Here is a 57,671-nt window from a genome sequence, read left to right on the forward strand (position 1 = left end):
GAACGGAAGATCGGAAACAACAGCTGGTGATACCAGCGCTCGCTCCCGTGCCGACGGTCGTCATTCAACCCATAGGCCGGCGGATACTGCCGCGTGATGCGCGCCGTACCAAAGAGCACGTCCCAGAAGAACAGCAGATTGCCGTAGTTGCCCATGTAGTGCCCGATACCATCGTCCTGCGTGAGCGCATGGTGGGCGAAGTGCGTGGCCGGCGTGGAGATCGTGCGCTCCAGCAGCCACGCCAGCGGGCGCAACGGGCGCCACGCATACAGCCACTGGTCCCATCGCACCGCCGAGTGCGCGCCGATGATCACGGTGAGCTTCACCACGCTGTACCCCACGAACACCCAGCCGAAGCCGAGATACAGCAGGGCACCGCTGAACCACAAGCCGGGCATCAGCGCGTAGTAGAACGCGTTGTTGCGATACACCACGCGCACGCTCATGTAAGCCGCCGAATGATGAGCGCGATGCAGCGGCCACATCACCGAGGTGTGCGAAAGGCGATGCCACCAGTACTGCGTGAGGTCATCCGCCACGAGCAGCACCAACACCATCTGCCACCAGGGCCAGTCGGCCCACGCGTCGCGCATCTCCGGCAGCAGCCACGCGCACAGGGCCTTGGACGTCGCAAAGACCGTCCCCGAGATGATCGGGAAGGTCAGCCCCACCGCCACATCCAGCCGGTTGTCCTCGGCCGACGCCGCGTGCGGAAAGAAATGCCCCAGCAGCAGCTCCGCGCCGGCAAAGAGCGCGAAGATGACGGTGACTGCCAGCAACTGGGCGTTCTGCAAGTCGAGTGTCATGTAACGGAGCACCACATGATGGTCATGATGAGCGAATGGCCGTGAACCGGCACCTCGCGTCGGGGCCACAGTACCACGCGCTCCCCTGACCGTAATGTCCGCTCGGGTGGCCCGTCGCGCCAGCGCGCTCGCCAGCGCGCTCGCGCGACGGCGCCCTCCCGCCGGGCGTTACTTCGCGAGCTGCAGCTCGATCGGCTGTCCCACCGGGCTGATCTTCACGAGGCGCTTCGGCGCCTTCGCCAGGTAGAACACGACCGCAGCCTCGCCCCCCTTCTGCTCGATCTTCCAGCTGTCGAAGGTCCCGGCCGGCACCGTGACCGACTCGCTCCCCACCACTGTGAGCGTGATCGGCTCTACCGTCCCTTTGCCAGCGTTGAACACATTGACGGTGAACGTCGCGTTGTTCGCCCAGCGGAAGAGCGGCAGCACCATCTGCAGCGCATCGGAGGCAATGGTGCCGCTCGGCAGATCGGTGTCGATCGCCTTGGTCTGCGGTCCCGTCTGCGAGGGCGTCTGTGCACTCCCCTTCGCCTTGCCGCCAGCGAAAGCGACATCGGTTTTGGTCTGCTGCCCTTGCATGGAGGCGCCCTGCTGCAACGACACCGGTGACAACACCGCGTCGCTCTCGAGCGTGGTACGCTGCGCGATCATGCCATTCATGACATTGGTGTTCTCGCTCATCGTCCAGCCGCCATTCTTCGCCTCGACGGACACGACGGAGGCGCCGAGCGCGTTCCCCTGCACCATCACCACGAACGAATCGCGACTGGCCTTGAGCTGCGACACATCGAAGGCCGTCGCCATCACCTTCGGGGTGAGGTCCGACGGCTGCATGACGTCCCCATCGGCGTTCCGAATGGTGACGGGCGCGATCTTCACCAGCTTGTCGTACAGCTTCACGCCATCGCCCACCACCACGATCAGCGACTGCTGCGGACGAATGACGCGCCGCGCCGCCGCCGACACCTGCGCCGCATTGACGGCCGCCATCTTCGTGCGATACGTCTGAAGATAGTTCGCGGGCAGTCCGTAGAGCGTGATGCTGGCGACCCGCTCGGCCAGCGCCTGCGGCGTCTCGATCGTGAGCGGGAAGGACCCGACCATCGCCCCACGCTTGCCTTCGAGCTCGCTGGCGGTGATCGGTTCGGCACCGACCCGCTTGAGCTGCGCCAGCAGTTCGACGAGCGCGGAATCGGTGACCTCCGTACGCACTTCGGCGTTGGCCTCGAAGCGACCCATGCCGCGCACTCGCGTGAGATTCGCGTAGGCACCGTATGTCCAGCTCTTCTGCTCACGCAGGATCGTGAAGAGGCGGCCGTCGCTGCCGCCACCCAGCACCTGCGTGGCAAGGATAGCGGCAAAGCGCGCGCTGTCAGCGGGGCCGATGGCGAGGTTGCCGACGAGCAGGTTCGACTGCACCGAGCCCGGACGATTCACGAGCAGGATCTCGGTGGTGCGGCGCACCGGCGGCGCCGGCAATGCGGCCGCCGACGCAGGGGCCCCGGTCCAGCCCACGAACGCCCGATTCGCGAGCGTAGTCAGCTGACGCATGGTGATGTCGCCGGCCACCACCAGCAGCGCACCGCGCGGACGCACCCGCGTCGCATGAAATGCCTGCAGGTCGGCGCGGGTAATGGCTCGCACCGTAGATGCCGTCGCCGTGGCACCGTACGGATGCGCGCCGTAGAGCCCCGCACGGAAGAACTTGCCGGCGAGGAAGCCCGGGTCGGCGGCGTTCAGCTGCAGCCCCGAGAGCGTCTGCGTCCGCGCGAGCTCGAACTCCTTCTCGCTGAACGTCGGACGGGCGATCACATCGCCCAGCAGCTCGAAGGCAATCGGCGCTGCGTTGGACAGCACGAAGCCCGAGACGCTGAGGTAATCCTCGTCGGTCGAGGCGCCCATACCGCCACCGGTTCCCTCAATCGCCGCCGAAATCTGTTCAGCGGTACGTGAGCCCGCCCCCTTGGTGAGCAGCGCGGCGACCATGGTCGCGGTACCCGTCTTCCCCTTGGGATCGTACGCATCGCCGGCAGGCAAGGCGAGCCGGTAGGCAATGGTCGGATTGCGATGATTCTCCACCAGCACCACGCGGACGCCGTTTCCAAGCGTGGCTTCCTGGAACGGCGGCAGCGCGGCCGGCTTGAGCGGCATCGGGGCCGGCGGCTGCGTGGGGTAGGGGGCGGTCTGCGCCGTGAGCACCGGTGCGGAGATCAGGGCCGCCAGTCCGAGCGCTCCCACGCGAATAGCATTTCGGTGCATCATGGGGTCTTGGTCTCCGGCTTGATGAGGACGATGGTGCTGTTGTCGGGGCGCAGGTACTTGGCGGCCACACGCTTGATGTCGTCGATGGTGACCGCCATGTACCGGTCGATATTGGTGCTGACGGCCTTGGTGTCACCCAGAAACATGGTGGCCGCGTGCAGCGCTTCCGCGCGCCCCATCGATGTTTCGAGTTCGGCAACCTTGCCCGCACGGTACGCGTTCTTCGCCTTCGCCAGCTCGTCGGCCTCCACACCGGTCGTGCCGACCCTCGCGATCTCCTGCTGGAGCAGCTTCTCGACCGAATCGGGGCTGACGCCCTGGTTGGCGATGCCGAGCGTCCCGAAGACATTCGGGCCGCGGCGCGGGCCGATGCCGGCCAGCGCCTGGGCGGCCACGGCGGCCTTGGTGTCACGCACGACGATGCGATTCAGACGCGAGCTCTCCCCTTGGCCGAGGATCGTGCTGAGCAATTCGAGCGCCGGCCAGTCGGCACTCTTGTATTCCGGAATGCGCCAGAGCACGAGCACCGCCGGCAGGTTCGCCTTGCTGTCGGTCACACTCTTCCGCTGCAGCCCGGTATTGAAGGGCTGGTCGCATTGCACATCGGGGGCCGCCGGCCCCGTTGGGATCGCACCGAAGTACTCGGCGATGAGCGCCTTCGCGTCGGACGGTGCGAAATCGCCCGTGACCACGAGCGTGGCGTTGTTCGGCGTGTAATACGTCTTGTGGAAATCGATGACGTCGTCGAGCGTGGCCGCATTGAGATCGTCCATCGACCCGATCGTTTCGTGCGCGTAGGCGAAGCAGCTCTTGGCATCGAACACACTCGTGATCGCGCCAAGGAACGCACCGCTGTACGGCTGGTTATCGATGCGCAGGCGCCGCTCTTCCTTCACCGTCTCGCGTTGATTCTCGAAGTTCTCCTTCGTGATCTTGAGCGAGCGCATCCGGTCGGCCTCGAGCCAGAGCCCGAGATTGAGCCGGTTCGAGGGGAGCGATTCGTAGTAATTCGTGCGGTCGTCGGCGGTGGAGCCGTTCATATTGCCACCGCTGCGTTCGACGAACGACATGTGATCGCCTTTCTTCACATTATCCGAACCCTGGAACATCATGTGCTCGAACAGGTGCGCGAAACCGGTTCGCCCCGGACGCTCGTTCCGGGAGCCAACATTGTACCACACGTTCACCGTCACGACCTGTGCGGCATGATCCTCGGCGAGGATGACGCGCAGGCCGTTGGGCAGGGTATAGCTCTCGTGGGTAAGCGGCGGCACGGTTTGGGCCGTGACACCGGCCACGGGGAGCAGCGTCAACGCTGCTCCGGCGGTGAGAATCGCGGCGAGGCGCGACGTCGTCGAGATGGACACGAACACTCCGTGGAGATAGGGGTGCGGGACGTACGGCAGGAACGGCGCCGATGTTTCGCACGTCCCCCTGCAGAGGCAACGGGCCGCACCAGATCACGGCGTGGGCGCTCCCCCGGGGTGCGGGGTCGGGCGGGTTGGAGGAATGCCCCCAAATGGCTACGGGCTGCAGGCCGAGCGTGGCGTGCCGCGGGTTTGTACACCAGTGGTGTGTACATTTTCACCGAACGATTCGATGCCGTTCATTTCCACACTGTTTCGGTGTATCTCCCGGAGCCAGACGATGTCCGATTCGCTCTCCCGCCGCGCCTTCACCCAACTCGTCGGTGCCGCGGCCGTCACCGGCGCGCTCCCGCGTGCGCTCTCCGCGAACACCCCCGCCATGTCCGGACCCGACCTCACACCCGACGACGAACTCACGTCGCTCTCGGCCACCGAGCTCGCCGCGCGCATCCGCCGCAAGAGCGTATCGGCCCGCGAAGTGCTCGAGGCGCATCTGGCGCGCATCGAGCGCGTAAACCCCACGGTGAACGCCATCGTCACGCTGGTACCCGAGCAGGCGCGCGCGTGGGCGAAGGCCGCCGATGAACGGCAGGCGCGCGGAGCGCCGCTTGGACCGCTGCACGGCTTGCCGATTGCGCACAAGGATCTCGTCGACACGGCGGGCATCCGCACCACCAAGGGCTCGCTGCTGTACAAGGACAACGTGCCGACCGCCGATGCCCTGATCGTGCAGCGTATTCGCGCTGCTGGCGCCATCACGATCGGCAAAACCAACACGCCGGAGTTCGGCGCTGGCTCGAACACCTTCAACGCGGTGTTCGGCGCCACGCGCAACGGGTTCAACCTGCAGAAAACCGTGGGCGGCTCCAGCGGCGGCGCGGCCTGTGCACTGAACTGCAACCTGCTGCCGATCGCCGATGGCAGCGATACTGGCGGCTCGCTGCGCAATCCGGGCGCGTGGAACAACATCGTAGGCTTTCGTCCGTCGCCCGGGCGCGTCCCCGACGACGATGGCTCGTGGTCGCCACTCTCCACCAGCGGCCCGATGGCGCGCTCCGTTGAAGACGTGGCCCTCTTTCTCAGTGCGATCGCCGGTGTGCACGCCCCCGATCCCACATCGCTCACCGATGATCCGTCGCTCTTCCGACGTCCGCTCGCCGCCAGCATGAAAGGCAAGCGCATCGCGTGGTTCACCTCCATGGGTGGCTTGCCCTTCGAGCCGGAAATTACGCGCGTGCTCAACGCCAACCGGCAAGCCTTCATCGACATGGGGTGCATCGTGGAAGACGCCGAGCCCGATTTCAGCGGTGTCGACGACGCCTTCCCCACGCTGCGGCATCTCACCTATCACACCAGCTACGCGAAGCTCAATCGCGACAATCCCACGCTGTTCAAGGACACCGTGAAGTGGGAGATCGCCGAAGCCGAACGGCAGGGCGCCGTCGATGTGGCCAGGGCCAACGCGCGACAGGCGCAGATGTACCGTCACGTGCAGCAGTTCTTCGCGAAGTACGATGCGTATGTGTGTCCCGTCACCCAGGTGGAGCCGTTCGACATCACCACCGAGTACCCCACGCGGGTGGCCGGCGTCGCGATGCCGACCTACATCGACTGGATGCGCAGCGCGTGGTACGTGACGTTCATGCAGTGCCCCGCCATCAGCGTGCCCGCCGGCTTCAGCGCCAGCGGCCTCCCCGTCGGCGCGCAGATCGTGGGCAGGCCGCGCGGCGACTGGGCGCTGCTGCAGCTGGCGCACGCCTTCGAGCAGGCCACAGCGCACGGCAAGCGGCGCCCGGACTTCGCGTGACCGCCGGCCTCTCGCTGTTGTCCACGGCCCAGTGGCAATCGCGAGCCGTGGCGCATCGTGTGCGCGTGCAGCACTTCACGAGCCCGTGGCGGGAGCGGCGTGCGCGTGGTGATGTGCATCCGGTCTACGACTTTCTGTTCCAGTACTATCACTACCCCGCTGGGAAGCTCGAGACCTGGCATCCCGACGCCCACGAGCGGTTGGAGAACAGTCGCGAAGCGCGCGAGCGCTTCACGGCGCCCGTCTACGTAGCGTCGGACCTCGGGATTGGTCGTGATGCGAACGCGCTGTCGCCAGCGGAGCGGGCAACGCTCGACCACGCGCTGCGCGTGCTGCGCGCCACCGAGGCCCGCCCCGCGCACTTCGGCTGCTACGGCATGCACGAGTGGGCGATGGTGTACGGCGGCCACGACGTGCGCCACGCCGAGATCGCACCGCTCCGTTTACCGCAGGCGGAGGTGGACGCCTTCGTGGAGAGTCGTCCGGTGGCCTGCAGTCACTTTGATGCCTTCCGCTTCTTCGCCCCAGCGGCCAAGCCGATGAACCGCGTGCCGCTGGAATGGGCCACCCGCCATGACAGCGAGCAGCCCGGGTGCATCCACGCGAACATGGACCTGTATCGCTGGGCCTTTACCGCGATGCCGTGGATCGGCAGCGATCTGCTCTGGGCGTGCTTCACGCTCGCTGTGGAGCTGCGCGTGCTCGACATGCAGGCGGGTCCCTACGACCTGGCGGCGATGGGCTTCGCACCCGTGCGCATCGAAACATCGGAGGGGCGCGACGAGTATCAGCGGCGACAGCGCGAGCTGAGTGAGCGGGCGGTCGTACTGCGCGCGAGGCTGATCGACGCCGTGTGCGCCATCGTGGTTCAACAAGCCGATTGAGAAGCGTTCGTGCGTCTGTCCCGTGCCACCCCACTTGTTTCCGAGATCACCATGATGCTCCGCCTCCGTTCGTCGTCGCGCCTTTTGTGTGCGCACATGTGCCTGCCCGCGCTTTCCCTCCCCCGCACGAGCGCCCGCCGTCGCGTGACGCGCTGGACGACGGCCGCCAGCCTGGCGGCGTACCTCGGGCTGGCCGGTACCGCCTCCGCACAGACGACGGCCGCACAGACCGCGAGTGCGCAGACCGCGGCGGCGGAGTTTCCGGCGCCCAACCGCCCCGTTTCGCGCATCGTCGCTCCGCGGTGGATCGCTGAGAATGACCGCGACGCATTCGGCGAAGCGGAGAAGGTGATGAACATCCTGAACATCCGCGCCGGACAGCGCGTGGCGGATATCGGCGCCGGCGACGGCTATTACGTGCGGCACCTCAGTGAGCGGGTGGGCGCGCGCGGTCTGGTGTACGGGCAGGACATCGAGCCGCGCTACCTCTCCATGCTTCGTGAGCGCGTCGCCGACGCCAAATGGACCAATGTGGAAGTGATCGCGGGAACCCCCGGCGATCCGGCGTTGCCCGCGGCCAGTATCGACGTGGCGCTGATGATTCACATGTATCACGAGATCAGCGACCCGTACGCCCTGCTCTATCGGCTCGCGCCAGCGTTCCGCGCTGGAGGGCGGTTGGCGATTCTCGATCAGGATGCGCCGACCGACCGACATGGCACCCCGCCGCGGCTGCTCATCTGCGAACTCGGCGCCGTGGGCTACAGCCGTGTGCGCCGCGACGAGATGCCCGACGGCGCCTACGTCGTCACCTTCCGCGCCCCCGACGCCGCCAGCCGCCCGCGCGATGCCGCCGAGGTGCGCGCGCGAGTCGCCGCCGCCAACTGCCGGCCGTAGCTGTTCAAGGGGTCAAAGAGTTCAAGGGGTCAAGAGTTCAAGGGGTCAGAGTCGTTGAACACTTTGTTCAACGACTCTGACCCCTTGAACTCTTTGACCCCTTGAACTCACTCAGCGCGTCTTCACCGCCAGCTGCCCGCAGCCCGCCGCAATGTCGATCCCACGCCGCTGGCGCACCGTACTCGGCAGGGCGAACTCCTCCGCCAGCACCTGCTTAAAGCGGGTCGCCGCCTCGGTGCGCGTGGGCGCACCGTCGTAGCCAGTGGTCGGATTGAGCGGAATGAGGTTCACGTGCGCCGGCAACCCGCGCAGCAGCGTACCCACGGCGCGCGCCTGGTCCGTACCGTCGTTCTGCCCCTCGATCAATGTCCACTCGTAGAAGATGCGGCGACCGGTCGTCGCACTGTACGTACGACACGCGGCCATCAGTTCGTCGAGCGGCCACTTGCGCGCAGAGGGCACCAGCGCCGCCCGCTCGGCCTGCGTGGCCGCGTGAAGCGAGACCGCCAGATGCACCGGACGCTGTTCCGCCGCCATGCGAAGAATGCCCGGCACGACACCCACGGTGCTCAGCGTGATGCGCTCGGCAGCAAGCGCCGGCCCGTGGGGATCGAGGAGAATCTCGATCGCCTGCATCACCGCGTCGTAGTTGTGCAACGGCTCGCCCATCCCCATCAGCACCAGGTTCCGCAGGCGAGTGCCGAGCCCATGTCGCGTCTGGCGCGTCATCGCGCCGGCCGGCGCCTCGCGGCGCAGCACGCGCGCCACATGCACGGCCTGCGCGACGATCTCGCCCGGTGTGAGATGACGTGTGTACCCCATCTGTCCCGTCGCACAGAAGACGCACCCCATGGCGCAGCCAACCTGTGAACTCACGCAGGCGGTGACGCGCCCCGTGAACTTCATCAGCACGGTCTCGATGGTGGCGGCGTCTGGGAGCGACAGCAGATACTTTCGCGTGAATCCATCGCTCGACGCCGTCTCGAGCGACGTGGGCAGTACGCCCAGTGTCATTTCCGCTCGCAGACGCGCAGCCAACGCGGGCAACAGCTCGGGCATCTCGTCAAACGACGACACGAGGTCGATGTACAAATACCTCCACAGCCGGTTGGCATGCACGGGCTTGAGGCCCCAGTGCACCAGCTGCTGCTGCAGCTCAGCGCGCGTGAGGCCGTAGAGATCGCGTCGCGAGGAGATGTCGGGCAAGTCCATGAGGGAATGTATCAGGCCGCTTTGGCACTAACAGTCGATACCTCGGGATGCCTGCCCATCCGGAACAGCCGCGACTCCGTTCGGCGAGTCGACGGATGGAGGCCTCGCGCCGCGGCGGCACCACTCCCCTCGCCGGGGCTGGGGCGGCCGAGGGTGTTCCAAAGCCGCCTCGAGTTGTTCAAGCGGCCAGTTCAAGGGGTCAGAGTCGTTGAACGAGTTCAACGACTCTGACCCCTTGAACGAGCGTTCAACGACTCTGACCCCTTGAACGCCCCAGCCCCCGCGTACCACGATCCATCCACCAGCAAGCCGGCTTACGAGCGCACCAACTTCTTATACTTGATCCGCGTCGGCATGTCCGCATCCGGACCCTTCCGGCGCTTCAAATCCTCGATGTACGCGCCGTAGTTCCCCTCGAACCACACCGTCTCCGAGTCACCCTCGAACGCCAGAATGTGCGTCGCCACACGATCCAGGAACCAGCGATCGTGGGAGATGATCACCGCGCAGCCGGAGAAATCGAGCACCGCGTCTTCCAGCGCGCGCAGTGTATCCACGTCGAGATCGTTCGTCGGTTCGTCGAGCAGCAGCAGGTTGCCACCCTGCAGCACCGTCTTCGCCAGGTGCAACCGGTTGCGCTCACCACCCGACAGGTTCGCCACCAGCTTCTGCTGATCGGCGCCCTTGAAGTTGAAGCTCGCCGCATACGCGCGTGAGTTCATTTCGCGCTTGCCCACGGTGATCGTCTCGCGTCCACCCGAGATCTCTTCCCACAGCGTGCGCTTGCCCTCGAGCGTGCGCGACTGATCCTGATACGAGATCTGCACCGTTTCACCGATCTTGAGCTCGCCACCATCGGGCGTCTCGAGACCATTGATCATGCGGAACAACGTGGTCTTACCGGCGCCGTTGGGACCGATGATGCCTACGATGCCGGCCCGCGGCAGGTCGAACGACAGATTGTCGAACAGCAGCTTGTCGCCGTACGACTTCTTGAGCCCCTTCGCGATCACCACGTCGTTGCCCAAGCGCGGCGCCGGCGGAATCACGATTTCGTTCTGCATCGCGCGATCCTGCTGCGCTTCGCTCGCCAGATCCTCGTACGCGGCCAAACGCGCCTTGTTCTTGGCCTGACGCGCGCGCGGCGACATGCGCACCCACTCGAGCTCGCGCTGCAAGGTCTTCTGACGCGTGCTCGCCTGCTTCTCTTCGAGCGCCATACGAGCTTGCTTCTGCTCCAGCCAGCCGGAGTAGTTGCCCTCGTAGGGCACGCCTTTGCCGCGATCGAGCTCGAGAATCCACTTCGCCACGTTGTCGAGGAAGTAGCGATCGTGGGTGATGGCGACCACGGTGCCGGTGTAGCGCTCGAGATGATGCTCCAGCCACGCCACGCTTTCGGCATCGAGGTGGTTGGTGGGCTCGTCGAGCAGCAGCATGTCGGGCTCTTCCAGCAGGATCTTGCACAGCGCCACGCGACGCTTTTCACCACCCGACAGCTTGGTCACGTCGGCGTCGCCCGGCGGCAGGCGCAGCGCGTCCATGGCCACCTCGATCTTGTTGTCGAGGTTCCACAGATCGTGCTGGTCGATGTACTCCTGCAGCTTCCCCTGCCGCTCGATCAACGCATCGAAGTCCGCATCGGGCTCGGCAAACTTGAGCGAGATCTCGTTGAACTCGTTCAACGCATCACGCTGCGCCTTGAGGGCGAGTTCCACGTTGCCACGCACGTCGAGCGTGGGATCGAGTTCCGGCTCCTGCGCCAGATAGCCGATGCGCGTGCCCTTGTGGGCCCACGCCTCACCCTGAAACTCGGTATCGACACCCGCCATGATGCGCAGCAGCGACGACTTACCGGCGCCGTTCGGACCGAGCACACCGATCTTCGCGCCAGGGTAGAACGACAACCAGATGTCATCGAGGATGATGCGCGAAGGTGGAACCACCTTGCGCAGCGCCTTCATGACGTAGATGAACTGCGGAGCCATATGTTGGGCCGAATCCGAAAAGCGAAAGTCGAAGAGCGGGGAAAAAGCGTAAGCCCTGAAAACTAGCTAGATGGCCTCGGGTTCCAGAGTGCGCTCCACCACCTTCCCGTCCACCCGGCTCACGTAGTAGCACTTGGCGGCCGGTCGCGTGTGCACCACACGCTTCACTGCCGTCTCCTCGAAGTAGATGCCCGCGTCGTTGTCGCAGGCGTAGCCCGGCTTCATCTCGCCGGAGCCGATCAGCTTCTGGTACAGCGGCCGACGACCCGGCTCGGCGTCGTAGTGCGGCGAGTGACTGCCCGGAATGAAGCCCAGACATTGCACCGTGGAGAGCGCCTTGGGACGCGAGTCCGTGGTGCCCTCCTCGAACCAGCAGAGCGAGCCGGCGCTCGCGCCGCCCAGCACGATGCCGCGATCCCACGCCTGCCGCAGGAGCACGTCGATCCCCTGCGCCTTCCAGATCGCCTGCTGATTCAGCGTGTTCCCGCCCGACGCCACGATGCCGTCCATCGACAGCAGTACCTCGTCCCACCCCAATGACTGCGCGGTGCTGGCGATGAACATGTTCTGCACGTGCGGCTCGACGTTCAACGGCGCGCAGGCCTTGTACCAGTTGAGTGCCGACGTATCGCGGTCGGCCGAGGCGGTTGGCAGATACAGCAGGCGTGGGCGCGGTTTGCCGGTGAGCTGCGCCATGTAGCGGATGAACGCCGTACCGAAGCCGCCGCCCGCGATCAGGATTTTCCGCGTGGCGCGTTCGGTGCGCATGGGCGCCGTCGGCATGCCGTCCACATACGTCGAAATGTCCTGGTTCGACTCGGCGGCTCCGCTTGCGGATCCGCCCATCGAATGCGCTACGGCGCCCGCCGTTCCCAATGCCGAGGTCACGAGAAACTCCCGTCGAATCATGATGCGCTCCTGAGTGGAAAAAGGTGAACGCGAGGACAGTTACTTCTTGAGCAACACGTCGGTCATCTTGCGCGTTGGGCTCACGTACGCGCTGATCACGCTTTCGTGGCCGTCGGCGCCGATCGCCGCCACCCCGAACACGTAGTCGTCGATCGACACGTTCGGCAGGAGCAGCGTGGTCACGTTGCCCACCACCTGCGATTTCTGCCAGTCGTTCGTCCACGCGTCGCGCCAATACACGCGATACGCCACCGCGCCCGGCGACGGCTGCCACTGCAAGCTGGCGTCATACCCCGACGCGCCGCGTCCCAGCGTCGGTGACCCTCCGCCCGTGGTCACACGCGGCGCCGGTGGCGCCAGCGCGACCGACGCCGCCGATGCCGCATTCACCCGCGCGTTCTGCGTGAGATACCGGAAATCCATTCCTTCGAGCTTGTCGTCGGGGGAGTGCTGCCGTTCGTAATTCTCGTTCGCTTCGCGGAAGACGATCGCCGGAAAGTCGTTGGCGGTGAACGACGAGTGATCGCTGCCGCGACCGAACCGGTCTTCACGCGCCATCAGGCGGATGGTGTGCGACGGCACATAGATGCCGGCCACCCGTTGCACGTAGCGCGCCAGCGAACGGTTCGGCGAGTCTTCCGGACCGAGCGAGTAGATCTTCACGCTCTCGCCGTCGATGATGCCGTTGCCACCCAGGCTGCTGCCCACGATGTCGTTATTGAAGTTCGCTTCCACCACGCCCTTCGCGTTGCGCAGCGCCGTGGCATGGGCCATCGAGCCGATCAGCCCCTGCTCTTCACCGGCCCACGTCACGAACACCAGCGTGGCGTCGAACTCGATGCCGCTCTCGGCGAAGACCCGTGCCAGCTCCATCGTGAGCGACGTGCCACTGCCGTCGTCGTTCGCCCCGGGCGCATCGGCGTTGTCGTCGATGGTGGGACGCACCAGCGGCTGGCTGGGCGTCGTGCCGCGACCGGCGGCGGTGGCCGTGGCGTCGGCACCGACTGGGCGACGCGAGTTCACCGTGTCGTAGTGCCCCGTGATGTACACGCGGCGCGCACTCTTGCCCGGCAGCACCGCCACCACGTTCACCAACTCCACCTCGCGCGTGATGCGTCCCTGCTGGGCCAGCATGTGCCGGTCGTACGACACCTGCAGCTTGGGGCTCATCCGCTTGAACTCGTCGTAGATCCAGCGCCGGGCCGCCCCGATGCCGCGCGTGGTCGACAGCGTGTCGGAGAGCGTCGCGCGCGTGCCGAAGCCGGCGAGTTTGGTTGCGGTGGCCTGCAAGCGCGCCTGCGACACCGATGCCACCAGCTGCGCGAGGCGCGGGTCGGCATCGGGGCGCACGACCTGCGCAGGCAAACCGACGCTGGTCGACAGGCTGGCAGCGGCCAGGAGCATCAGCGACATCTTCGGTCCGAACATCAACACCTCATCAGGGAAGGGGCCAGCACGCATGATCCCCCTATTGCAGCCCGTGCGCCAGAGCCGCGATCGGCACGAGCGGTGAACCCCCGGGAACGCTCGCCCACTCCCGACCGTATCTTCCCCACATGATTGCTCTCACGCAGATCGCCGACGTCTCCGCGCAGCTCTCGTCCAATCCGGCATCGGCCCTCCCGCTGTTGTTCGGGGCCGGCGTCCTGACGTCGCTCACCCCCTGCATCTACCCGATGATCCCGATCACGGCCGCGATCGTTGGCGGTCAGTCATCATCGGAACAGTCAGGCGCCATCAAAGCGTCAAAGTGGCGCCCGCTTGGCCTTTCGCTCACCTATGTGTTCGGACTGGCCTCCGTCTACGCCGGACTCGGACTCCTCGCCGGCCTCACCGGCACCATGTTCGGCACGGTCTCGGCCAACCCGTGGGCCTACTTCGCCATGGCGAATCTGCTCATGCTGGCCGCCCTGTCCATGTTCGACGTCATCCCCGTCCGCGTCCCCGCCGCCATCATGCAGCGCGCCGCCAACGCCGGAACCGGCGGACGCGTCGCGGGTGCTTTCATCATGGGCGCCGCCTCCGGACTCGTGGCCGCCCCCTGCTCCGCCCCGGTCATGGCCGCCGTTCTCACCTGGGTCTCCACCACCGGCTCCGCCCTGCTTGGCTTCCTCTACCTCTTCACCTTCTCGCTGGGCATGTGCACGCTGCTGGTCGTCGTCGGCCTCTCAGCGGGCTCACTGTCGCGATTACCGCGCGCTGGTGCGTGGATGCTGACGGTAAAGAAGCTCTTTGCCTTCGTCATGCTCGGCATGGCGGAGTATTACTTGGTGAAGATGGGGCAGGTGTTCTTCTGAAGGATCACCCGTGAGTTTCGCGTAGCGCGTGAGAGTGACGCGTAACGAGTCGCGCAAACTCACAACCCCCAACTCTCACTCGCAACCCGAAACTCACATGCATCGCGTCCTCCGCGCCCTCCGCCTCGCCCTCGCCGCCCTCACCCTCTCCGCCACCCCCGCCCTCGCCCAGGACCTCGGCATCGCGATCGGCGAAACCGCCCCGGCCGGACCCCTCGAGACCCTCGACGGCAAAACCGTCGATCTCGCCGCCTACCTCGGCAAGACGCCCGTCGTGATCGAGTTCTGGGCCACGTGGTGCGGCAACTGCAAGCAGCTCGAGCCCGCTATGCGCGCTGCCATGACCAAGCATGGCGCGCAGGTGAAGTTCGTCACGGTCGCCGTGTCGGTGAACCAGTCCATCGAGCGCGTGAAGGGCTGGCAGAAGGCCAACAAGCTCGGCGGCGAGTTGCTGTACGACAAAAAGGGCACCGTCAGCGGCGCCTACGACGTGCCGGCCACCAGCTACGTGGTGGTCGTCAACAAGGCCGGCAAGATCGTGTACACCGGCGTAGGCGGCACGCAGAACCTCGACGCGGCGATCAGGAAGGCCTTGTAAGCAGCGTCGCGCGGCCGGTCAGATACAGCAGGGGCCGCTCAAGGAAGGTGCTGTCGCTACGCCGACGCCGTCCGGTGCTTGGCCACCACCTCGGCGATGGCGTCCGCCATGTCTTCCACCAGATGGTCGATCTGCGCGGCGTGCGTCCGGAAGCTCAACACACACACCCGCCCCACATACCGGCCACCCGCCACCGCGCCGCTGATCATCACGCGCCCGCGCTGCGACGTGGCTGCCATCAACTCGCGCGTGGCCGCGTCTTCCTGCGCCAACGTGGCACCGGGCCACGACAGGTGAAACGGAAACAGCGACAGCTCCGGCGGCGCGTCCATCACCACATGCGGCAACTGCGCGACCCGCGCTGCCGCGTCGAGCGCCAGCGCGCGCTTCTCGTCGATTGCCCCCCGGAATGCATCGGCGCCGTACAGCTTGATCGTGAGCCACATGCGCAGCCCCGGAAAGCCGCGCGACAGGTCGGGCCCATGTTGGCTCGGATCGTAGAACTCCACGGCGCTCGGCATGTCGGGCAGATAGTCCGCCGTGGCCCCGTGCGCCGCCCGCAACGCGGCGCCGTCGCGCACCAGCAGCGCGCCGGTGCCGTACGGCATGAACATGCCCTTGTGCGGATCGAGCGTGAGCGAATCCGCCCGCTCGATCCCCCGCAGCACAGCGCGTGTATCCGCGCACAGCTGGAAGAACGCGCCGTAGGCCCCGTCCACGTGATGCCACAGCTGTTCCTCGGCGCATAAATCGGCGATGGCATCGAGTGGGTCCACCGCACCCGTGTTCGTCGTGCCCGCGTTCGAGACCACCATGAACGGCAGGAACCCGTCGCGACGATCCTGCGCGATCGCCTCGCGCAGCGCATCGACCCGCAGATGGAACCGGGAATCCGTGGGAATGGAGCGCACGCGATCGGGCATGATGCCGGCCAGCTTCGCCGACTTGTTCACGCAATGGTGCACCTGATCCGACGTATACAGCACACCACGGCGGATATCGACGCCCAGATGCCGTTCACGCGCGCACAACACGGCATTGAACGTGGCCATCGAGCCACCGGTGGTGAATACCCCGCGCGTCCCCTCGGGAAATCCCATCCATTCGCGCAGCCACTCCAGCGCATTCGCTTCCAGTTGCACCAGCGCCGGTGCCGCCTGCCAGATGCCGGTGTAGCGATTCGTGGTATCGGCGATGAAATCCGCCAGCGCCGCCGGAAACAGGCCGCCGCCGGGGATGTACGCGAGATAGCCCGGTGACGGCGTGTTGAACGACTGGGGGATGTACGTCGTGAAGAGCGCGTCGAGCAGCACGGGCAGCGGCGTGCCCGACGCCGGCGACGGCTCGCGTAGGCGTTCACACAGCGCTTCCGCCTCGTGCACGCCGTACAGCGGCTGGGTGGGCAGCGTGGTGATGTGCTCCACGCAGCGCGCGACAACCTGATCGGCCATGTCGCGCATTGCGTGCGCACTGAATTCGAGATCGATATGGATGGCGGACTCCGTTGCCTCTCCCGGCGGTTCCGACCTACAGCAACGATACGTAGTGCGGTTCGAACATCGCGGCTGTCACGGCGGCCGCGATGTCATCCGGCCGCTCCACGCGCGCCAACCCACTGTCGAAAGCCAGCGTGGCCACGTCGATGGCGATGGCGCGTGACACGTCGCGAATGCGCGACAGGCTGGGATAAATGCGTCCCATCGCCAGATCGTCGTCGGTCACCAGCGAGGCGAGGGTACGCGCTGCGGTGGCGAACATCGCTTCCGTCACGCGGGACGACGCGCTCACGATCACGCCGAGGCCGACGCCGGGGAAGATGTACGCGTTATTGCCCTGCCCCGGCACATGCGTCTTGCCCTTGTACGTCACCGGCGCGAACGGACTGCCGCTGGCGAAGATGGCGCGTCCGCCGGTGGCCGAATAGGCCTGCAGCGCCGTGCACTCGGCCTTTGACGTGGGATTGGAGAGCGCAAGGACGATCGGCCGCGTATGCTCCCGCGCCATCGCCTCGAGCACCTCCTTGGTGAAGGTGTTCGGTGTTCCCGACACCCCGATGATGGCGTGCGGCTTGAGCGACTCCACCGCCTCCAGCAGCGTGCTCACCGGCGCGTGCTCATGCGCATACGGCTTCTTGTGGTCCGCCAGGTCGGTGCGCGTGTGCTCCACCAGCCCCTTCGAATCCACGAACCAGCAGTGCCGGCGCGCCTCTTCCAGCGGCATCCCTTCCGAGCAGAGCGCTTCGACCACCAGGTCGCCGATCCCGATGCCGGCCTCACCCGCGCCGAGAAACAGCAGGCGCATGTCACGCAGCGGTGTGCCGCTGATGCGCGCGGCCGAGAAGAGCCCCGCCAACGCCACCGACGCCGTGCCCTGAATGTCGTCGTTGAACGTGCAGATACGATCGCGCCACCGCTCGAGCAGCGAGAAGGCGTTGTGATTGCCGAAGTCTTCGAACTGCAGACACGCCAGCGGAAAGCGCGCCTGCACCGCCTCGATGAATTCGTCCAGCAACTCGTCGTACTCGGCGCCACGCAACCGCGGCTGGCGCAGCCCCACGTAGGAATGACTCTCGCGCAGCGCCGTGTTGTTCGTGCCCACGTCGATCGTGATCGGCAAGCACTCATTCGGCGACACGCCCGCGCACGCCGTGTACAACGTGAGCTTCCCGATCGGGATGCCCATGCCGTTGGCCCCGAGATCGCCCAGACCGAGAATGCGTTCGCCATCGGTCACGACGATCATGCGGACGTCGTCCTGCGGCCAGTTGGCGAGCACCTCCGCCACGTGCCCCTTGTCGGCGGCCGTGATGTACATGCCGCGGCTCCGCCGGAAGATGCGGCCGAACTCCTCACACGCCTGTCCGACCGTGGGCGTGTACAGCACCGGCATCAACTCTTCGAGGTGATCCATCACCAACCGATAGAAGAGCGTCACGTTGCGATCGTGCAGCGCGACCAGATAGGCGTACTGCTCCAGCGGTGTCGGCTTCGACCGCACCCCGGGCAGGATGCGCGCCATCTGCTCGTCCTGCGACATCACCCGCGGCGGCAGCAGCCCGCGCAGGCCGAAGGCGTCGCGCTCGGCATCGCTGAAGGCGGTCCCCTTGTTCAGGACGGGGTCGTGCAGGAGGTCGGAACCACGTTTGGGTTGGAGCGGGGTTGTCACGGCTTCTCCAAAGGAGTGATCTGTATCGAGACCCCTGATGGCAGCGGCATGGCGCCGCTCGGTCAGGAGCATGGTGCGCCCGCCAACGGCGGGGCGGTGCAGACAAATCGGCTTCGCAGTAGCGTACCAACGCGACCGGGTGCCGCGAAGGGTCAGCGTGAACCCTAGTGCGTGTGCAGGATCAGCGCAGCCTCCGCCACCAATCCGTCCACCAGCCTGGCAAGGTGCGTCTCATCGGTCCGCGCATTCATCACCGTGATGCGCAGCACGCGACGGCCGTCCAGCGTGGTCGCCGTGATCCAGCCACGGCCCGAGCGATTGTACCGTTCGCGCAGCGCATCGGTCAACGCGTCCAGATCGTCCGCCGCCACGCCCGGCGGCGTCCACGCGAAACAGAGAATGTTCGACATCGGTTCGTGCAACGGCGTGAAGTCGCCGCGGGCGCTGAGCAAGCCGTGCAGCGTCTGCGCCATCCGACAGAGCCGGTCGTACAGCCGCGCCAGATTGTCCACGCCATAGCGTTCGATCGCGACCCACAATTTCAGCACGTCGGCCCGTCGCGAACACTGGAAGGAGCGCGGGCCCATGTCCCAGATCCGGGCGTCGGAGCCGGAGCTGAACAGATACGGCGCCTCCTGTGTGAAGGCGCGCGTGAGGTCGTCCTGATCGCGCACCAGCACCATCCCTGCCGCCAACGGCAGCATCAGCGTCTTGTGCGGATCCCACGCCAGCGACCGCGCCCGCGACAGCCCCTGCACGCGGTGCCGGTGCCGCGGCGACAGCATCGCCGCCCCGCCATGCGCCGCATCGACGTGCAGCCACAGCGGGCCGTGATCGTCCGCAAACTCGTCACAGAGATCGGCCACCGCGCCCAGATCATCGAAGCTTCCCGTCGCGGTGCACCCGGCCGTCGCCACCACGGCCATGACCGGCGTGCCCTCGGCCCGCAGCGCCGCCAGTCGCTCGCGCAGGGCGTCGACATCCATGCGCAGCGCTCGCGACGGCACGAGGATCACGCGCGACACGCCGAGTCCCATCTCACCAGCCGCGCGCGACACGGCGTAGTGCGCATGCTCGCCGCACACCACCACCGGCACGTGCGCCCCCAGCCCGTTCGTCCACGCGTCGGGCACCGCGCGACTGCGCGCCGCCAACAGCGCGGCAAACGTCGCTTCGGTGCCACCCGACGTCATCGTACCACCGGCCTGCTCATCCCACCCCACCAGGTCGGTCATCCACGCGATCACCTGATGCTCCAGTGGCGTGAACGACGGTGACATCTCGCGCACCGCCTGCGATTGATTGAGCGCGCTGATCAGGGCATCGGTCCACACCGCCGCCGGCAGCGGCGCCGATACCTGATGCCCGATGTACATCGGATGCGCCAAGCGGTTCACGTCCTCCAACAGCAGCGACGACAGGCGACGCGCCACATCCGCCAGCGGGCGCGGGGCGCGCGGCATCGGGCCGGCGATCCGGTCGGCGATCACCTGCGCGCTGTGCCACGTGGACACCGGCCCCTCGCCCCGACGCGTGTCGGCGAAGTAGCTGGCGGCCAGCTCCAGAATCGGCCGCGCCGCGTCCAGCGTCATGTCCGCTTCGAGCATCGCCAGCAGGTCGGCGTCGGAATCGGGAGTGGTGTCCATCAACCGCGGGGAAAAAGTTCGGTGCGCTGCGTGCGCGCGTTCCAACGCCAGTACTGCGTCAGGCGACAATGGGCGCCTCCGATCCAGCGATCGATGCCGTTGGCCGCCACCGCATCGGCACGCATCCGCACCACATCCTGACCGAAGGGCGTGAGCTGCACCGCACGCTCCCAGAAACCGCGACCGCTGCCCTCGCGCCGCGGCGCGATGACCCGCGACCCGTTGGTGTGCACCAGGATCGGATGGGCGCAATCGCTCAGACGCTCGGCGTACCACGCGAAGCAGCCATCGCCGAGCCACACCCACGACTCCGTGGCCTGATGCGCCAGGAACAACTTACCGAGCGACATGGCGCCCGGCGACAGCGCCTCGCACATCTGCCGCTCGCTACGCGACAATCCCGCGTCCACATCCGGATACTCCTCGAGCTGACGCCGCAACGCGGCCGCCAGATGCGGCAGCCGGACGAGATCGTCGGACGCGTACGTGCGCGCCGTCACGGCGCGGTCGAGCCGGAGAGTCACCGCCAGCAGATCGTCGGGCGTGTTCGACGTGAAGGCGCGCCACGTCACCGCGCCGTGCGCCAGATCCTCCGGCGTGATCGCACGGCGTGCCGCGTACAACGGCGCGAACATCTCCGGCCGCATCTCCCCGAAGTAGCAGTCGGCGGGAACGATCGAAAGGCGCGGACGATCCCCCGGTGCCCGCTGTTCGAACCGCGACAGGATCTGGATCAACTGCAGCTGGTCGTACAGATCGGGCTCGAACCACAGCACGACCTCGTCACCAGCGGCCGCATCCTCCAGCCGCGCATCACGCTGTTCGAAGTCGGCGACCACCGTCGCCACACTCGACCATCCTCTTTCGGCCAGAAACTCGGCCCGCACGCGATGAAAGGCCCCGAGGTCGTCATCAGGCGGCACAGGTCCGTCGTGCAGCAGGTCACGCCAGGAGACGATGTCCCCGGGCAGGCCAGATCGCGCGAGTGCGCTCGCGGCATGATCGCCGTTGGTAAGGTGCAGGGTCAGCATGGCGTAGGTATGTTGTCCGGAGCCGTGCGGATGCGCTAGTTGTGACGGTCGTTGGCATTCGCGGTCCGACGTTCGTGTTCCCCAGTCTGCTGCCACGATGCCTGAGCCTCGCGCTGTCGCTCCTCATGTCGCGCCACCCGTGCTCGTCGAACCGTCGGCCATCGTGGATACGATGGACGCGTTCGAACTCGAGCCCCTCCTCGAGACACGTACCGCACTCTGGGCCGTCGTCTTCGCCGGTGGCATCGGCACCCGCTTCTGGCCGCTCAGCACACCCCAGCGCCCCAAGCAGCTGCTGGCTCTCGTCAACGAGCGGCCACTCATCGCCGACACCATTGCGCGTCTGGCCCCACTGGTGCCGGCGGAGCGCGTCCTCGTGGTCACCAGTGCCGACATCGCTGACGCACTGCACGAAGCGATCCCCGAAGTGCCGCGCAGCAACATGCTCATCGAGCCACGCCCGCTCGGCACGGCGGCGGCCCTCGCGTGGGGCGCGCAGGAAGTCGCCAGACGCGCCGGTCCCGACACCGTGTTCTGCGCCCTGCACGCCGACCTCTCCGTCGGATTTCCCGACGTGTTTCGCGAGGCACTGCGCCGCGCCGCCTCGATCGCGTTGGCAGAACCCGTGCTCGTGGCCCTCGGCGCGACGCCCACGCGCTGCGAAACCGGCTTCGGCTATCTGCAGCCCGGCGCGCCCTTCGATCCGCTGGTCTCCCGGGCCGAGGGGGGTGCCTGCCGCGTGGAGCACTTCGTGGAGAAGCCCACCGCCGCACTCGCCGACACGCTCATCGACAACGGAGCCCTCTGGAACACCGGCATCTTCGTCTGGCGTGCCCGCGTCGTGCTCGATGAACTCGAGGCCCACACCGGTGAACTACAGCACGGGCTCCCCAAGCTCGCGGCCGGCGAGATGACGCGCTTCGCCGAGCTGGTCACGTCGGTGTCGATCGATCGCGGTTTGCTCGAGCGCAGCGGCAACCTCGTCGTGCTCCCCACGGCGTGTGCATGGGACGATGTCGGCACCTGGGCCTCGTTGCGCCGCGTGCGGGATCTCGACGACACCGGCAATGGCGTCATGGGCCACGTGCACTGCGTTGACGCCTCCGGCAACGTGATTCACGCCGATGGCGGCTGCGTCGTCGCGTTCGGCATTTCCGGGATGCTGGTGGTATCGCTCGACGGCCTCACCTTCGTCACCACCCTCGAGCGCGCCACCGAACTCGGGCCCCTCCTCAACGCCCTGCCCGGCAGCCTGCGCTACAACCCCGGCCGTAGCCACACGTCCTGACGCGCGGTCGCGTATTGCGGTCGCGTATTGCGGTCGCGTGGCGCGGTCAGCGCCCCTCGAACGTCGGGGCGCGCTTGTCCGTGAACGCGGCCATCGCCTCACGCACATCGGCACTCGCGAAGCAGCTCTTGATGTGCGTGAGCTCCTCCCGCAGTTGCGCGTCGAGCGTGGCGTCGTGACTCGCCAGCAGCAGCCGCTTGGACAGCGCCAGCGCTATCGGGGGACCAGCCGCCAGCTGCGCCGCGTAGCGCTGCACACCATCGGCGAACACGTCGTCCGCCAGCACGGACGTCGCGAGCCCGATGCGCTCCGCTTCGTCGGCACGCACATCGCGACCGGTGAGGATGAGATCTGCCGCCCGCGCGTGGCCGATCAGGCGCGGCAGGAACCACGTGACGCCGGCGTCGGGCGACAAGCCGCGACGCACATAGCCCGCCGTGACGACCGCGCTCGCGCTTACTAAGCGGAGATCGCAGGCCAACGCCAGCCCGAAGCCGGCGCCGGCTGCGGCGCCGTTCACCGCCGCGATCACCGGCTTCTCGCACGACGTGATCGACTGCACCCAGCGCCCCACCCAGTAGTACGGGTCGAGGCGCGTCGCGCGATCGGCGGCGTCGAGCTCTGCCCGCGCGCCAAGATCGAGCCCCGCGCAGAACCCCCGTCCCGCGCCGGTGATCACTACGACACGGACCGCATCCTCGCGCGCCGCCTGCGCCAGCGCGATCGGCAGTTCCTCGGCGAGGCGCGGATTCACCGCGTTGAGACGTTCAGGACGGTTCAACGTGATCGTCCGCACGCCAGCGGCCGACGTGTCGATCAGGAGATGCGCGAAAGAATCGAGGTGGGCAGTCATGGTGGAAGTGTACCGCCGAGGTCGAACGAACGGGACGACTTGTGTCGATTCACGTATCGTCCTTCGCGCACCCACTACCACGCGTATGGGTGCGTTCGCTAGATCACACCGTACGTCGTGGCGAACCGCTTGCCAGACGTGCGGACCCGCTGGCCACTCTTGCCCCCACCATGTCTCCCTCCCGCGCTGCTGCGTCCTCGATGATGCTCGACGATCCGACCGCGGATCAGCAAGGGCCCCTCTACTGCTGCGACGCCCTGGCGCGCACCGCGTCGGAAACCTGCCGGCAGCACGAGCGACTCGCCCGCCTCAACACGCTGTCGGTCGCGAAGTCCGAGCTTGGAGCAGCCCAGGCGATGGTGGACACCATCGATCTGGCGCTCGCCGAATGCGTGCGCGACTTCGAGAAGACCTGCGCGAAGGCCACGATCAGCGACGACGCCGCCGTCCGGCAAGCCGCCAACGGCATGTGGCTCGCCGCTCGTGAGTACCTCCGCCGCCACAGCATCGCTGAGAAGGCCTCGCGTCAGCTCACCCAGCACGATGTCGAGAAGCTCGGCGACCTGCAGCTCGAGTACGAGCTCGAAGCCTCAGCGCTTCTGGGCCTCAAACACGCGATGTCGACGTACCAGAAGCTGCGCCCCGATACCCGCTGCCCGTAGGCTCGCCGGTCAGCGCGATCTCGAACAACAACTTGGACGGCTGCGGGTCGCGCGTGAGATAGACCTGCAGCCGCTCGATGATCGCCGGCGCCGTCACGCGCGTGGCCAGCAGTTCGCGTTCACGCGCCGGTGTGAGCATCGGATAGAAGCTCAGCGTGCAATGCGGCGTGAACCGGAACCGCGCGTGCTTGAACGGCAGTCCACTCCGCGCGATCCGCTCGTGCAGGGCCCGGAGAGGGCCGTTATGGTCCAACGGCAACGACACGATGTCCGTCTGCATGAACCGGTGCGGTAACCCCAGCGCGAGCTCCATGGGTGCCGTGCTGGCGGCAATCGGTTCGAGCGCCTCCCGGATGCGGGCCACGGGCGTATCCGTGGGCATCGACCCCACACCTGAAGAACCGACCAGCGTCACGTGTGGAGGAGTGAGCCGGGCCAGCTTCGGGTCGAAACGCTGCTGAATTTCTCGCACCATGGCTCCCGCTTCGCCGGGAAGCTCTGCCAGGACGAAAATGCCGAAGGACGCCGCCATACCGGAAATCTAGTCGGTGGACGCGCCGACCTCACGGTGGCGCCGCGGACACGCTATGTTCGCCGCATGGGAGCGGCGATGATGGTCATTCGGCAGTACGCCGACGAGATGCAAGCGCTGGTCGCGCGCACGGTGCTCGAAGCGCATCACATTCCCGCCGTGGTGCTGCGCGACGACGCCGGCGGCATGCTGCCCGCCATGCGCCTGCTGTATCCCGTCCGCCTCGCCGTCCGGGTCGGTGATGCCACGCACGCGCTGCGCATCCTCGACGCCCCCTTCGAGGGCGACACCGACATCGGCGACCTCCTCGACGACGCCGCCGGCCATCCATGAGCGGGCCTCCCTCCAGAAACGGACATCCATGAGCAGGCGCTTTGCCGGGCAGGTGGTACTGATCACGGGCGCCTCGAGCGGCATCGGGGCCGAGTTGGCACGACAGTTCGCCACCGACGGCGCGCGCGTGGCGCTAGCGGCCCGTGATGCCACACGACTGGAGGCCGTCGCCGCCGAGTGCCGGGCCTTGGGGGCCGATGCGCTGGTGGTACCGGGCGATGTCGGTGTCGAGTCGTCGTGCGCGTCGATCGTGGACCGCACCGTGACCCACTACGGCCGCCTCGACATCCTCGTGAACAACGCCGGCATCGGCTCCAGCGGGATGTTCGAGGAGATCACCGACCTCACGATCTTCGACACCCTCATGCGGGTGAACTACCTCGGGAGCGTGTGGTGCACGGCCCATGCGCTGCCGCATCTCAAGCGCACCAAGGGCCGCCTCGTCGGCATTTCAAGCCTCACCGGACTCACCGGCGTGCCCAAGCGCACCGCCTACGCCGCCACCAAGCACGCCATGGCGGGGTTCTTCGATTCGCTCCGCATCGAGCTCGATGGAAGTGGGGTGACCGTCACGATGGTCTATCCCGGGTTCGTGTTCTCCGAGATCAATCAGCGGGCGCTATCCCCCGATGGGACTCCGTTCGGCGATCGCGGCTATCAGCGCCGCAAAGGCGAGACGATGGAAACCGACGAGTGCGGCCGCCTCATCCTCGCCGCCGTGGCCAACCGCGATCGGGATCTCGTGATGACATGGCGTGGCAAGATCGGTCGGCTACTCAAGCTGATCTCCCCCGCGCTGGTGGACCGGATTGCCAAGGGCGTCATCGCGTCGCGGCAATAGCCGCACCGTGGGTGCGCCGGAGACGGAGCACGCCCTCCGCTAGATTCCAGCATGGCTGGCGCTCCCATTCTCTCACTCGACCCGGATAACCCCGATCCCGGGGTCGTCGAGCATGCGGCCGCCCTGCTGCGTCGCGGCGCACTGGTCGCGTTTCCCACGGAAACCGTGTACGGGCTGGGCGCCAATGCGCTCGACCCCGACGCGGTCGCTGCCATTTACGCAGCGAAGGGGCGTCCCGCCTGGAATCCCGTGATCGCGCATGTGCCCGACGTAGGCGCCGCCCGGGCGCTCACGCGGCACTGGCCGGCCGCCGCCGACCGACTGGCTGCCGCCTTCTGGCCCGGTCCGCTCACACTCGTGCTCCCCAAGGCCCCGCACGTGCCCGACGGCGCCACGGCCGGGCTCGATGCCGTCGCCGTACGGATCCCGTCCCATCCGGTGGCGTTGGCCCTGCTCCGTGCCGCCGGCGTGCCCATCGCGGCACCCAGTGCCAATCGATTCACCCAGGTCAGTCCGACTACCGCGCAACACGTCCACGCATCACTCGGCAATCGCGTCGCGCTCATTCTCGACGGCGGACCATGCGCGGTCGGCATCGAAAGCACGGTGGTCGACCTCACCGGCCCCGACGCCGTCATTCTCCGGCCTGGCATGATCTCCGCCGCCGATCTCGAGCTCGCCCTGCATGGCTCGGGCACGGTGGTCCGCACGGCGACCGCCACGGTGTCGCACGACGCCCCGGCGGCCGCCGCCAGAGCGCAGCGATCACCGGGGATGGCCGATCGCCACTACGCTCCCCGCGCCGACGTCTGGCTCTTCGATGCCGCGCAGCAACCGGAGATCGATGCCGCACTCGCCGCACGGGGCACGGGTGCGGGACCAGTGACGGCACTCCTCCGAACCACCACGCTGTCGCTGACGGACGGCGCGCGCGTGCGTATGCCGGATGACCCCGCCGCCTACGCACGCGCGCTCTACGCCGCCCTGCATACCGCTGACGCCGCCGGCGCGTCGCTCATCGTGATCGAGCGCCCACCGGCCGACGACCGCTGGGCCGGCCTCCGCGATCGCCTCACCCGGGCGGCCCGGTAGTCGCTCGTCGCAAGACGCGCCGCGCTGCTATCTTGACCAGATGCTACCCATCGATCTTTCCGGCAAGCGCGCCCTCGTGGCGGGCGTCGCCGACGACGGCGGCTTCGGGTTCGCCGTCGCAAAGTCCTTCGCGGAGGCCGGTGCCTCCGTGTGTGTCGCCACGTGGCCGCCGGCGCTCAACATCTTCCTCAACCTGCTCGAACGCGGGAAGATGGATGAATCCCGTCGGCTGAGCGACGGATCGTTGCTCACCTTCGAGCGCATCTATCCCCTCGACGCCGTCTACGACACGCTCGCTGACGCGCCGGCCGACGTGCGCGAGTCGAAGCGCTACAAAGATGTCGGCGACTTCTCCATCGGCGGACTCGCGCAGCGCCTGGCCGCCGATTTCGGCGAGCAGTCGCTCGACATCGTCTTTCACTCCCTGGCCAACGGCCCCGAAGTGAAGAAGCCGCTGCTCGAGGTGAGCCGCGCCGGCTACCTCGCCGCGTCCAGCGCGAGCGCGTACTCGTTGGTGTCCATGGTACAGCGCCTCGCGCCGCTCATGCGCCCGGGCGGCTCGGTGTGCTCACTCACCTACATGGCCAGCGAACGCGCCATTCCCGGCTACGGCGGCGGCATGTCGTCGGCCAAGGCCGCGCTCGAAAGCGACACGCGCGTCCTCTCGTTCGAAGCGGGTCGCAAGTACGGCCTGCGCGTGAACACGATCAGCGCCGGGCCGTATGCATCGCGCGCCGCGAGTGCGATCGGCATCATCGACCAGATGGTGAAGTACTGCGCCGCCAACGCGCCGCTGACCGAAGAACTCACCGCCACCGAAGTGGGCCACACCGCCGCCTTCCTCGCCAGCTCGCTGGCCAGCGGGATCACGGGCTCCACGGTGTACGTCGATAAGGGCTACCACGCGATGGGCATGGCGGTGACCATGCCGGCCGCCACGGAACCACCCGGTACAGAGACGCCCGGCTCCTAGGCCGTGCCCGACCAATCACTCCCCGAGCAGGTCGACGTCCCACCGCTCCCACGGGGAACGGGCCTCCGAGCACGGCTCCTCGTGGGGGCGCTGCTCATCGCAGCGCCACCGTTACTGGTGAGTGTGCTGGCGCCGATACCCGGTGCCGGCGCACGTGGCCTCGTGCTTTTCGCCGGAGCCTTGCTCGTATCAGGCGGCATGGCCGTCGTGTTCGCCACCGGAATCGCCCAACCGCTGCAGGAGCTGATCAACGACGCCCATGCGTTGGCGGTCGGAGTGGCCGGCCATCGGTCGCAGATCCGGTCCAGCGATGAAATCGGGTCGCTCGCAACGGCCCTCAACCAGATGGCCGAAACCGTCGAGCGCCGCAATGCCGCGCTGGCCGACAGCGAGCGCCGGTATCGTTTTCTCTTCGATTCCAACCCACTCCCCATGTGGGCGTGGGACGCGGACACGATGCTCATCCTCGCCGTCAACGAGGCGGCCATCGACCAATATGGATACGACCGCGACACCTTTCTGTCGCTCCGTATTCTCGACCTGATTGACCCCACCGAGCATTCGCGATTCCGTGGTGCCCGGCTGCCCTTCTCCGAGTCGAGGCAAACGGCCGGCACGTGGCTGCACCGCACCACTGACGGTCGCCAGCTCGAAATGGAAGTCATCACCACCTCGTCGCGACGACTCGGGCGCGCCAGCTGGCTGTCCGTCGGCATCGACGTCACCGCGCGGCGCGAAGCCGAACGCGCGCTGGCGCGCAGTGAAGCGCAACTGCGGCAATCGCAAAAAATGGAAGCCATCGGCACCTTCGCCGGCGGTATCTCGCACGATTTCGGCAACCTGCTCACCGGCATGCTGGGCTACTGCGATCTCGCGCTTGGCATGATGGCCGTCGACGATCCCGCGCGCCGCGACGTGAACGAGATCCGCGCGCTCGCCGTGCGCGGCACCGATCTCTCCCGGCAGATTCTCGCCGTCAGTCGCAAGCAGATCGCGCAGCCTACGGTGCTCGACCCGAACACGGTCATACAGGGAGTCGATCGGCTGCTCGCGCGCATCATGGGTGAGAACATCGATGTCCTGACCACGCTGGGCACCGACCTCGGCTCCATTCGGATTGACGCGGCGCAGCTGGAGCAGGTCATGCTCAGCCTCGCCAGCAATGCGCGCGACGCGATGCCCTCCGGTGGAACGCTTCACGTGGCGACCCTGCGCGTGGATGACACGGATGTCGAAAGCTTCGGCCTCGACGCGCAACGCGAGTGGATCGTGATTCGCGTGTCCGACACCGGCGTCGGCATGACCGAGGACATCCTGCCGCACATCTTCGAGCCGTTCTTCACCACCAAGGAGCGGGGCAAGGGCACCGGGCTTGGCCTGCCGCTTGCCTACGGCATGATCGATCAAGCCGGCGGCGAGATTCGCGTGAACAGCACCCCGGGACAGGGCACGACCTTTCATCTACTGCTGCCACGCCTCGACGAACGTCCCGACAGTTTTGCGATCGAGGACGAAGACCCCGAGCTGCTGGCCGGACAGGAAACCGTGCTGCTCACCGAGGACGAAGACAGCGTCCGCATGGTGGCCACCGCCGCCCTCGAGCGTCGTGGCTATCGCGTACTGGCCGCCGCCGACGGCGAATCCGCCATCGCGATCTCGCGCGCGTATCCCGGCCGCATCGACCTGCTCGTCACCGACGTCGTGATGCCCGGCATGAACGGCCGTCAACTGGCCGAGCAACTCGAACGGGCGCGACCGGGAATCCATGTCCTCTTCGTGTCCGGCTATACCGATGACGCCGTGTTGCTGAAAGGGGTGTCCCTCGACGAACGCACCTTCCTGCAGAAGCCGTTCACCTCGCTCGCCCTCGCCCGGCGCGTCCGTGCGGTGCTCGATCAGTCGCCGCGCGCGAGCTGAGCACCCGCGATCATGTACTGGATCCTCGTCATCATGGCCGCCATTGCCGCGAGTCTCATCGCACTCGTCGTCGGTGGACTCGTAACCCCGGCCGAGTATCGCGTAGTGCGTCGCGTACGACTGCGGCACCGCGCCGACGAACTCCACGCACTGCTCACCGATCTCGCGGCCTACGAACAGTGGGCGCCATCGCCAACCACTCTCGAACGACGGCCGGAGAGTGACGCCGAGACGATCGTACTGCAGGTGATCAACGACGACACGGGGGCGCAGCTACAGTGGGCGTGGCGCATCGATGTCGACGGCGCGCAGCGCGTCATCACGCTCACCGAGTCTGGTCGGGTCGGGAACCCCGTGCTGCGTTTCTTCACCGCGTTTCGCGGGCATGGTGGCAATGCCGAGCGGACGCTGCGCGCACTGGCTGAGCATCTCGGTGAGTTCGACGTGTCGGTCGAACGCGACTGATCGGCGGCACGGTGACCGCCCGAAGCGAGCGTCCGCCCGATCCCGCCGCGGCGGCCGATACGCATCCGGATCGCTGGCGCATGCTTGGGCTGCTCACCGTCGCCGAGCTGTTGGGGATGACGCTGTGGTTCGCCGCCAGCGCGGTATCAGCGCAGTACGCCGCGCAGTGGACGCTGAGCAGCAGCGATACCGCGTGGCTGACCACCATTGTGCAACTGGGCTTCGTGACCGGCACCGCGATTTCGGCGGTGTTGAACGTGGCGGATATCGTCCCGGCGCGCCTGCTGTTTGCCGGCTGCGCGCTGATCGGCGCGGCGGCCAACACGATGCTGCTTACCGCCGACGCGCTGCCGGGTGCACTACTGTGGCGATTCGTCACGGGGCTCGCCTTGGCCGGCGTGTATCCACCGGCCATGAAGATGATCGCCACCTGGTTCCGTGTACGACGCGGACTTGCGGTGGGCACCATCGTGGGCGCGCTGACCGTGGGCAAAGCGATGCCCTATCTCGTGCATGCGATCCCCGGCGCCGGCATCACCCCGGTGGTGTTGAGCGCGTCCGTTGGCGCATGCATCGCCGCGCTGCTGGTGTGGTTCGGCTATCGCGACGGCCCGTATCCGTTTCCGGCGCGGCCCTTCTCGTGGCATCTCGTGCGCGATGTGGTGCGCACACCGGCGTGGCGGTTGTCCACCGGTGGGTATCTGGGCCACATGTTCGAGCTGTACGCGGCGTGGACGTGGCTGCCCGTGTTCATCGCCGCCAGCATCGCCGCGCATGATCCCGCGGCGGGCGCGCGAGGCGCATCGATCGCATCGGCGATCGCCTTCGCCGCCCTCGCCATTGGCGGCGCCGGGTGCGTATGGGGCGGACTCATGGCCGACCGCCGCGGGCGCGCGTGGCTCGTCACGCGCGCCATGGCCATCAGCGGGGCGTGCGCCGTGCTCATCGGCTTCGCCTTCGGTCGCTCCCTCTGGCTGCTGGTGCCGATCGCGCTCGTGTGGGGCTTCTTCGTGATCGCCGACAGCGCGCAGTTCTCGGTGCTGGTCACCGAGAGCGTGCCCCCGCACGCCGTGGGGACCGCCCTCACCCTGCAAACGTCGCTCGGCTTTCTCCTCACGGCCGTGGTGATTCAGCTCGTGCCGCCACTCGCCGAGCGCGTGGGGTGGTCGTGGGCGTTTGCGGTGCTGGCGCTCGGGCCCGTGTTCGGTATCGCGAGCATCGCGCGATTGGTACGCAGGACGGCGGGCCGCCGCTAGGAACCCGAGGTTCCCGCAACGACCCGCCGTGTCTGCACTGCACGAGCGACCACGACGGTCGACTACATCCCCGTCGTCTCTTCCTCGGCGCCGATCCGCCGCGGCGTCTGCACGTCACCGGCCTTCACTTCGATCGCCGGCAGGCCGTGCTTCTTGAGGATCTCATCGATCGGCGGCAGCAGCTCCTTGTACGCTTTGCGGAGCTCCACGAGATACACCTCGAGCTCCTTGGAGAGCGTGTCGTACACCACGACCGACTGCTTCGTGGGACGTGCCTCGGTGCTGCCCACCACACCCGCCAACGCCGCGATCTGGTTGTTCACCTTGATCGGGTAGTTGAGCGGATCCTGGCCGCTCTGGTTCTTCACCTGATAGATCTGCGCTTCCATCTCGCTGATCTTTGCGTCGAGCGCCTTCACCAGCTTCGCATACTGCGCCGAGTCGGCACCCACTTCCTTCGAGCGCGACACGGCTTGACTCCGCACGTAGCGCACCGTGCGTACGGCATCGTTCGCATCGGTGGTCCGGTCGCGGATCTGCATCAGCATCTTGTACTGCGCCACCAGATCGGCCGCCGTCGCATCGCTGCGCGGGTCCTTCTTCACCAGCAGCTTCGTCTCGGACACCGGCGCACCATCCACCAGCAGTCGCACCGCGTAGTTGCCCGGAAGCACCAGTGGACCCGTGAGCACACCGGCCCACATGATCATGCCGTTGAACGTGGTCGCATCGCTCTCACGCAGATTCCACGAGAAGGTGTTCATCCCCACCTTGTTCGTGGGCGCCGCATCGGCCGCCACACTACGACGTCCACCCGCCGGTGCACCGGCAGCACCGGCGCCAGCCGTGTCGCTCGAGAAGGTGCGCACCGTGCGCCCCGTGGAATCCTTGAACTCGATCGTGACCTTGTTGGCCGGCGACTTGAGCCAGTAGTACACGATCGCGCCGTTGGGCGGATTCGCACCCACCGGTGAGCCGTTCCCGCCGCCCGGGTTGAAGCCGCCGCCCCAGTTGATGCGGTACGCCGCGCGCGGCGTGAACAGATGCGCCCGTTCCGCCATCGAGGCGGCGCTCAGCTGACGCAGCACGTTGATGTCGTCGATCACCCAGAACGAGCGGGCGTGCGTCGCGGCGATCAGATCGCCGTCCTTGATGGCCAGATCGTGCACCGGCACGATCGGCAGGTTGCGACGCATCGAGAACCACGTCGCGCCGTCGTCGAGCGAGCCGTAGATGCCACGCTCGGTGCCGGCGAACAACAACCCCGGACGGACGTCGTCTTCCCGGATCACGCGCGTGAACTCGGTGGCCGGAATGCCGTTGGCCTTGCCGCTGTTGTCGATGCGCGACCACGTCTTGCCGAAGTCGGTCGTCTTGAACAGATACGGCTCGTTGTCGTCCATCTGGAAGCGATTTGCCGCCACATAGGCCGTGCCGGCGTTGAAGTGCGACGCATCGATGATCGAGATGCGCGACCACTCACGCTCCTTGAGCAGCGCCGGCGTCACGTTGGTCCACGACGTGCCACCGTTGCGGGTGACATGCACCGTGCCGTCGTCGGTACCGGCCCAGATCACCCCCTTCATCACCGGCGACTCCGCGATCGCGAACACCGTGCCGTACGTCTCCACGCCGGTTTGGTCTTTCGTGATCGGGCCGCCCGACGGTCCCAGCGTACGCGGATCGTTGCGCGACAGATCGGGGCTGATGGCGGTGTAGCTGTCGCCTTCGTTGGTGGTCTTGAAGAGCACGTTCGAGCCCACATACACCGTCTTCGCGTCATGCGGGCTGACCGCGATCGGGAAGGTCCACTGCATGCGGTACTTCGAATCGATGGCCGAGTGTCCCATCGGATTGAGCGGCCACGGATTCACGTCGCGCGCGAGCCCGGTGCGCATGTCCTTGCGCGTGAGGAAGCCGCCGTAGCTGCCGGCGAACACGATGTCCGGATTGTTCGGCAGTGCAGCAATGAAGCCCGACTCACCACCGCCGGCATCCTGCCACATGTCCATCGTGATGCCACCCGCCGCCCGCGACGGACCGCATAACGTGCTGTTGTCCTGCTGCGCACCGCAGATCTTGTACGGGAAGTGATTGGTGGTGGTCACATGATAGAACTGCGCCGTGGCGAAGTCCTGTGCCGTCCACGTCTTCGCCGCGTCGGTGCTCACGTTCGCGCCGCCGTCGTTCGCTTCGATCATGCGATCGCCGTTGTCGCCCGCGATCCAGAGATTGTGCGAGTCGCCGTGCGGCGTGTTGATGTTGCTCCACGTCTTGCCACCATCGCGCGACACCTGGAACTGCACGTTGCTGGCGTACACGAGATCGGGGTTCTTCGGATCGGCGTAGATCTTCGAGTAGTACCACGCGCGCTGACGCAGCTTGCGTTCGTCGTTCACCCGCGCCCAGGTGGCGCCGCCGTCGTCGCTGCGGAACACCCCGCCTTCATCGGCTTCGATGAGCGCGTAAATGCGCTGCGTGTTGGCGCCGCTCACCGTGATGCCGATGTTGCCCCACAAGCCGGCGGGGAGCCCCTTGTTCTTGGTGATCTCGGTCCACGTGTCGCCGCCGTCGGTGCTCTTGAACATCCCCGAGCCCTTGCCCCCCGACACCAGCATCCACGGCTTGCGATGCATCTGCCAGAAGCCGGCGTACAGCACGTTCGGATTGCCAGGATCCATCGCCAGGTCCGCCGCGCCGGTGGAGTCGTCGCGGAACAGCACCTTCGCCCAGCTCTTGCCGCCGTCCTTGGTGCGGAACACGCCGCGCTCGGCGTTCGGCCCCCACGCATGCCCCTGCGCCGCCACGTAGGCAACTTCAGGGTTGGTGGGATGCACCAGCACGCGCGAAATCTGCCGCGTATCATTCAGGCCGACGTTCATCCACGTCTTGCCACCGTCGGTCGTCTTCCAGACGCCATCGCCGTGCGACACGTTGCCGCGGATCGTGAACTCACCGCCGCCCACGTACACCACGTCGGGATTGCTCGGCGCCACGCCGATGCTGCCGATCGTGCCGCCGAAGTACTTGTCCGTTATCGGCGCCCAATTGTCGCCGCCATCCACCGATTTGAAGACGCCGCCACCGACGGTCCCCATCCAATACTCCTTGGGACGGGCCACGCTGCCGGCCACCGCCGCCGACCGACCGCCACGGAACGGACCAATCTCACGCCACCTGATGGCCGACAGCGCGCCGGTATCGAACGGGGCAGCCAGTGGCGCGATCGCCGCAGGACGTGCGGCCACGCGGGCAACCGGACGCGCCGGCTGCGCACCGGCGGAGACACTGGGTATCAGAACGGCGGCCGCGAAGGCCAACCGGGGGCTAAATCGTTTCACGACGTGCTCTCCAGATACAGGGGACGAGGCATAACCAGCATGCGACTATTGCTCCGCGTTCCCTCGCTGGCAAGACGGGGTCGTCCGATGATGGGATCGAATTTCTCGGGGCTGTGGGCCGTTGGGCTGTTGGGCTCTCGGCCATGAGCCGTGGGCCATCGGCCATGGGTTTCCTCTCAGGCCTCAGTACTCAGTGAGACCCACGGCCCACGGCCCACGGCCCACGGCCGAGAGCCGAGAGCCCAACAGCCCCAAGCCCCCAGCCCCCAGCCAGTGAAACCCACCCCCTCATCCTTGCGTAAGCCGATACTGAAGTGATATCACTTCAATACCAACTCCCAACGAGGCTCCCATCATGTTTCGCGAAGTCGAGGCCCGCCCCTCCCCCGGCCTGCTCATGGCCGTGCTCGTGTTCGCCCTTCTGCTCGGCGGTGCCTTCCTGTTCTACCTCGGCGCCCGCTACGAAGAGGGACGGTTCGCCATCGGCGGTATCCTCCTCCTCACCGCCGGGGTCGTGGCCACGCCCGGGTTTTTCACCGTCGCCCCCAACGAAGGCAAAGTCCTGACGCTCTTCGGGAAGTACAAAGGCACCGCGAAAACGCCCGGACTCTGGTTCACGAATCCGTTCATGACCAAGACCGCCATCTCGCTGCGCATCCGGAACTTCGAGACGAACAAGCTCAAGGTGAACGATGCCCGCTCCAATCCCGTCGAGATCGGCGCCATCGTGGTGTGGAAGGTGATCGACACCGCCGAAGCCACCTTCGAAGTGAACGACTACGTGCAGTATGTCGCCGTGCAGAGCGAATCGGCGGTGCGCGCCCTGGCCTCGTCGTATCCGTACGATCACCACGGCGACGACGCCATCGCACTCAGCACGCACCCGACGGAAATCTCCAAGGGACTGCTCGAGGCATTGCACGACCGGCTCGGCAAGGCCGGTGTGGAGGTGCTCGAAGCGCGCATCAGTCATCTGGCCTACTCCCCGGAGATCGCGGCCGCGATGCTGCAGCGTCAGCAGGCCAGCGCCATTGTTGCCGCGCGGCAAACCATCGTGGAAGGCGCCGTCGGCATGGTGGAAATGGCGCTCGACGCCCTCTCCGCACGACAGATCGTCACCCTCGATGACGAGCGCAAAGCCTCCATGGTCAGCAACCTGCTCGTGGTACTCTGCTCGGATCGCGCCGCGCAACCGGTGGTCAACACCGGCACGCTGTACTCCTGAGTACGGGGGCGGCAGCTCATGGCTGAACGCAAGTCATTCCTCATTCGCGTAGACCGCGATGTGCTCGACGCCGTCCAGCGGTGGGCCAACGATGACCTGCGCAGTCTGAACGGCCAGATCGAGTTCCTGCTGCGACACGCGCTCCGCCATGCCGGACGCGTGTCACCGCAGGCCCCGGCTGACCGCAGTATCCCGGTCGACAATGTCGATCATGAGTCCTCCTAACTCGTACCACACGCCGCCGTGCTCCACATCATCTTCAAACGCTCGCGTCGCGCCGGCGTAATTGCCCTGCTACTGGCGGCGATCGCGCTGTTCCTCGGCACGGTGCTTGCAACCACCGCTCGCGCACAAACCGCCCCCGCCGCGCCCGCCTACCACTTCGTGTATCTGCGCAGCATCGATACCCTCGGCACCGAAGTGATCACGCCGGGTCCGTCGTCGATCGTGGGGCTGCTCACCATGCGCGGCGCCCCCGTCATCCGATGGGAACAGCACCATGCGAATACCACCCCCGGTCGCCTCACCCTGTCGATCTTCGCCCCCGGCGCTCCGACCACCGGGCTGCCCACGCAGAACGTCGTGGTGAACATGGTCGGCGACAGCGCGAAGCTCACCATCTCGGCCAACGGCACCACCAGTGAACAGGCGCTCCTCAGTGCGAACGGTGCCGTCGCCCTGATCGGCAACAGCGTGCTGCACACCGCGCTGATGGCCGACCATGCGCGTGGTGCGAAGATGGCCACGCTGCCGGTGTTTCTCACCAGCGGCGGCCGCACGATGACCGCCACCGTGTCCCAGCAGGGCGACACCACGGTGTTCTCCCTCGCGGGAATGGACGTGCGCATGCTGTGGGATCCGAACGGCGGCCCGCGCGAGATGATCATTCCCGCGCAGAATCTGCGCGTCGTGCGCACGACGGCCGCCGCGAGCGTCTCGAGCGCACCCGTGAAGATCGACTACGGCGCTCCGGCCAATGCGCCGTACACGGCCGAAGACGTGATCATTCCCACGACGCGTGGTTACACACTGGCCGGCACCCTCACGCGGCCCAAAGGCGCGACGAAAATGCCCGCCGTCGTCACCATCAGCGGCAGTGGCCCGCAGGATCGCGACTCGCGCATCAGCATCGTGCCGAACTACGCCCCCTTCCGGGATATTGCCGACACCCTCGGCCGTCGCGGCATCGCCGTACTGCGCGTCGACGATCGTGGCGTCGGCGCCAGCGGCGGCGCCTCGTCACGCGCCAATGCCACCAGCGCCGACTTCGCCGACGACGTCGCGTCGGCCGTCGCGTATCTGCGCACGCGCGCCGACATCGACGGCACGCGCATCGCCCTCGCCGGTCACAGCGAAGGCGGCTTCATCGCCCCGATGGTCGCCGCCAAGGATCCCGCCGTGCGCGCCATCGCCCTGCTGGCCGGCCCCGCGTACAACGGTCGTCGCATCCTCGAGTTCCAGAACGAGAACGGCATCAAGGCCGCTACACAGCTCACCGACACGCAGCGCGATTCGCTCCGCCGCATCGTCCCGAAGGGGCTCGATTCCCTCGCCGCCGCCAACGCGTGGATGGGCTTCTTCATGCGCACCGAGCCCTCCGCCGCGCTGCGCCGTGTCAAGCAGCCCACGCTCGTGCTGCAGGGCGACACCGACCAACAGGTCACCCCCGAGCAAGCCGACTCCATCGTTACCATCCTGAAGGGAAGCGGCAACACGCGCGTCACCATGCGCCACTTCCCCGCCACCAACCATCTGTTCCTGATCGACCCCAGCGGCGCGCCCGCGGGCTACACCGCGCTCAAGGACACGCACGTGCGGCGTGAGGTGCTGGGCACGTTGGCGGATTGGATGGTGCGGGTCATGAAGTAGGCTCTGTAACAGCAAACTCCCCCCTGCTTACTAGGGAGTTCGCCGTTAGGGACCACTTATCAGCGAACCGCCCCAACGCGCTGCTAGTTTGTGTCTGCCGGCGCGTCACCACGCGCCCTCGGGCAACGTCCCCTCCCTGAGAACACAACTGCATGCGACACGCTTCATTGTCGATCGCCGCCGCCGGCCTCGTGCTCGGCGCCTGCGCCCCGAAGCCGACCCCCGCCCCCACCCCCGCGCCGACGCCGGCCCCCGCCGCCGCACCGCTCGGTCGTCCCGGCGGCGCGCCCAATCAGGGCGGCGCACAGGGTGGCGGCCAGCCCGGCGCCCAGGGCGGTGCCAACGCCGCGCAGGATCCACAGCCGCGTCCCTACGCCACCGTCATCACCCCGCGCGCCATCACCAAGAGTGGCGTGTTCAAGGTCCACTCCGTCGGCAGCCGCTTGTACTTCGAGATCCCGCGCGCGGAACTCGGCAAGGATTACGTGATCGTCAGCACGCTCGCCGGCACGCCCGATGAAATCGGCATCCGCGGCACGCAGGGCGGCAACAACCTCGTGCGCTTCGAACGTCGCGACAATCGCATCTTCGTGCGCGAAGCCGATTACCGCGACATCATCGCCGATACCGCGTCGTCGCAGCGTATGGCCGCTGAACTCATCGGCGTCACCAAGATTCTCGCCGCGCTCAACATCGAAGCGTATGGCGCCGACAGCTCGGCCGTGGTCGAAGTCACGCGCATGTTCACCGGCGGCGTGGCCGAATACACGGCGCTCGGTCGCCGCGCCACGGTCGATGCGGCGCGTTCGTACATCGATCGCTTCGCGGCGTACTCACGCAACGTGAACGTCACCGCCGTGCAGAGCTTCACGCCGCAGGGCGGCGCGCCCGGTGGTCCCGGCGGCGGCGGTGCCGCGGCGGCCGCGACGGCGCCCACCACCGAGAAGTACACCTTCTCCATCGCCAAGCTGCCCGATGTCCCCATGCAGCCGCGTCTGCTCGACGATCGCGTGGGCTATTTCGGCGTGCAGCAGCGCGACTTCTCCGGCGCCACGCAGCGCGTGGAAACCAAGCGCTACATCTCGCGCTGGCGCCTCGAGTGCTCCGACAAGAAAGTCGGCAATCTCTGCGTCCCCGTGAAGCCGATCACGTACTACCTCGACCCCGCCACGCCGGCGTGGATCAAGCCGTGGATCAAAAAGGGCATCGAAGACTGGCAGGTGGCGTTCGAAGCCGCCGGCTTCTACAAGGGCATCGTCGCCGCCGAAGCGCCCGCCAACGATCCCGACTTCTCCGGTGAAGACGCCACCGTCGCCATGGTGCGCTGGCTCCCGTCGTCCACCGAGAACGCCGTGGGGCCGAGCCTCAAGGATCCGCGCACCGGCGAAATCATCGACGCCGACGTGCAGACGTATCTCAACGTCATGAATCTCGGGCGCTCGTGGTACTTCACGCAGGTCGGCCATCTCGACAAGCGCACGCACAAGTTCCCGTTCCCCGATTCGCTCGCCGGCCGGTTGCTCGAGTACGTGACCGCGCACGAAGTGGGACACACGCTCGGCTTCCCGCACAACTTCAAGGCGAGCTCCATGTACCCCGTGGACTCGGTGCGCTCGAAGACGTGGGTCGCCAAGAACGGCCACACGCCCACCCTCATGGACTACTCGCGCTTCAACTACGTGGCGCAGCCGGAAGACGGGATCGCGCTCGACGACCTCATCCCGAAGGTCGGTCCGTACGACAAGTACGCCGTGATGTGGGGCTACTCGCCCATTCCAAACGCCAAGACGCCGGAAGCCGAGAAGGCCACGCTCGACAAGTGGTCCAAGATGCAGGACACGATTCCGTGGTACCGCTTCGCCAACGACGGCGGCGCGCAGGGTGCCGATCCGGGTGAGCAGTCGGAAGCCGTGGGCGACGCCGACGCCGTGAAGGCCACCACGCTCGGCGTGAAGAACCTCAAGCGCACCATGGCCATGCTCGAGTCGGCCACCGCGTGGAAGGAGGGGAGCACGTACGACGATCTCGAAGAGATCTACGGCCGCACCGTTGGACAGTGGGCCACCGAAATGGGCCACGTGGCGCGTGTCATTGGTGCCGAGTACAAGCAGGAGAAACTGGTGGGCCAGAAGGGTGTCGTGTGGCGGAACGTGGAACCCAAGCGCCAGAAGGACGCGCTCCAGTTCCTGCTCGACAACGCGTACACCACGCCCACGTGGCTGCTCGACGAGAGCATCCTGCGCAAGATCGAATCCAGCGGCAGCTTGAACCGCGTCGGCAACGCGCAGGCACGCTCGCTGGCGTCGGTGGTCAGCAACGATCGCCTCGCCCGCATGGTCGAGCTGGAAGCGATGGCCACGTCGAAGAGCGAGGTGTATCCGGTGGCCGATATGCTCACCGATCTCCGTCGCGGCTTGTGGAAGGAAATCGAAACCGGTGCACCGATCGATGCCTTCCGTCGTCGTCTGCAGCGGGTGTACCTCGAAGCGATGGCGAGCAAGATCAACCCGCCCGCCGCGTCGGCGGCACCGCAGGCGCCGGGCGGCGCCCGTGGCGCACCGGCTCCGGTTACCACGGCCGACTTCCGCCCGATCCTCAAGAGTGAAATGCGCGCGCTCGACGCCGATCTGGCGGCAGCGATCGCCAAGACGTCCGATCGCATGAGCAAGGCACATCTCGAAGACGCGCGCGACCAGATCGCCACCATGCTCGACCCGAAGCACTGAGTTCATCGGGAATGATGGGTGAACGGCGGCGTGTCCCTCGGGGCACGCCGCCGTTTGCACATCGTATGCCACCATCGGGAAACCATTCGTGGTTACTCGCCTCTGGTCGAGCAGTCCCCTAAACTCAAGCTGTTCCCGCCGAGTGTGCGGGCGTCCCCTCCCCCTTTCCGATCACGTCCAATGCGCTTTCGCTCACTCCCGCTGGCCGCGGCAGGGCTCGCGCTCGCCGCGTGTCAGCCAGCCAAGAAGCCGACACCCGCACCGACGCCTGCCGCCCGCCCCATCGCCCAGAACGGCGCCCCCACGCCGGGTCAGCCCGCGCCGGGGCAGCCCGCGCCAGGGCAGCCCACGCCGGGGCAGCCGCCCGCGGGTGGCCCGCCGGCCGGACTCGCCGGTCTCGCCGGCGCCGCCGGTGGCGCACAGGGGGAGCCCGCCCCGCGCCCCTACGCCACGGTCATCACGCCGCGCGCCAAGTCGAAGACCGGTGTCTTCGGCGTGCACCAGGTCGGCTCGCGTCTGTATTTCGAAATCCCCGCCGCCGAAGTGGGCAAGGACTTCGTGATCACGACCGTGCTGGCCGGAACGCCCGCCGGCATCGGCATCAACGGCACGCTGGGTCCCGACCGCGTGATCCGGTTCGAGCGCCGCGACAACCGCATTCTCGTGCGCGACATCAACTTCAACAACGTCGCCACCGACAGCACGCTCTCCACCCGTCGCGCGATGTCGCTGATCGAGTTCTATCCGATCATCGCCGCCCTCAACGTGGAAGCGTACGGCAAGGACAGCGCCGCCGTGATCGAAGTGACGCGCATGTTCACCGGCGGCATTCAGGAGTTCGCCGCCGGCGGCCGCCGCGCCGCCGTCGATGCCTCGCGCTCGTACATCGAGAAGTTCGCGGCCTTCGCGCGCAATGTGAACGTGACCGCGACGCAGACGTTCACGCCGCAGGGCGGCGGTGGGCCCGCCATTCCTGGGCTCAACCTCAGCGGTGCGCAGGCGACCACCGAAGCCTATACCTTCTCGATCGTGCGTCTCCCCGACGTGCCGATGATGCCGCGGTTCATGGACGCGCGCGTCGGCTTCTTCGGCGAAACCAAGACCGATTTCGGATCGCCCGAGCAGCGCGTGCTGCCGCGTCGCTACATCTCGCGCTGGCGCCTCGAGTGCTCCGATCAGAAGGTCGGCAATCTCTGCGTGCCCAAGAAGCCCATCACGTACTACGTCGACCCGGCCACCCCCGACTGGCTCAAGCCGTGGATCAAGGCCGGCATCGAAGAGTGGCAGGGCGCCTTCGAGCAGGCCGGCTTCGCCAAGGGCATCGTGGCCGGCGTCGTGCCGAACGATCCCGACTTCTCGGGTGAAGACGCATCGGTGGCGATGGTCCGCTGGCTGCCGTCGCCGGTGGCCAACGCCGTCGGACCCAGCACGGTCGATCCGCGCACGGGCGAAATCATCGACGCCGATGTCCAGATGTATCACAACATCATGGACCTCCAGCGCGAGTGGTACTTCGCACAGGTGGGCCACCTCGACAAGCGCGCCCAGACCTTCCCGTTCCCCGATTCCCTCATGGGACGCCTCGTGCAGTTCGTCGCCGCCCACGAAGTCGGCCACACGCTCGGCTTCCCGCACAACATGAAGGGCAGCTCGATGTACCCGGTCGACTCGATCCGCAGCAAGACGTGGGTCGCGAAGATGGGACACTCGCCCTCGATCATGGACTACGCGCGCTTCAACTACATCGCGCAGCCCGAAGACGGGATCCCGCTCGGCGATCTCGTGCCCAAGGTCGGTCCCTACGACATGTTCGCGGTGAAATGGGGCTACTCCCCGATCGCCGGGGCGAAGAAGCCGGAAGACGAGAAGACCACACTCGACACGTGGGCCCGCATGCAGGACTCCGTGCCCTGGTACCGCTTCGGTGGTGGACAGGTCGATCCGGGTGAGCAGTCGGAAGCGATCGGTGATGCCGATGCGGTGAAGTCCACGCGCCTCGGCTTCAAGAACCTGCGTCGCATCGTGGACCTCGTCGTGCCTGCGTCGACCGCCGACAAGACCGCCGATTACTCCCTGCTGCGCACCACGTACGGCGGCGTGCTCGGACAGTGGGCGACCGAAGCCCAGCACGTCACGCGCGTGGTCGGTGGCCTCGACAAGCAGGAGAAGGCCGTCAGCCAGAGCGGACCGGTGTGGACGATGGTGCCGCGCGCACGGCAGAAGGACGCCGTCAAGTTCCTGAACGACGAGGTGTTCACCACGCCCACCGCGATGATCAAGCCGGACATCCTCCGCAAGATCGAATCGGACGGCAACATCAACCGCGTGAGCGGTGCCCAGGCCCGCACCCTGTCGTCGCTGGTGCAGAACGCCAAGCTGCAGCGCATGGTGGAGTTCGAGGCGATGGCCACGAACAAGGCGCAGGTCTATTCGCTGGGCGAGATGCTCACCGACCTGCGGAAGGGGCTCTGGAGCGAGATCTACACCGGCCAGCCGATCGATGCCTATCGTCGTCGCCTGCAGGCCACGTACCTCGAAGCGATGGCCAGCAAGATCAAGCCGCCCGCCCCGAGTCCGCAGGAAGCGGCGCTCGCCGCGGCATTCGGGCAGGCCGTCGTGAACACGCGCGATTTCCGCCCGTTGCTCAAGGACGAGATGCGTACGCTCGATCGGGAGCTGGCGGCGGCGGTGGGTCGCGCCGGTGACCGTACGACCCGCGCGCACCTCCTGGACGCGCGCGACCAGATCAAGGCGATGCTCGATACGGACAAGTAGTCCGGATTCTGGAACGTCGAAGGTTTGGAGGGACAACGGGGTGGTCGCGCAGGAAGCGCGGCCACCCCGCCGTCGTTCCAGCGCGCGGTACGACTGCAACCGAAACAAGCGCGCGCACGTACTTTTCCGCACATGTCATTGCTCGCTGATTCCGCCCCCGGCGATATCGCCCCAGTCCGATCCGCCCTGCGCGGCCAGTACGAGATCCAGCGCGAGCTCGGGCGCGGCGGCATGGGTATCGTGCTGCTGGCGCGCGACGAGCGCCTCGACCGCCTGGTCGCCCTCAAGGTCTTGCCTCCGCAACTGGCCGAGCACGGGGAGACGAAGGAGCGCTTTCTGCGGGAAGCCCGGATGGCGGCCCAGCTGTCGCATCCGAACATCGTGCCGGTGTACCGGGCCGACGAGATCAACGGCTTCGCCTTCTTCGCCATGGGGTTCGTGGAAGGGGAGACGCTCGGCGAACGGATCCGCGACCGCGGGGCACTCCCCGCCGCCGATGTGGTCCGGGTACTGCGCGAAGTCGCCTGGGCGCTCGCCTACGCGCACGCCCGCGGCATCGTGCACCGGGATGTGAAGCCCGACAACATTCTGATCGAACGCGGCAGCGGCCGGTCGGTCGTGACCGACTTCGGTATCGCCCGGTCGGACTTCAACCCGGCGCTCACCCAAGACGGATACGTGCTGGGCACGGTCCATTTCATGAGCCCCGAACAGGCCAGCGGGGAATCGCTCGACGGCCGCAGCGACCTGTATGCGCTGGGGTGCATCGGCTTCCTCGCGCTCAGCGGACGGCTGCCGTTCGAAGGGACGGCGCCGCAGGCGATCCTCGTCGCTCACGCCACCAAGGAGCCACCATCACTGCGATCGGTGGCGCCCGCCGTGCCACCGGCCCTCGCCGCGGTGATCGACCAGTGCCTCCGCAAACGGGCCGACGACCGGTTCGCCAACGGCGAGCAGCTGGCCGATGCGCTCGGCAAGGCACTCCAAGCGGTGGAGAGTGCCGCCCGTGACGAGACCGGCCAAACCGCGCTCTCCAGCGACGATGCCATGCTGATCTGGCGGCGCGCGGCAGAGCTGCAAGCGGAAGCGGCGGCGCGATTGGAGTCACGCATGCGAGCGACCGCCGGTAGCAAACAGCTGGTCGCGACATCAATGGCACCGGTAGGATCACCAAATGGCGCAACAGTAGCTGAACAGAGTACGGTCAGTGACGTAGCAGCGCCGACCGATTCCTATCGACTGCGCGATGTCGAGGCGGCCGCCGTTGAAGCCGGCATCTCACAGCGCTACGTCGCGCTCGCCCTCGATGAGCTCCGCGCATCACCGAACGCGGTGCAGCGTGCGCAGCCGATACCGAAATGGAAGGAAGCCCTCGCCACGCGAATCCTCGGCACGACCCAGCGCACGCTTTCGGTGACGCGACGCTACTCGGCGTCACCTCGCGCCGTACTGCAGGTGCTGGGTCGGTCGCTGCAGGCGGTACCGTGGTCACTGTCGCTACGCGATACACTGGGGGGACACCCTCTCGATGGTGGCGTGCTGGTGTTCGAGCTTCCCGCGATGGTCGACGGCAACTACAAGTGGACGTGGACCCGATACGGGGTGTACGTCCCCGAGCTACGCGTGTCGCTGGCCCCGGCACCAGGGAGTGCCAAGGCCAGCGAGGTCACCATCCACGTGAGTCTCCGGGAGGGGCTCACGGCCAACATCGCCGGCTACAGCATCATTGCCAGCGGCGGCGGCTCGTTGAGTGCTTTCATCGGCGCCCTCATTGCGAAGAAGGCCATGCTGCTGACTGGTGCCGCCCTCGCCGGCCCCGCCTTGGCAGGAGGACTCCTGGTCGGTGTCGCCTTGCTGGCGTTCGCCGGCCCGCTCTACCGCTGGGAGATTCGGAAGGCTGAGGCTGAGTTGCAGGCGGCACTCGCGTCGGTCGACGCGGCACTCCGGTCCATCGACATCTTCGGCGACGCGCCAACGCCGCCGCTACCGCGGCCCCACGACGCCGGCGCCGACCTGCTGATGCTCTAGGGACGCCGCTTGTTTTCTCTTATTACTGAGATACTTTACGGGTATCCCAACGCCGAGCCAATCTGATGTCCATCCGTCCCGTCAAGCGAATCGTCCAAGCCCAGCCCACCATGGAGGGCGCCGGCGTGCATCTGCACCGCGCCTTCGGCTTCGGTGAAACGGCCGAGACCGACCCGTTCCTCCTCTTCGACGATTTCCGCAACGACGTGCCTCGGCAGTATCAGGCGGGCTTCCCGTGGCATCCGCATCGCGGCATCGAGACCATCACCTACGTGCTGGCCGGCAACGTGGAGCACGCCGACTCGTTGGGCAACCGCGGCATGCTGGGCGCCGGCGACGTCCAGTGGATGACCGCCGGCAGCGGCATCGTGCACCACGAAATGCCGCAGGGCGATGCGCAGGGACGCATGCACGGCTTCCAGCTGTGGGCCAACCTCCCCTCGTCGCTCAAGATGACGGCGCCGCGGTACCAGGATGTGCAGTCAGAGGCGATCGCCGAAATCGTGGACGACGACGGCACCACCGTCCGCGTGATCTGCGGCGAGTTCTGGGGCAAGCGGGGGCCGGTGGACGGCATTGCCGCCGACCCCTGCTATCTCGACGTGTTCGTGCCCGCCGGTCGCACCAAGTCGCTCCCGGTCGACGCCTATCGCAGCACCTTCGCCTACATCTTCGAGGGGTCCGGGACCTTCCGTCATGCCTCCGACCCGATGGGCGTGCTCACGGAGCGAACGGCGGGCAACGACGACGATCTCGTGCGGGACATGTCGGGCAACCGGTCGCTGGTGCTCTTCGACAGCGGTGACGAGGTCGTGGTGCGGGCCGGCGACCAGGGCATTCGCTTCCTACTGGTGTCCGGCGCCCCCATCAAGGAGCCCGTCGCGTGGTACGGACCGATCGTGATGAATACCCAGGCCGAGTTGCAGGTCGCCATGCGTGAATTGCAGGCGGGGACGTTCATCAAGCACTGACGGTGTTCGACCGTCTGGGGAACCCGCAGCGGTAGCCGGACACTCAGAGGGTGATGTCCTTGCTCACCCCAACGCCCCGCGGGCTCTACTGCGCCGCCGCTGACTGCTACATCGACCCATGGGCACCCGTGCCGCGCGCGCTCATCACGCACGCGCACGGCGACCATCTGACGTGGGGCTGCGAGCGCTACCTCGTGTCGGCCGATGGCGAAGGCGTCTCGCGCGAACGACTGGGCACCTGGTCGTCCGGCCTCGAATCGATCGCCTATGGCGAGACGCGACGCATCAATGGCGTTGCGGTGTCCTTTCATCCGGCCGGACACATTCTGGGGTCGGCCCAGATCCGCCTCGAGTATCGCGGTGAAGTCTGGGTGGTGTCGGGCGACTACAAGACCGACCCCGATCCCACCTGTGCCGCGTGGGAGCCCGTGCGCTGCCACACCTTCATCACCGAAAGCACCTTCGGTTTACCGATCTACCGGTGGCCGTCTCAAGCGCGTGTGTTCGCCGACATCAACGCCTGGTGGACGCACAACGCCAGCGACGGCCACGTGTCGCTGCTGTACGGCTACGCACTGGGCAAGGCGCAGCGCATGCTCGCCGGGCTCGATCCGACCATCGGCCCCATTCTCACGCATGGTGCGGTGGAGCGCATGACCCAGGTGTACCGCGACGGCGGCATTCGCATGCCCGACACCACCTACGCGCTAACCGCGAACAAGTCGCCGGCGTGGGCACGCGCCATCGTGGTCGCCCCACCGAGTGCCGACGGCTCCACCTGGGCGCGCCGCTTCGGCAGCACGCGGGCCGCCTTTGCCAGTGGCTGGATGCAAGTGCGTGGCGCACGCCGACGACGCGGCGTGGACACCGGCTTTACGCTCAGTGATCACGTGGATTGGCCGCAGCTGCTCAGCGCGATCAGCGCCACCGGGGCTGAACGGGTATGGGTGACGCATGGATTCACCGGCGCCGTGGTGAAATGGCTCACCGACCACGGGCTCGAGGCGCAGGCGATCGCGACCCGATACGAGGGCGAACGCGATGACGTCACCGCTGACACGGCGTCATGAGACACTTTGCCGCGCTGTACGATGCGATCGATGCCACGACCGCGACCAGCGAGAAGGTGGCGGCGCTGGTGGCGTACTTCCATTCGGCATCAGCGCCGGATGCGGCGTGGGCGGTCGCGTTTCTGTTGGGTCGCAGACCAAAGCGACTGGTGCGCGCACCAGACTTGCGCGCGTGGGCAGCCGAAGCCGCCGATGTGCCGGCGTGGCTCTTCGAAGAGTGTTACGCGCAGGCAGGTGATCTGGCCGAGACGATTTCGCTGTTGGTGCCTGAGCGCGACGCCAGCGACGAGCACACGCTCGCCTGGTGGGTGGAGGAGCGGCTGCTGCCACTCGCACGCATGGATCGTGACGTCCAACGTGACGCGTTGGTGCAGGCGTGGGCGCAGCTCAACGGGACCTCGCGCTTTCTCTTCAACAAGCTGCTGACCGGGTCGTTTCGGGTCGGCGTGTCCGACGGCCTCGTGGTGCGCGCACTCGCGCAGGTCAGCGGGATCAACGCCGAGTCCATCGCGCACCGACTCATGGGGCAATGGGAGCCGAGCGCGTCATGGTTCACGCAACTGGTTGCCACCGAAACGACCGACGCCGACTGGAGTCGTCCGTATCCGTTCTACCTCGCCTATCCGCTCGAGGCCGAGCTCGAATCACTCGGCGCGCCCACCGACTGGCAACTGGAGTGGAAGTGGGACGGGTTCCGCGCGCAGCTCGTGCGTCGTCGTGGACGCACGTTCCTGTGGAGCCGCGGCGAGGAGCTGCTGGCCGATCGCTTTCCCGAAGTCGAAGCGAGCGCCACGTGGTTGCCTGATGGCACCGTGCTCGACGGAGAGCTCTTGGCGTGGCGTGACGGGGCGCCATTGCCCTTCAGCGAATTGCAACGCCGCATCGGTCGCAAGACGGTGGGCAAGAAGCTCTTGGCTGACGTGCCCTGCCATCTGCTCGTGTACGACTGCCTCGAAGCGGACGGCGTCGACGTGCGCAACCAGCCCATGCACGAGCGCCGCGCGCTGGCCGTCTCCATCGTGTCTCGGCTGCCCGGCGGCGCGTCGATCGGTGTGTCGCCGGTCCTCGACGTCACCTCGTGGAGTGCCGCACGTGATGCCCGCGAACGCTCGCGCGAGATGACGGCCGAAGGGCTGATGCTGAAGCGCCGTTCGTCGCCCTACGGCGTGGGTCGCAAAGTCGGCGACTGGTGGAAGTGGAAGGTGAATCCGCTCACGGTCGATGCCGTGCTGGTGTATGCGCAGGCCGGACACGGCCGCCGCGCCGGACTGTTTACCGACTACACGTTCGCGATCTGGGACGGGGATACGCTCGTGCCGTTTGCGAAGGCGTACTCGGGGCTCACCGACGCCGAGATTCGCGAAGTGGACGCCTTCGTGCGTCGCAACACGCTCGAGAAGTTCGGACCGGTACGCACCGTAAAACCGGAGCTCGTGTTCGAGCTGGCCTTCGAAGGCATCCAGCGCAGCACGCGCCACAAGAGCGGTATCGCGGTGCGCTTTCCCCGCATGGCGCGCTGGCGTCGCGACAAGCCGGCCAGCGAGGCCGACACGCTGGGTACGGTGAAGGCGCTGCTCACGTCGGAGCATGCGGGTGAGTGAGGCGGAGGCGCGTCTCGAGATTTGGTTTGCCGCGCGTGGCTGGAGTCCCTTCGCGTTTCAGCGCGAGGTGTGGAGCGCCTACGCCAACGGTGAGTCCGGGCTCATCCACGCCGCCACCGGCACCGGCAAGACGTACGCCGCCTGTATGGGGCCGGTTCTCGAGGCGCTGACGGAGCCGGCGCGGCCGATGGCCATGCGAAAGCGTAGCGATGCTGCGCCGCTACGCGTGCTGTGGATCACGCCACTGCGCGCACTGGCGGCCGACACCGAGCAGGCGTTGCGCGAGCCCATCGAGGCGATGGGATTACCGTGGACGGTCGAGTCGCGCACCGGCGACACATCGGCCGCAAAACGCGCCCGACAGCGCGACCGGTTACCGTCGGCCCTGGTGACCACACCCGAGTCGCTCTCGCTGCTGCTCTGCCGCACCGATCACGAAGCGATCTTCTCCGATCTGCGCTGCGTCGTGGTCGACGAGTGGCATGAGCTGCTCTCCACCAAGCGCGGCGCCCAGGTGGAGCTGGCCCTTGCGCGCCTACGCCGCATCTGCCCGCAGCTGCGCACGTGGGGCGTCTCGGCTACACTCGGCAATCTCGACACGGCCGCCGACACGCTATTGGGCTATCGCCCCGACGGCACCTCGCACGCGCGACGGCTGGTTCGTGGCATCGTGCCCAAAGACACGCAGGTCGAGGCGCTGACGCCGGATACGATGGATCGGTTTCCGTGGGCTGGACATCTGAACACCAAGCTGCTCCCCGAGGTGATGCAGCGCCTCGAGGCGGCACAGAGCGCCATCGTGTTCACCAATACCCGCTCGCAGTGTGAGATCTGGTTTCAGTCGATCATCGCCGCCAACCCGGCGTGGTTCGAATTCACCGCCATTCATCACGGTTCATTGTCGCGCCAGCAGCGCGAAGACGTGGAAGACGGACTCAAGACCGGGCGTTATCGTGTGGTGGTAGCCACCAGCTCGCTGGACCTGGGCGTGGACTTCTCACCGGTCGATCTCGTCATGCAGGTCGGCAGCCCCAAGGGCGTCGCGCGGCTCATGCAGCGGGCTGGCCGGTCGGGCCATGCCCCCGGGCGCGTGTCGCGTGTGGTGTGTGTGCCCACACATGCGTTCGAGTTGGTGGAGGTGGCCGCCGCCCGCGATGCCATGCGTGCCGGCGCGATTGAACGTCGTGAACCCATTGACCGACCGCTCGATCTCCTGGCGCAGCATCTGGTCACGCTCGCGCTGGGTGGAGGATTCACCCGCGAGGGCGTCCTGAAGGAGCTGCGATCCACACGGGCCTATCGTCTGCTCACCGACATCGAGCTGGATTGGGTCATCGACTTCGTCACGCGCGGCGGCAACGCGCTCAAGGCCTATCCCGAGTATGCGCGCGTGCAGCTGGTGGATGGTCGCTACGTGGTGACGGATCGCCGCGTGGCGTCGCGACATGTGCTCAACATCGGCACCATCGTGAGTGACGCGGCCATCGCCGTGCGCTACCTCAAGGGCGGCCGGCTCGGCACCGTCGAAGAGTCGTTCGTGTCGCGTCTCGCCCCCGGTGACAAGTTCATCTTTGCCGGCACGCCACTGGAGTTCGTGCGGCTACGCGACCTCACAGCATGGGTGCGCAAAGCCAAGGGCATCACGGGAGCGATTCCGCGCTGGCAAGGCGCCCGCATGCCGCTCAGTACCGAGCTTTCGCACGCAGTACGCGTGAAGCTCGAGGAAGCGCGACAGGGCGTGTACAGTGACCCCGACATGCAGGCGGTGCAGCCGGTACTCACGCTGCAGGCCGAGCGCAGCATCATCCCGCGGCCGGATGAGCTGCTCATCGAGCGGTGCGAAACGCGCGATGGGCATCATCTCTTTGTGTATCCGTTCGAGGGGCGCTTGGTCCACGAAGGACTCGCGGCGTTGTTCGCGTATCGCATGGCGCAGCTGACGCCGATTTCGTTGTCCTTCTCGTGCAACGACTACGGGTTCGAGCTGCTCGCACCCGACGCGGCACCATTGGAGGAAGCGCTGGAGGCGGGGCTGTTGTCCACGGAGCACTTGCTGCACGATATCACGCACAGTCTCAATGCCGCCGAGCTGGCCCGCCGTCAGTTCCGGGAGATCGCTCGCGTGGCGGGCCTGATTTTCGGAGGGTATCCGGGACAATCGAAATCGGTCAAGCAGATGCAGGCGTCAAGCGGTTTGTTATACGATGTGTTCGTGAACTACGATCCGGAGAACCTGTTAGTGCAGCAGGCTCGCCGTGAGGTGCTCGAGCGCCAGCTCGAATCGAGCCGCTTGGGTCGCGTCCTGCAGCGCCTCTCTGAAAGCATCGTGCGCGTAATCGACGTCGAGCGTCCCACGCCGCTCGCCTTTCCGCTGCTCGTCGACTCCACGCGATCGCGCGTAAGCTCGGAGAAGCTGGCCGATCGCGTGCGTCGCATGACGGTGTCGGCCGAGAAGTCGACGCGATCGGGCACCTCGATGACGTTCCGTGCGCACGAGGGCCGCGCCACCAAGGTGGTGAAGTGACCGATCCGGCGATTCCCACCGGTGCTGTCACGCACACCGTGGCCGGCGAGCACGTGGTGCTCTTACCCGACCGCGCCATCTGGATTCCCGAGCGCCGCATGGTGATCGTGGCGGATCTTCACTGGGGCAAGGCCGCCGCGTTCCGGGCCGCGTTCGTGCCGGTCCCCACCGGCACCACCGCGCGCGACCTCGCGCGACTTACCCGCGTGCTGCACGAGACCGCGGCCACGTCGCTCGTGGTGCTCGGTGACCTCCTGCATGCGCGTGCTGGCCGACACGTCGATACCTTGGCCGAGATTGGTGCGTGGCGCGACGCACACCGCGCGCTCGATATCACGTTGGTGCGTGGCAATCACGATACCCACGCCGGTGATCCGCCGGCCTCCCTGGGCATCACCTGCGTAGATGCCCCCTACGCCATTGGCCCGCTCATCGGCGTGCACGAGCCGCAAGAACATCCCGACGGCTACGTGCTGGCGGGACATCTGCACCCCTACGTGTCGGTGCGCGGTCGCGGTCGTCAGCACGTACGACTCGCCGCGTTCGTCTTCGGCCCACGCGTTGGTGTGCTCCCGGCGTTCTCGAGCTTCACCGGCACCGGCATGTACGAGCGGTCGGAGCAGGATACACTGTTCGTGATCGCCGATCGTGACGTGATCGCGCTGTAGCGGCAGCGAGGCCTGCGGTCTGACTCACCGCGCGTCGCTCGTTGGCAGGATGGTAACTGCCGGAACACGGATGACACCGATCACACAGAACCCACACGGATAAGCAAACAGCGCCAACGTAGCGTATCGCGCACACGGAGCAGATCCGTGTCGTTACCGTGCAATCGGTGTGATCCGTGTTCCGGCAGTTCACGATCCACCGGATCACACAAGCGCGTGTGGATCGCTCAGCGGCGAATCGCCACCCGCCACACCCACCACATCAGCAGCGGCTGCAAGGGCAACCGCAGCCAGAGCCCGGCGATGTACCCAACCGACGCATGGGCAACCCGCGCCTCATTCAGCATGTGAATGTTCGCCGGCAGCACGGCCACGAGCAACGCGATCAATCCCCACGCCGCGGCCACCCGCGTGGCCGGTATCAGTAAGCCAATCGCGCCCAGGATCTCGAACACGCCGCTCACGTACGTCGCCAGCCGCGCATTCGGCACCCACGGCGGTACGATGCGATCGAAGAAGCCCGGCATCACGAAGTGCAGCACGCCGGCGATGAAGAACAGCAACGCCGGACCGATCGCGGCCTTGGGTATCACGTGAGATAGTCCCGGAGCCGTATGCCGAAGCGGTCGGCTTCCTCCGTGCGAATGATCGTGCGCAGGTGCTGTCCGGATGCATCCTTCTCGCACAGATCCAGCACGGTCGCATCGTCCACGGGGTTTTCCCGTGCGTCGAACAGCCTCCGAATCTTCGGGCGCGCGGGCGGCTTCCCCTCCTCACTGGCGGCGACCACGAGCGCGATCTCATTGCTGTCCAGCCGCACGAGCGTCCCGATCGGATAAATGCCCATCATCCCGGTGAAGACCCGCACCAACAGCGGATCGAGCCCGAGTCGCGGATTGTTGTGCATCCCGCGAATGACATCCGCGGCCGACCATGGATTGGGCTGATACACGCGAGTCGAGGTCGCCGCGTCGAAGCCGTCCACGATGGAGACGATCCGGCTGAAGAGCGACATGTCCCGCGCGTGCACCGTGCGTGGATAACCGCTGAGATCGAGGCGCAGGTGATGCTCGTAGGCCACGGTCATGGACCGCCAGGCACGTGCGGTCGAACCGCTCATCGCGAACAGCGCCAGCACCCCTTGCCAGGTGTGTCCCTTCAGCACCGTGAACTCGTCGTCGGTGAGCTTCCCGGGCTTGTTGAGCACGTCGATGGGGACGCGCGTCTTGCCGATGTCATGCATCAACGCCGCGAGTCCCAGATCGAGCAGCTGGAGCTTGGACAACCCGATACGGCGTCCCAATGCCACGGCCAGAATGCAGACGTTGACGCTGTGGACGAACGTGTACTCGTCGAAGTCGCGCAGCGTGGTCATGCCGATCAGGGAGTTGTCATCGATCATGATCTGGTCGATGACGGCCTGTACCGCGCGCTTCGCCTGCCGCAGCGCGGGGGTACGGCCCATGCGGACGTCCGTCATCAGCTGTCGCGTTGCCATCAAGGACTGCAGGAAGGTGAGCCGCGTCCGCTCCTGTGCCGTGCCTTCGTCCCGATCCGTCAGATCGTCGACCGCCGGCTCGATGACGAAGTCCGGCACGCCCGCGCCCTCGAGCTGTGCCACGATCTGTAGCCGACGTTCGGCGGCGAGAAGCCCCGGCGTGGGCGTGAGAAATGCCGACAGGAGCGCGACCCATGCCGCAGGATCGGGGCGGCCCGTGACGAGAACGCCCCCCACGCCCGCCTCTCGGAAACGACCCGACACATGCGAGATTTCGGCGTACGTATCGAGCTGAATGCGCAACCGGGTGCCACTCACGAACACGTAGTCGCCGACACACTGGATTTCGCACCGTTCCGTCGTCTGGAGCAGCTCCGCCACCGACTGATCGAGCGCGACGAGCGCCGCGTTGACCACCGTGCTTTCCCGCGGATACAGGCGGAGTGCCCGCAAGCCCCGATGGAACGACTGCAGCACGTTCCGGGCATGCTCCTGCGAATCGGGGTTATCCGCCGCCGCCGATCGTGGCGGCGGCGTGCCATCGCCGAGCACGCTCATGGCGCACCTCGCATCGCTTGACTCACGGCCCGGCGAACGAGGGCATCGGACGTATCGGCCGCGCGCTCAAGACTGCGCGTCGCCTGCGCCGTGCCGATCAATCCCAGTCCATACGCCGCACACATCCGCAGTTCGGATGATTCCCGGTGACCGAGCAGGTGTCGTCGGTGGAGGATCACGTCGAGCGTGGCGGTAGCCTCGTCGTGGCCGGCGGCCGCCAAGGCCTCGACGAAGGCGCGCTTCTCGCTGAGGTCCGCGCGGCGAAGCACCTTGGCCGCGATCTCCTGCAGGAGTCGCGGAAACGCCGGGCGATAGCGCGCCGCCGTGATGGCCCGGAGCGCCACCATCCGAACATCGCGAAGCTCGTGCCCCACGGCGCTCTGCAGAGCATCCATCGCCTCGGGGGACGCGATCGCCGCCAGCAGCGTGGCCGATCGCTGCTGCGCGAACTCCGCACCTGAACGGAGCAGTTTGGACAGCTGCGCGACCATGGCCGGACTCGCGACCTCGCGAGCGAACAGCAGCGCCCCCCGGACCACCGAATCCCGCGAATCGTCCAGGAGGCGCGGCAACAGGGTCGGCTGGTCGCTCAGCTGGCGTGTGACGATCGCCTCGATCGCGTCGCGAGACGACGTCGGTGGTGCGTCGGCGAACCACACGATCAGCGGAATGAGCGGCTCGTATCCCAGTCCGTCCAGCAGCGTCTCGAGCAGGGCCGGCTCCGCCTCGAACCGTCCTCGCTCAACCGACGCGAGTAGTCCGTTAACGGCCGGCGCGTCATTCATGCGCGTGGCGAGCGCACTGATCGCACGTCGGCTGTCATTGGCGCTCTGCACCCGGGCCAGCACCGCCCGTGCGTCGCGCAGAATACGGACGCCGACCGGGTAATCCTCGGCCGCCACGGCCTTGAGCAGCAAGCCATCGAGGATGTCGCACACCTCGAGCCGTACATCAGCGCTATCCTGCACTTCGAGGATGTCAAACAGACTGTCGAGCACCGCGGAGAATCCGTCGCCCTCGTACTCCTGCCGGATCGCGGCCTGCAAGACCGCGGTCTCCTCTGGCTTGAGAAAGTGCAGCGTCGGCGCCTCATTCTCGAGCGGAATCTGCCACGGCGTGGGCGTATCGCCGAGCGCTGGAGACTCGATCACCTGCGCCGCGGTCGGCTCCCCGGTCACCGGGCGCACCGACGGCGCACCGCCCTCGCCGCTACTCGGGTCGTCAAAGTCCTGCAGCAGCTCGACGTTCCGGTAGGTCAGGAGCTTGAAATCCGCCAACCAGAGCCGAGTAATGAGATCATCGTCGTCCGTGGTGGCTTCCCGCGCCTGCTGCAGAATGTCCAGCAGCATATCCAGCTCTTCCTCTTCGAAACCCGGCTGCAGGTCGATCCGGCGCAGGCCGTCACGGAACAGGAGCCACGGCAGCGCCGCACTGTTCCGCTCATCGTCGCGATACACCTCGCGATCATCCGACCGCAGCTGCTGCTCCGTGATGGTCAGCGACAATTCGTCTTCCTCCAACCAGAACACGCGAAAGGCTTCGCGGGCGTCTTTCCGCGCCTTCGGTCGCATCGGGCTGTTCGGCAGATACATCTGCGACGCCCGATGCGCACGCACGAACGCCCGGATCACGTTCGCGAGATTCTTGCTTCGCGACCGCGCACGCTGCTGTTCCGTTTCGTGAGTTGAATCAGCCGACATCGTTCTCCACTGGTGCCGTGGGGACTACTTCAAGGCGCCCAACAGGCGTTCTACGAATCCATTCACTGAGGCGTTCGAATCGATCCAACGAACCACGGCGACGACATCGTTCACCGGGTCCACGTAGATGATGTTGTTCCCGGCGCCGACATGCACGAAGGCCTGCGGCGGTGCCGCCGGCACGTACTTCCGGTCGGTGTTCACAAACCAGTTCATGTACCCGTAGGTCGGTTGCGCCGGCGTGGGCGTGAGCGCCTTCGTGACCCACGCATCGGAGAGCAACCGCGTGGCGCCCCATACGCCACGGCGCTGCGTGAGCAGACCGAAGCGCGCCATGTCCCAGGCGTTGATCATCATGCCGCCGCCCCAGTGGCCGCCACCGCTCACCGACTGCACCAGTTTGCCGTCGAGGACGATCCACGAGTTGTCGTAGCCGTACCAACGCCACGTGTTCGACGCACCGATCGGCTCCATGATCCTGGTCCGAAGGATCTCCGGCAGCGGCTCACGCCACACCTGCAGCGCCGCCAACGCCAGCACGTTCACCCGCGTGTCGTTGTACTCGTAGGCTGACCCGGGCTCCACGCGCGGGCGCGTCGTCCAGGTGCTGACCTGCTGAGCCGGACGATCGGCCCACTCCGGTTTGCCCCACAAGGTGCCTTCCCAATCGCTCACCTGTCGCAACAGGTGATCCCACGTCAGCCGGCGATTGTGCGGACTGTCGAACGGACGCAACCACTTCGCATCGCCCGGCCAGTCGGCGCCAAGTCCGGTGCCGTTGGGATACGCGCGCAAGATCGGCGGCATCACCTGCGACACCGTGTCGTCTACGCTGCGAATGCGCCCCGCATCGAAGGCCAGCCCCACCACCGTACTCAGGAAACTCTTGGTGACGCTGTTCGAAATCTCGACCGCGTTGGGATCACCCCACGTGGCCACCACGTAGCCTTTGCGGAGAATGACGCCCGTGGCGCCGCCGCGCGGCGCCAGCGGCCCGATGGCGGCCCCAAAGGGCTCGCGACCGAATGTCTGATAGTGATTGAGCTCGAGATCGCGCGGCGTCTTGCTCTCCTTCTCGATGGCGTAGGCGATGGCGTCGGCCAGCTTCACCGAATCCATCCCCATCGTCGACGGCGAGCGGCGTTCCCACGTCCCCGCCGGCGGCACATACGGCGCCGCGGCGGCACTCTTCTTTTGCGCCAGCGCCGGGGCAGTGAGCCCCGACACCAGCGCCGTCACACTCATAACCCGAAACCCAACACTCAAAACTGTAGTCACGCAATCGGTCCCTTCTTCTTCACACCGCCAATCACCCCGGGCACGTTGTACTTCTGCAGCAGGGCGTTGAAGGCGTTCACGTCCACCGTTTCCACCTGCTCCACCTCGGCCTTGAGCGTCTGCCACAGCTTCTCGAGCTCCACCAACCGATCCTTCACCGGCTGCGTGAGTTCGCTGTTGCCTTCCACTTGGCCGAGGAGGAAGCCGTACTGGCCGTTGATGCCGTTGGCGTAGTTGATGATGTCCTGCCCGTTGCCGGCCTTGGTCGTCATCTTCGGATCCAGTGCGCCCAGCTTGGTCGTGAGCGTGCGGCCCGCCTTGGCGATCGTATCCGGCGCACTCGTTTCCTTGGCGCGCGTCACGAAGCCCTGTACCTGCGTTTTCAGATCACGCACGCGCAGCACCGCTTCGTGAATCTCGTTGATACGGTTCGACAGCAGGTTCGCCACCGAATCCCGCTCAGCCACCGCCAGTGCGGGTACGTCGAGCCGCGGATCCTGCTGCACCTCGAGCTTCTGCGTGAGCACGGTGGTGCCCATAGTGAGACGTACCGTGTACGTGCCCGGCACCACACGGGCTCCGCCATCGCCCGGCGCGCCGAACAGCAGCACGCCAGCCAACCGCGCCGGCGCCGCACGCCGCAGGTTCCAGTTGAACGTGTTCAGCCCCGGCTTCACCGTGAGCTTGTTTACCGTATCGCCCTTCGTGGCGAAGGAGCGCACCACGCCGTTCTTCGCGTCAAGGAACTCCAGCAGCAACGT

44 protein-coding genes (1 of these 44 running past the window's edge) are annotated in these 57,671 nt (G+C 66.7%); 25 read left to right on the plus strand and 19 right to left on the minus strand.

The features are described 5' to 3' along the window. The 3 genes from ACIRA7_RS01930 to ACIRA7_RS01940 all read right to left on the minus strand — a co-directional run. Positions 1-806: sterol desaturase family protein (locus ACIRA7_RS01930; protein WP_396219105.1), on the minus strand; the 806-nt coding region annotated here is incomplete at its 3' end. Positions 807-974: 168 nt separating this feature from the next. Continuing rightward, positions 975-3,068: an insulinase family protein gene (locus ACIRA7_RS01935; protein WP_396219106.1), complete on the minus strand. Its 2,094-nt coding sequence runs from the start codon at positions 3,066-3,068 to the stop codon at positions 975-977. Further along, positions 3,065-4,435, minus strand: a complete 1,371-nt coding sequence (locus ACIRA7_RS01940) for a M16 family metallopeptidase (RefSeq protein ID WP_396219107.1) — start codon at positions 4,433-4,435, stop codon at positions 3,065-3,067. Before ACIRA7_RS01940 ends, ACIRA7_RS01935 begins: the two co-directional genes overlap by 4 nt. Before the next feature lie 280 nt (positions 4,436-4,715). On the opposite strand from ACIRA7_RS01940, the gene ACIRA7_RS01945 reads away from it, so the two are divergent. Genes ACIRA7_RS01945 through ACIRA7_RS01955 form a run of 3 tightly spaced genes read left to right on the plus strand, consistent with a single transcriptional unit; the run spans position 4,716 to position 8,023 of the window. Further along, positions 4,716-6,242: an amidase gene (locus ACIRA7_RS01945; protein WP_396219108.1), complete on the plus strand. Its 1,527-nt coding sequence runs from the start codon at positions 4,716-4,718 to the stop codon at positions 6,240-6,242. Next, positions 6,239-7,126 carry a 3-methyladenine DNA glycosylase gene (locus ACIRA7_RS01950; RefSeq protein ID WP_396219109.1) on the plus strand — a complete coding sequence of 296 codons (888 nt, stop codon included), beginning with the start codon at positions 6,239-6,241 and terminating at the stop codon, positions 7,124-7,126. Before ACIRA7_RS01945 ends, ACIRA7_RS01950 begins: the two co-directional genes overlap by 4 nt. Before the next feature lie 51 nt (positions 7,127-7,177). Continuing rightward, a complete protein-coding gene (locus tag ACIRA7_RS01955) occupies positions 7,178-8,023 on the plus strand; it encodes a class I SAM-dependent methyltransferase (RefSeq protein WP_396219110.1) in 846 nt (281 codons plus the stop codon). A 111-nt stretch (positions 8,024-8,134) separates the two neighbouring features. On the opposite strand, the gene rlmN is transcribed toward ACIRA7_RS01955, so the two are convergent. From rlmN to ACIRA7_RS01975, 4 genes are all read right to left on the minus strand, one after another. Next, positions 8,135-9,235 (minus strand): 23S rRNA (adenine(2503)-C(2))-methyltransferase RlmN, encoded by a 1,101-nt coding sequence (rlmN, locus tag ACIRA7_RS01960; protein WP_396219111.1) that lies wholly within the window; start codon positions 9,233-9,235, stop codon positions 8,135-8,137. 314 nt (positions 9,236-9,549) lie between these two features. Next, complete coding sequence (ettA, locus tag ACIRA7_RS01965) at positions 9,550-11,220, minus strand: energy-dependent translational throttle protein EttA (protein ID WP_396219112.1); 1,671 nt, start codon at positions 11,218-11,220, stop codon at positions 9,550-9,552. A 66-nt stretch (positions 11,221-11,286) separates the two neighbouring features. Then, positions 11,287-12,129: a Type 1 glutamine amidotransferase-like domain-containing protein gene (locus ACIRA7_RS01970; RefSeq protein ID WP_396219113.1), complete on the minus strand. Its 843-nt coding sequence runs from the start codon at positions 12,127-12,129 to the stop codon at positions 11,287-11,289. Between the two features lie 39 nt (positions 12,130-12,168). Continuing rightward, positions 12,169-13,557, minus strand: a complete 1,389-nt coding sequence (locus ACIRA7_RS01975; RefSeq protein ID WP_396219114.1) for a M20/M25/M40 family metallo-hydrolase — start codon at positions 13,555-13,557, stop codon at positions 12,169-12,171. Positions 13,558-13,685: 128 nt separating this feature from the next. Between ACIRA7_RS01975 and ACIRA7_RS01980 the strand changes: the two genes are divergently transcribed. Further along, positions 13,686-14,426 carry a cytochrome c biogenesis protein CcdA gene (locus ACIRA7_RS01980; RefSeq protein WP_396219115.1) on the plus strand — a complete coding sequence of 247 codons (741 nt, stop codon included), beginning with the start codon at positions 13,686-13,688 and terminating at the stop codon, positions 14,424-14,426. A 97-nt stretch (positions 14,427-14,523) separates the two neighbouring features. Beyond that, complete coding sequence (locus tag ACIRA7_RS01985) at positions 14,524-15,024, plus strand: TlpA family protein disulfide reductase (RefSeq protein ID WP_396219116.1); 501 nt, start codon at positions 14,524-14,526, stop codon at positions 15,022-15,024. A gap of 56 nt (positions 15,025-15,080) precedes the next feature. Here ACIRA7_RS01985 and ACIRA7_RS01990 read toward each other — a convergent pair whose 3' ends face one another. The 4 genes from ACIRA7_RS01990 to ACIRA7_RS02005 form a co-directional block, all read right to left on the minus strand. Then, entirely contained in the window at positions 15,081-16,484 is a 1,404-nt protein-coding gene (locus ACIRA7_RS01990) for a pyridoxal phosphate-dependent decarboxylase family protein (protein WP_396219117.1), read from the minus strand. Positions 16,485-16,551: 67 nt separating this feature from the next. Continuing rightward, entirely contained in the window at positions 16,552-18,189 is a 1,638-nt protein-coding gene (locus ACIRA7_RS01995; protein ID WP_396219118.1) for an NAD-dependent malic enzyme, read from the minus strand. A 164-nt stretch (positions 18,190-18,353) separates the two neighbouring features. After that, positions 18,354-19,835, minus strand: coding sequence for a pyridoxal phosphate-dependent decarboxylase family protein (locus ACIRA7_RS02000; RefSeq protein WP_396219119.1), 1,482 nt, complete (start codon positions 19,833-19,835; stop codon positions 18,354-18,356). Beyond that, on the minus strand, positions 19,835-20,866 hold the full coding sequence (locus ACIRA7_RS02005) for a hypothetical protein (RefSeq protein ID WP_396219120.1): 1,032 nt from the start codon (positions 20,864-20,866) through the stop codon (positions 19,835-19,837). Before ACIRA7_RS02005 ends, ACIRA7_RS02000 begins: the two co-directional genes overlap by 1 nt. Positions 20,867-20,963: 97 nt before the next feature. Here ACIRA7_RS02005 and ACIRA7_RS02010 point away from each other — a divergent pair, with 97 nt between their 5' ends. Continuing rightward, positions 20,964-22,154 carry a mannose-1-phosphate guanylyltransferase gene (locus ACIRA7_RS02010; RefSeq protein ID WP_396219121.1) on the plus strand — a complete coding sequence of 397 codons (1,191 nt, stop codon included), beginning with the start codon at positions 20,964-20,966 and terminating at the stop codon, positions 22,152-22,154. Positions 22,155-22,200: 46 nt separating this feature from the next. On the opposite strand, the gene ACIRA7_RS02015 is transcribed toward ACIRA7_RS02010, so the two are convergent. Then, positions 22,201-23,007 (minus strand): enoyl-CoA hydratase/isomerase family protein, encoded by an 807-nt coding sequence (locus ACIRA7_RS02015; protein WP_396219122.1) that lies wholly within the window; start codon positions 23,005-23,007, stop codon positions 22,201-22,203. 170 nt (positions 23,008-23,177) lie between these two features. On the opposite strand from ACIRA7_RS02015, the gene ACIRA7_RS02020 reads away from it, so the two are divergent. Continuing rightward, complete coding sequence (locus tag ACIRA7_RS02020) at positions 23,178-23,669, plus strand: hypothetical protein (RefSeq protein WP_396219123.1); 492 nt, start codon at positions 23,178-23,180, stop codon at positions 23,667-23,669. Here ACIRA7_RS02020 and ACIRA7_RS02025 read toward each other — a convergent pair. Next, positions 23,614-24,201, minus strand: coding sequence for a 2'-5' RNA ligase family protein (locus tag ACIRA7_RS02025; protein ID WP_396219124.1), 588 nt, complete (start codon positions 24,199-24,201; stop codon positions 23,614-23,616). The two genes, ACIRA7_RS02020 and ACIRA7_RS02025, sit on opposite strands and share 56 nt — an antisense overlap. Positions 24,202-24,267: 66 nt before the next feature. Between ACIRA7_RS02025 and ACIRA7_RS02030 the strand changes: the two genes are divergently transcribed. From ACIRA7_RS02030 to ACIRA7_RS02060, 7 genes are read left to right on the plus strand one after another with little or no spacing between them, the layout of a single operon-like run. Beyond that, positions 24,268-24,534, plus strand: coding sequence for a hypothetical protein (locus ACIRA7_RS02030; protein ID WP_396219125.1), 267 nt, complete (start codon positions 24,268-24,270; stop codon positions 24,532-24,534). A gap of 28 nt (positions 24,535-24,562) precedes the next feature. Then, entirely contained in the window at positions 24,563-25,375 is an 813-nt protein-coding gene (locus ACIRA7_RS02035) for an SDR family oxidoreductase (protein WP_396219126.1), read from the plus strand. A 51-nt stretch (positions 25,376-25,426) separates the two neighbouring features. Then, positions 25,427-26,467 (plus strand): L-threonylcarbamoyladenylate synthase, encoded by a 1,041-nt coding sequence (locus tag ACIRA7_RS02040; RefSeq protein WP_396219127.1) that lies wholly within the window; start codon positions 25,427-25,429, stop codon positions 26,465-26,467. A 40-nt stretch (positions 26,468-26,507) separates the two neighbouring features. After that, complete coding sequence (locus ACIRA7_RS02045; protein ID WP_396219128.1) at positions 26,508-27,440, plus strand: enoyl-[acyl-carrier-protein] reductase; 933 nt, start codon at positions 26,508-26,510, stop codon at positions 27,438-27,440. A 3-nt stretch (positions 27,441-27,443) separates the two neighbouring features. Next, the gene (locus ACIRA7_RS02050; protein ID WP_396219129.1) at positions 27,444-29,357 is read left to right on the plus strand and encodes an ATP-binding protein; all 1,914 of its coding nucleotides are present in this window, start codon (positions 27,444-27,446) and stop codon (positions 29,355-29,357) included. 12 nt (positions 29,358-29,369) lie between these two features. Then, positions 29,370-29,822 carry a hypothetical protein gene (locus tag ACIRA7_RS02055; protein ID WP_396219130.1) on the plus strand — a complete coding sequence of 151 codons (453 nt, stop codon included), beginning with the start codon at positions 29,370-29,372 and terminating at the stop codon, positions 29,820-29,822. Positions 29,823-29,833: 11 nt separating this feature from the next. Then, complete coding sequence (locus ACIRA7_RS02060; protein WP_396219131.1) at positions 29,834-31,078, plus strand: nitrate/nitrite transporter; 1,245 nt, start codon at positions 29,834-29,836, stop codon at positions 31,076-31,078. A 62-nt stretch (positions 31,079-31,140) separates the two neighbouring features. On the opposite strand, the gene ACIRA7_RS02065 is transcribed toward ACIRA7_RS02060, so the two are convergent. Continuing rightward, positions 31,141-34,326, minus strand: coding sequence for a WD40/YVTN/BNR-like repeat-containing protein (locus ACIRA7_RS02065; protein WP_396219132.1), 3,186 nt, complete (start codon positions 34,324-34,326; stop codon positions 31,141-31,143). A gap of 448 nt (positions 34,327-34,774) precedes the next feature. Here ACIRA7_RS02065 and ACIRA7_RS02070 point away from each other — a divergent pair, with 448 nt between their 5' ends. The 11 genes from ACIRA7_RS02070 to pdeM all read left to right on the plus strand — a co-directional run bounded on the left by ACIRA7_RS02070 (position 34,775) and on the right by pdeM (position 51,876). Beyond that, positions 34,775-35,644 (plus strand): SPFH domain-containing protein, encoded by an 870-nt coding sequence (locus ACIRA7_RS02070; RefSeq protein WP_396219133.1) that lies wholly within the window; start codon positions 34,775-34,777, stop codon positions 35,642-35,644. Between the two features lie 18 nt (positions 35,645-35,662). Further along, positions 35,663-35,869, plus strand: a complete 207-nt coding sequence (locus tag ACIRA7_RS02075; RefSeq protein WP_396219134.1) for an Arc family DNA binding domain-containing protein — start codon at positions 35,663-35,665, stop codon at positions 35,867-35,869. Positions 35,870-35,887: 18 nt separating this feature from the next. Then, entirely contained in the window at positions 35,888-37,513 is a 1,626-nt protein-coding gene (locus ACIRA7_RS02080; RefSeq protein ID WP_396219135.1) for an alpha/beta hydrolase family protein, read from the plus strand. Positions 37,514-37,665: 152 nt separating this feature from the next. Further along, on the plus strand, positions 37,666-40,239 hold the full coding sequence (locus tag ACIRA7_RS02085; RefSeq protein ID WP_396219136.1) for a zinc-dependent metalloprotease: 2,574 nt from the start codon (positions 37,666-37,668) through the stop codon (positions 40,237-40,239). A 180-nt stretch (positions 40,240-40,419) separates the two neighbouring features. Then, positions 40,420-43,014 (plus strand): zinc-dependent metalloprotease, encoded by a 2,595-nt coding sequence (locus tag ACIRA7_RS02090; RefSeq protein WP_396219137.1) that lies wholly within the window; start codon positions 40,420-40,422, stop codon positions 43,012-43,014. Positions 43,015-43,146: 132 nt separating this feature from the next. Next, the gene (locus ACIRA7_RS02095) at positions 43,147-45,042 is read left to right on the plus strand and encodes a serine/threonine-protein kinase (protein ID WP_396219138.1); all 1,896 of its coding nucleotides are present in this window, start codon (positions 43,147-43,149) and stop codon (positions 45,040-45,042) included. A gap of 65 nt (positions 45,043-45,107) precedes the next feature. Continuing rightward, positions 45,108-46,013, plus strand: a complete 906-nt coding sequence (locus ACIRA7_RS02100) for a pirin family protein (RefSeq protein ID WP_396219139.1) — start codon at positions 45,108-45,110, stop codon at positions 46,011-46,013. Between the two features lie 53 nt (positions 46,014-46,066). Then, positions 46,067-47,083 (plus strand): ligase-associated DNA damage response exonuclease, encoded by a 1,017-nt coding sequence (locus tag ACIRA7_RS02105; protein WP_396219140.1) that lies wholly within the window; start codon positions 46,067-46,069, stop codon positions 47,081-47,083. Beyond that, entirely contained in the window at positions 47,080-48,684 is a 1,605-nt protein-coding gene (locus ACIRA7_RS02110) for an ATP-dependent DNA ligase (RefSeq protein WP_396219141.1), read from the plus strand. The genes ACIRA7_RS02105 and ACIRA7_RS02110 overlap by 4 nt, the downstream gene beginning before the upstream one ends. Further along, positions 48,677-51,208 (plus strand): ligase-associated DNA damage response DEXH box helicase, encoded by a 2,532-nt coding sequence (locus ACIRA7_RS02115; RefSeq protein WP_396219142.1) that lies wholly within the window; start codon positions 48,677-48,679, stop codon positions 51,206-51,208. The genes ACIRA7_RS02110 and ACIRA7_RS02115 overlap by 8 nt, the downstream gene beginning before the upstream one ends. Next, the gene (gene pdeM, locus ACIRA7_RS02120; protein ID WP_396219143.1) at positions 51,205-51,876 is read left to right on the plus strand and encodes a ligase-associated DNA damage response endonuclease PdeM; all 672 of its coding nucleotides are present in this window, start codon (positions 51,205-51,207) and stop codon (positions 51,874-51,876) included. The genes ACIRA7_RS02115 and pdeM overlap by 4 nt, the downstream gene beginning before the upstream one ends. A 227-nt stretch (positions 51,877-52,103) precedes the next feature. On the opposite strand, the gene ACIRA7_RS02125 is transcribed toward pdeM, so the two are convergent. The 5 genes in view from ACIRA7_RS02125 to ACIRA7_RS02145 are tightly spaced (at most 29 nt apart) and all read right to left on the minus strand, a layout consistent with a single transcriptional unit that may run on beyond the window. Then, entirely contained in the window at positions 52,104-52,469 is a 366-nt protein-coding gene (locus ACIRA7_RS02125) for a hypothetical protein (protein WP_396219144.1), read from the minus strand. Next, positions 52,466-53,932 (minus strand): HD-GYP domain-containing protein, encoded by a 1,467-nt coding sequence (locus ACIRA7_RS02130; RefSeq protein WP_396219145.1) that lies wholly within the window; start codon positions 53,930-53,932, stop codon positions 52,466-52,468. The genes ACIRA7_RS02125 and ACIRA7_RS02130 overlap by 4 nt, the downstream gene beginning before the upstream one ends. Continuing rightward, positions 53,929-55,632, minus strand: coding sequence for a HEAT repeat domain-containing protein (locus tag ACIRA7_RS02135; protein ID WP_396219146.1), 1,704 nt, complete (start codon positions 55,630-55,632; stop codon positions 53,929-53,931). The genes ACIRA7_RS02130 and ACIRA7_RS02135 overlap by 4 nt, the downstream gene beginning before the upstream one ends. Positions 55,633-55,656: 24 nt before the next feature. Next, the gene (locus ACIRA7_RS02140) at positions 55,657-56,877 is read right to left on the minus strand and encodes a serine hydrolase domain-containing protein (RefSeq protein ID WP_396219147.1); all 1,221 of its coding nucleotides are present in this window, start codon (positions 56,875-56,877) and stop codon (positions 55,657-55,659) included. Positions 56,878-56,906: 29 nt separating this feature from the next. After that, positions 56,907-57,671: the 3' portion of a WD40/YVTN/BNR-like repeat-containing protein gene (locus ACIRA7_RS02145; RefSeq protein ID WP_396219148.1), read on the minus strand. 2,295 nt of this gene lie beyond the right edge of the window; only the last 765 of its 3,060 coding nucleotides appear in the window; its start codon lies off the right edge, out of view; its stop codon occupies positions 56,907-56,909.

This window comes from Gemmatimonas sp., assembly GCF_044376735.1.
Classification (GTDB): Bacteria; Gemmatimonadota; Gemmatimonadetes; order Gemmatimonadales; family Gemmatimonadaceae; genus Gemmatimonas.

What these genes read in the sequence shown, in the direction of transcription:
- ACIRA7_RS01935 (WP_396219106.1), bottom strand. Translation starts at nt 3,068, where the DNA reads ATGATGCACCGAAATGCTATTCGCGTGGGAGCGCTCGGACTGGCGGCC.
- ACIRA7_RS01945 (WP_396219108.1), top strand. Translation starts at nt 4,716, where the DNA reads ATGTCCGATTCGCTCTCCCGCCGCGCCTTCACCCAACTCGTCGGTGCC.
- ACIRA7_RS01955 (WP_396219110.1), top strand. Translation starts at nt 7,178, where the DNA reads ATGATGCTCCGCCTCCGTTCGTCGTCGCGCCTTTTGTGTGCGCACATG.
- rlmN (WP_396219111.1), bottom strand. Translation starts at nt 9,235, where the DNA reads ATGGACTTGCCCGACATCTCCTCGCGACGCGATCTCTACGGCCTCACG.
- ettA (WP_396219112.1), bottom strand. Translation starts at nt 11,220, where the DNA reads ATGGCTCCGCAGTTCATCTACGTCATGAAGGCGCTGCGCAAGGTGGTT.
- ACIRA7_RS01970 (WP_396219113.1), bottom strand. Translation starts at nt 12,129, where the DNA reads ATGATTCGACGGGAGTTTCTCGTGACCTCGGCATTGGGAACGGCGGGC.
- ACIRA7_RS01975 (WP_396219114.1), bottom strand. Translation starts at nt 13,557, where the DNA reads ATGTTCGGACCGAAGATGTCGCTGATGCTCCTGGCCGCTGCCAGCCTG.
- ACIRA7_RS01980 (WP_396219115.1), top strand. Translation starts at nt 13,686, where the DNA reads ATGATTGCTCTCACGCAGATCGCCGACGTCTCCGCGCAGCTCTCGTCC.
- ACIRA7_RS01985 (WP_396219116.1), top strand. Translation starts at nt 14,524, where the DNA reads ATGCATCGCGTCCTCCGCGCCCTCCGCCTCGCCCTCGCCGCCCTCACC.
- ACIRA7_RS01990 (WP_396219117.1), bottom strand. Translation starts at nt 16,484, where the DNA reads ATGCGCGACATGGCCGATCAGGTTGTCGCGCGCTGCGTGGAGCACATC.
- ACIRA7_RS02000 (WP_396219119.1), bottom strand. Translation starts at nt 19,835, where the DNA reads ATGGACACCACTCCCGATTCCGACGCCGACCTGCTGGCGATGCTCGAA.
- ACIRA7_RS02005 (WP_396219120.1), bottom strand. Translation starts at nt 20,866, where the DNA reads ATGCTGACCCTGCACCTTACCAACGGCGATCATGCCGCGAGCGCACTC.
- ACIRA7_RS02010 (WP_396219121.1), top strand. Translation starts at nt 20,964, where the DNA reads ATGCCTGAGCCTCGCGCTGTCGCTCCTCATGTCGCGCCACCCGTGCTC.
- ACIRA7_RS02015 (WP_396219122.1), bottom strand. Translation starts at nt 23,007, where the DNA reads ATGACTGCCCACCTCGATTCTTTCGCGCATCTCCTGATCGACACGTCG.
- ACIRA7_RS02020 (WP_396219123.1), top strand. Translation starts at nt 23,178, where the DNA reads ATGTCTCCCTCCCGCGCTGCTGCGTCCTCGATGATGCTCGACGATCCG.
- ACIRA7_RS02025 (WP_396219124.1), bottom strand. Translation starts at nt 24,201, where the DNA reads ATGGCGGCGTCCTTCGGCATTTTCGTCCTGGCAGAGCTTCCCGGCGAA.
- ACIRA7_RS02030 (WP_396219125.1), top strand. Translation starts at nt 24,268, where the DNA reads ATGGGAGCGGCGATGATGGTCATTCGGCAGTACGCCGACGAGATGCAA.
- ACIRA7_RS02035 (WP_396219126.1), top strand. Translation starts at nt 24,563, where the DNA reads ATGAGCAGGCGCTTTGCCGGGCAGGTGGTACTGATCACGGGCGCCTCG.
- ACIRA7_RS02040 (WP_396219127.1), top strand. Translation starts at nt 25,427, where the DNA reads ATGGCTGGCGCTCCCATTCTCTCACTCGACCCGGATAACCCCGATCCC.
- ACIRA7_RS02045 (WP_396219128.1), top strand. Translation starts at nt 26,508, where the DNA reads ATGCTACCCATCGATCTTTCCGGCAAGCGCGCCCTCGTGGCGGGCGTC.
- ACIRA7_RS02055 (WP_396219130.1), top strand. Translation starts at nt 29,370, where the DNA reads ATGTACTGGATCCTCGTCATCATGGCCGCCATTGCCGCGAGTCTCATC.
- ACIRA7_RS02070 (WP_396219133.1), top strand. Translation starts at nt 34,775, where the DNA reads ATGTTTCGCGAAGTCGAGGCCCGCCCCTCCCCCGGCCTGCTCATGGCC.
- ACIRA7_RS02075 (WP_396219134.1), top strand. Translation starts at nt 35,663, where the DNA reads ATGGCTGAACGCAAGTCATTCCTCATTCGCGTAGACCGCGATGTGCTC.
- ACIRA7_RS02085 (WP_396219136.1), top strand. Translation starts at nt 37,666, where the DNA reads ATGCGACACGCTTCATTGTCGATCGCCGCCGCCGGCCTCGTGCTCGGC.
- ACIRA7_RS02090 (WP_396219137.1), top strand. Translation starts at nt 40,420, where the DNA reads ATGCGCTTTCGCTCACTCCCGCTGGCCGCGGCAGGGCTCGCGCTCGCC.
- ACIRA7_RS02095 (WP_396219138.1), top strand. Translation starts at nt 43,147, where the DNA reads ATGTCATTGCTCGCTGATTCCGCCCCCGGCGATATCGCCCCAGTCCGA.
- ACIRA7_RS02100 (WP_396219139.1), top strand. Translation starts at nt 45,108, where the DNA reads ATGTCCATCCGTCCCGTCAAGCGAATCGTCCAAGCCCAGCCCACCATG.
- ACIRA7_RS02105 (WP_396219140.1), top strand. Translation starts at nt 46,067, where the DNA reads ATGTCCTTGCTCACCCCAACGCCCCGCGGGCTCTACTGCGCCGCCGCT.
- ACIRA7_RS02110 (WP_396219141.1), top strand. Translation starts at nt 47,080, where the DNA reads ATGAGACACTTTGCCGCGCTGTACGATGCGATCGATGCCACGACCGCG.
- ACIRA7_RS02130 (WP_396219145.1), bottom strand. Translation starts at nt 53,932, where the DNA reads ATGAGCGTGCTCGGCGATGGCACGCCGCCGCCACGATCGGCGGCGGCG.
- ACIRA7_RS02135 (WP_396219146.1), bottom strand. Translation starts at nt 55,632, where the DNA reads ATGTCGGCTGATTCAACTCACGAAACGGAACAGCAGCGTGCGCGGTCG.
- ACIRA7_RS02140 (WP_396219147.1), bottom strand. Translation starts at nt 56,877, where the DNA reads ATGAGTGTGACGGCGCTGGTGTCGGGGCTCACTGCCCCGGCGCTGGCG.